The organism is Sphingobium sp. MK2 (assembly GCF_040170545.1).
GTDB lineage: Bacteria > Pseudomonadota > Alphaproteobacteria > Sphingomonadales > Sphingomonadaceae > Sphingobium.
This window is the reverse complement of sequence record NZ_JAZDXA010000028.1, coordinates 1-57,671: the sequence shown is the minus strand read 5'-3', so window position 1 is coordinate 57,671 and position 57,671 is coordinate 1. Positions and strand designations below refer to the sequence as shown.

Annotated in this window: 47 protein-coding genes (1 of these 47 running past the window's edge); 29 read left to right on the top strand and 18 right to left on the bottom strand. The window is 61.1% G+C overall.

Annotation, left to right across the window (positions count from 1 at the left end):
* Together V2I08_RS13470 and V2I08_RS13465 are read left to right on the top strand one after the other, a co-directional pair.
* Positions 1 to 1,481, top strand: the 3' portion of a protein-coding gene (locus V2I08_RS13470; protein WP_349635575.1) for a TonB-dependent receptor. The gene continues 1,054 nt to the left of window position 1, outside the view; the window shows 1,481 of its 2,535 coding nt (coding positions 1,055-2,535); the start codon falls outside the window, past its left edge; its stop codon occupies positions 1,479 to 1,481.
* Positions 1,478 to 3,169, top strand: a complete 1,692-nt coding sequence (locus tag V2I08_RS13465) for an alkaline phosphatase D family protein (protein WP_349635574.1) — start codon at positions 1,478 to 1,480, stop codon at positions 3,167 to 3,169. The genes V2I08_RS13470 and V2I08_RS13465 overlap by 4 nt, the downstream gene beginning before the upstream one ends.
* Here V2I08_RS13465 and V2I08_RS13460 read toward each other — a convergent pair.
* Positions 3,163 to 5,574, bottom strand: coding sequence for a sulfite reductase flavoprotein subunit alpha (locus tag V2I08_RS13460; RefSeq protein WP_349635573.1), 2,412 nt, complete (start codon positions 5,572 to 5,574; stop codon positions 3,163 to 3,165). The two genes, V2I08_RS13465 and V2I08_RS13460, sit on opposite strands and share 7 nt — an antisense overlap.
* Before the next feature lie 124 nt (positions 5,575 to 5,698).
* On the opposite strand from V2I08_RS13460, the gene V2I08_RS13455 reads away from it, so the two are divergent.
* Positions 5,699 to 7,792 (top strand): TonB-dependent siderophore receptor, encoded by a 2,094-nt coding sequence (locus V2I08_RS13455; RefSeq protein ID WP_349635572.1) that lies wholly within the window; start codon positions 5,699 to 5,701, stop codon positions 7,790 to 7,792.
* Positions 7,793 to 8,002: 210 nt separating this feature from the next.
* A complete protein-coding gene (locus V2I08_RS13450; protein ID WP_349635571.1) occupies positions 8,003 to 11,185 on the top strand; it encodes a glycoside hydrolase family 2 TIM barrel-domain containing protein in 3,183 nt (1,060 codons plus the stop codon).
* Positions 11,186 to 11,236: 51 nt separating this feature from the next.
* On the opposite strand, the gene V2I08_RS13445 is transcribed toward V2I08_RS13450, so the two are convergent.
* Both V2I08_RS13445 and V2I08_RS13440 read right to left on the bottom strand, forming a co-directional pair.
* On the bottom strand, positions 11,237 to 12,847 hold the full coding sequence (locus V2I08_RS13445) for a glycoside hydrolase family 43 protein (protein WP_349635570.1): 1,611 nt from the start codon (positions 12,845 to 12,847) through the stop codon (positions 11,237 to 11,239).
* Positions 12,844 to 14,085: an MFS transporter gene (locus V2I08_RS13440; protein WP_349635569.1), complete on the bottom strand. Its 1,242-nt coding sequence runs from the start codon at positions 14,083 to 14,085 to the stop codon at positions 12,844 to 12,846. The genes V2I08_RS13445 and V2I08_RS13440 overlap by 4 nt, the downstream gene beginning before the upstream one ends.
* A gap of 164 nt (positions 14,086 to 14,249) precedes the next feature.
* On the opposite strand from V2I08_RS13440, the gene V2I08_RS13435 reads away from it, so the two are divergent.
* Entirely contained in the window at positions 14,250 to 15,281 is a 1,032-nt protein-coding gene (locus V2I08_RS13435; protein WP_405053651.1) for a LacI family DNA-binding transcriptional regulator, read from the top strand.
* Positions 15,282 to 15,347: 66 nt separating this feature from the next.
* Here the strand turns inward: V2I08_RS13435 and V2I08_RS13430 are convergent, their stop codons facing one another.
* The 8 genes from V2I08_RS13430 to V2I08_RS13395 form a co-directional block, all read right to left on the bottom strand.
* On the bottom strand, positions 15,348 to 18,269 hold the full coding sequence (locus V2I08_RS13430) for a TonB-dependent receptor domain-containing protein (protein WP_349635567.1): 2,922 nt from the start codon (positions 18,267 to 18,269) through the stop codon (positions 15,348 to 15,350).
* A 566-nt stretch (positions 18,270 to 18,835) separates the two neighbouring features.
* Positions 18,836 to 19,834: a cytochrome d ubiquinol oxidase subunit II gene (gene cydB / locus V2I08_RS13425; protein WP_349635566.1), complete on the bottom strand. Its 999-nt coding sequence runs from the start codon at positions 19,832 to 19,834 to the stop codon at positions 18,836 to 18,838.
* The gene (locus V2I08_RS13420; RefSeq protein WP_349635565.1) at positions 19,831 to 21,234 is read right to left on the bottom strand and encodes a cytochrome ubiquinol oxidase subunit I; all 1,404 of its coding nucleotides are present in this window, start codon (positions 21,232 to 21,234) and stop codon (positions 19,831 to 19,833) included. Before V2I08_RS13420 ends, cydB begins: the two co-directional genes overlap by 4 nt.
* A 63-nt stretch (positions 21,235 to 21,297) precedes the next feature.
* Positions 21,298 to 22,089: a sulfite exporter TauE/SafE family protein gene (locus V2I08_RS13415; protein ID WP_349635564.1), complete on the bottom strand. Its 792-nt coding sequence runs from the start codon at positions 22,087 to 22,089 to the stop codon at positions 21,298 to 21,300.
* Positions 22,086 to 23,666: a TIGR01244 family sulfur transferase gene (locus V2I08_RS13410; RefSeq protein WP_349635563.1), complete on the bottom strand. Its 1,581-nt coding sequence runs from the start codon at positions 23,664 to 23,666 to the stop codon at positions 22,086 to 22,088. The genes V2I08_RS13415 and V2I08_RS13410 overlap by 4 nt, the downstream gene beginning before the upstream one ends.
* Positions 23,667 to 23,694: 28 nt before the next feature.
* Positions 23,695 to 24,105, bottom strand: a complete 411-nt coding sequence (locus V2I08_RS13405; protein WP_349635582.1) for a DUF6691 family protein — start codon at positions 24,103 to 24,105, stop codon at positions 23,695 to 23,697.
* Positions 24,105 to 24,542 (bottom strand): YeeE/YedE thiosulfate transporter family protein, encoded by a 438-nt coding sequence (locus V2I08_RS13400; RefSeq protein ID WP_349635562.1) that lies wholly within the window; start codon positions 24,540 to 24,542, stop codon positions 24,105 to 24,107. Before V2I08_RS13400 ends, V2I08_RS13405 begins: the two co-directional genes overlap by 1 nt.
* A complete protein-coding gene (locus V2I08_RS13395) occupies positions 24,539 to 25,456 on the bottom strand; it encodes an MBL fold metallo-hydrolase (RefSeq protein ID WP_349635561.1) in 918 nt (305 codons plus the stop codon). Before V2I08_RS13395 ends, V2I08_RS13400 begins: the two co-directional genes overlap by 4 nt.
* A gap of 102 nt (positions 25,457 to 25,558) precedes the next feature.
* On the opposite strand from V2I08_RS13395, the gene V2I08_RS13390 reads away from it, so the two are divergent.
* Positions 25,559 to 26,182, top strand: a complete 624-nt coding sequence (locus tag V2I08_RS13390) for a peroxiredoxin (RefSeq protein ID WP_349635560.1) — start codon at positions 25,559 to 25,561, stop codon at positions 26,180 to 26,182.
* Entirely contained in the window at positions 26,179 to 26,565 is a 387-nt protein-coding gene (locus tag V2I08_RS13385; RefSeq protein WP_349635559.1) for a metalloregulator ArsR/SmtB family transcription factor, read from the top strand. The genes V2I08_RS13390 and V2I08_RS13385 overlap by 4 nt, the downstream gene beginning before the upstream one ends.
* A 32-nt stretch (positions 26,566 to 26,597) precedes the next feature.
* Here the strand turns inward: V2I08_RS13385 and V2I08_RS13380 are convergent, their stop codons facing one another.
* From V2I08_RS13380 to ligK, 3 genes are read right to left on the bottom strand one after another with little or no spacing between them, the layout of a single operon-like run.
* The gene (locus tag V2I08_RS13380) at positions 26,598 to 27,494 is read right to left on the bottom strand and encodes an amidohydrolase family protein (protein WP_349635558.1); all 897 of its coding nucleotides are present in this window, start codon (positions 27,492 to 27,494) and stop codon (positions 26,598 to 26,600) included.
* Positions 27,491 to 28,555: a 4-oxalomesaconate tautomerase gene (locus tag V2I08_RS13375; protein WP_349635557.1), complete on the bottom strand. Its 1,065-nt coding sequence runs from the start codon at positions 28,553 to 28,555 to the stop codon at positions 27,491 to 27,493. Before V2I08_RS13375 ends, V2I08_RS13380 begins: the two co-directional genes overlap by 4 nt.
* Entirely contained in the window at positions 28,548 to 29,222 is a 675-nt protein-coding gene (gene ligK / locus V2I08_RS13370) for a 4-carboxy-4-hydroxy-2-oxoadipate aldolase/oxaloacetate decarboxylase (RefSeq protein WP_349635556.1), read from the bottom strand. Before ligK ends, V2I08_RS13375 begins: the two co-directional genes overlap by 8 nt.
* 106 nt (positions 29,223 to 29,328) lie before the next feature.
* Between ligK and V2I08_RS13365 the strand changes: the two genes are divergently transcribed.
* The 6 genes from V2I08_RS13365 (at position 29,329) to V2I08_RS13340 (ending at position 35,006) form a co-directional block, all read left to right on the top strand.
* Positions 29,329 to 30,480 (top strand): LysR family transcriptional regulator, encoded by a 1,152-nt coding sequence (locus V2I08_RS13365; protein ID WP_349635555.1) that lies wholly within the window; start codon positions 29,329 to 29,331, stop codon positions 30,478 to 30,480.
* A gap of 64 nt (positions 30,481 to 30,544) precedes the next feature.
* Positions 30,545 to 31,501: a DUF1932 domain-containing protein gene (locus V2I08_RS13360; RefSeq protein ID WP_349635554.1), complete on the top strand. Its 957-nt coding sequence runs from the start codon at positions 30,545 to 30,547 to the stop codon at positions 31,499 to 31,501.
* Positions 31,502 to 31,590: 89 nt separating this feature from the next.
* Entirely contained in the window at positions 31,591 to 32,613 is a 1,023-nt protein-coding gene (locus tag V2I08_RS13355; RefSeq protein WP_349635553.1) for an amidohydrolase family protein, read from the top strand.
* Complete coding sequence (gene ligA, locus V2I08_RS13350) at positions 32,610 to 33,065, top strand: protocatechuate 4,5-dioxygenase subunit alpha (RefSeq protein ID WP_349635552.1); 456 nt, start codon at positions 32,610 to 32,612, stop codon at positions 33,063 to 33,065. The genes V2I08_RS13355 and ligA overlap by 4 nt, the downstream gene beginning before the upstream one ends.
* Complete coding sequence (locus tag V2I08_RS13345) at positions 33,065 to 33,961, top strand: class III extradiol dioxygenase subunit beta (protein WP_349635581.1); 897 nt, start codon at positions 33,065 to 33,067, stop codon at positions 33,959 to 33,961. The genes ligA and V2I08_RS13345 overlap by 1 nt, the downstream gene beginning before the upstream one ends.
* A 91-nt stretch (positions 33,962 to 34,052) precedes the next feature.
* The gene (locus V2I08_RS13340) at positions 34,053 to 35,006 is read left to right on the top strand and encodes a Gfo/Idh/MocA family oxidoreductase (RefSeq protein WP_349635551.1); all 954 of its coding nucleotides are present in this window, start codon (positions 34,053 to 34,055) and stop codon (positions 35,004 to 35,006) included.
* Between the two features lie 96 nt (positions 35,007 to 35,102).
* Here the strand turns inward: V2I08_RS13340 and V2I08_RS13335 are convergent, their stop codons facing one another.
* Positions 35,103 to 35,876 (bottom strand): enoyl-CoA hydratase-related protein, encoded by a 774-nt coding sequence (locus V2I08_RS13335; RefSeq protein ID WP_349635550.1) that lies wholly within the window; start codon positions 35,874 to 35,876, stop codon positions 35,103 to 35,105.
* Between the two features lie 10 nt (positions 35,877 to 35,886).
* Positions 35,887 to 37,095: an acetyl-CoA C-acyltransferase gene (locus V2I08_RS13330; RefSeq protein ID WP_349635549.1), complete on the bottom strand. Its 1,209-nt coding sequence runs from the start codon at positions 37,093 to 37,095 to the stop codon at positions 35,887 to 35,889.
* Here V2I08_RS13330 and V2I08_RS13325 point away from each other — a divergent pair.
* From V2I08_RS13325 to V2I08_RS13250, 16 genes are all read left to right on the top strand, one after another.
* Positions 37,094 to 38,029, top strand: a complete 936-nt coding sequence (locus tag V2I08_RS13325) for a 3-hydroxyacyl-CoA dehydrogenase family protein (protein WP_349635548.1) — start codon at positions 37,094 to 37,096, stop codon at positions 38,027 to 38,029. The two genes, V2I08_RS13330 and V2I08_RS13325, sit on opposite strands and share 2 nt — an antisense overlap.
* 129 nt (positions 38,030 to 38,158) lie before the next feature.
* Entirely contained in the window at positions 38,159 to 38,851 is a 693-nt protein-coding gene (locus V2I08_RS13320) for a GntR family transcriptional regulator (protein ID WP_349635547.1), read from the top strand.
* Between the two features lie 768 nt (positions 38,852 to 39,619).
* The gene (locus V2I08_RS13315; RefSeq protein ID WP_349635546.1) at positions 39,620 to 39,952 is read left to right on the top strand and encodes a TrbC/VirB2 family protein; all 333 of its coding nucleotides are present in this window, start codon (positions 39,620 to 39,622) and stop codon (positions 39,950 to 39,952) included.
* Positions 39,953 to 39,964: 12 nt separating this feature from the next.
* Entirely contained in the window at positions 39,965 to 40,249 is a 285-nt protein-coding gene (locus V2I08_RS13310) for a VirB3 family type IV secretion system protein (RefSeq protein ID WP_349635545.1), read from the top strand.
* Entirely contained in the window at positions 40,228 to 42,609 is a 2,382-nt protein-coding gene (locus tag V2I08_RS13305) for a VirB4 family type IV secretion/conjugal transfer ATPase (protein WP_349635544.1), read from the top strand. Before V2I08_RS13310 ends, V2I08_RS13305 begins: the two co-directional genes overlap by 22 nt.
* Positions 42,606 to 43,814: a type IV secretion system protein gene (locus V2I08_RS13300; RefSeq protein ID WP_349635543.1), complete on the top strand. Its 1,209-nt coding sequence runs from the start codon at positions 42,606 to 42,608 to the stop codon at positions 43,812 to 43,814. The genes V2I08_RS13305 and V2I08_RS13300 overlap by 4 nt, the downstream gene beginning before the upstream one ends.
* Positions 43,811 to 44,527: a VirB8/TrbF family protein gene (locus V2I08_RS13295; RefSeq protein ID WP_349635542.1), complete on the top strand. Its 717-nt coding sequence runs from the start codon at positions 43,811 to 43,813 to the stop codon at positions 44,525 to 44,527. The genes V2I08_RS13300 and V2I08_RS13295 overlap by 4 nt, the downstream gene beginning before the upstream one ends.
* A gap of 8 nt (positions 44,528 to 44,535) precedes the next feature.
* Complete coding sequence (locus V2I08_RS13290; RefSeq protein WP_349635541.1) at positions 44,536 to 45,219, top strand: TrbG/VirB9 family P-type conjugative transfer protein; 684 nt, start codon at positions 44,536 to 44,538, stop codon at positions 45,217 to 45,219.
* Positions 45,220 to 45,347: 128 nt separating this feature from the next.
* Complete coding sequence (locus V2I08_RS13285; protein WP_349635540.1) at positions 45,348 to 46,379, top strand: TrbI/VirB10 family protein; 1,032 nt, start codon at positions 45,348 to 45,350, stop codon at positions 46,377 to 46,379.
* Positions 46,376 to 47,395, top strand: a complete 1,020-nt coding sequence (gene virB11, locus V2I08_RS13280) for a P-type DNA transfer ATPase VirB11 (RefSeq protein WP_349635539.1) — start codon at positions 46,376 to 46,378, stop codon at positions 47,393 to 47,395. The genes V2I08_RS13285 and virB11 overlap by 4 nt, the downstream gene beginning before the upstream one ends.
* Before the next feature lie 573 nt (positions 47,396 to 47,968).
* Positions 47,969 to 50,149 carry a TonB-dependent receptor domain-containing protein gene (locus V2I08_RS13275; protein ID WP_349635538.1) on the top strand — a complete coding sequence of 727 codons (2,181 nt, stop codon included), beginning with the start codon at positions 47,969 to 47,971 and terminating at the stop codon, positions 50,147 to 50,149.
* Positions 50,150 to 50,318: 169 nt separating this feature from the next.
* Entirely contained in the window at positions 50,319 to 51,389 is a 1,071-nt protein-coding gene (locus V2I08_RS13270) for a Rieske 2Fe-2S domain-containing protein (RefSeq protein WP_349635537.1), read from the top strand.
* An 87-nt stretch (positions 51,390 to 51,476) separates the two neighbouring features.
* On the top strand, positions 51,477 to 52,679 hold the full coding sequence (locus tag V2I08_RS13265) for an acyl-CoA dehydrogenase family protein (protein ID WP_349635536.1): 1,203 nt from the start codon (positions 51,477 to 51,479) through the stop codon (positions 52,677 to 52,679).
* A gap of 38 nt (positions 52,680 to 52,717) precedes the next feature.
* Positions 52,718 to 53,275, top strand: coding sequence for a VOC family protein (locus V2I08_RS13260; protein WP_349635535.1), 558 nt, complete (start codon positions 52,718 to 52,720; stop codon positions 53,273 to 53,275).
* A gap of 216 nt (positions 53,276 to 53,491) precedes the next feature.
* Positions 53,492 to 55,084, top strand: a complete 1,593-nt coding sequence (locus tag V2I08_RS13255) for a CocE/NonD family hydrolase (RefSeq protein ID WP_349635534.1) — start codon at positions 53,492 to 53,494, stop codon at positions 55,082 to 55,084.
* 2 nt (positions 55,085 to 55,086) lie between these two features.
* Complete coding sequence (locus V2I08_RS13250; protein WP_349635580.1) at positions 55,087 to 55,569, top strand: nuclear transport factor 2 family protein; 483 nt, start codon at positions 55,087 to 55,089, stop codon at positions 55,567 to 55,569.
* A 22-nt stretch (positions 55,570 to 55,591) separates the two neighbouring features.
* Here V2I08_RS13250 and V2I08_RS13245 read toward each other — a convergent pair whose 3' ends face one another.
* Together V2I08_RS13245 and V2I08_RS13240 are read right to left on the bottom strand one after the other, a co-directional pair.
* The gene (locus V2I08_RS13245; protein WP_349635533.1) at positions 55,592 to 56,626 is read right to left on the bottom strand and encodes a LacI family DNA-binding transcriptional regulator; all 1,035 of its coding nucleotides are present in this window, start codon (positions 56,624 to 56,626) and stop codon (positions 55,592 to 55,594) included.
* Positions 56,627 to 56,830: 204 nt separating this feature from the next.
* Positions 56,831 to 57,505: a polysaccharide deacetylase family protein gene (locus V2I08_RS13240; RefSeq protein WP_349635532.1), complete on the bottom strand. Its 675-nt coding sequence runs from the start codon at positions 57,503 to 57,505 to the stop codon at positions 56,831 to 56,833.
* Positions 57,506 to 57,671: the final 166 nt, after the last annotated feature.

Here is a 57,671-nt window from a genome sequence, read left to right as displayed (position 1 = left end):
GCCAGGAATTTCGCCTGACCTATGAAAGCGGCCCGCTGACCGCCTTTATGGGCGCGAGCTATTTCCACGAAGACGGCTATCAGCGCACGCCCGCCCAGCTTGACGAGCGCGTGCTGCTCGCCCGTCTGGCCGGCGCGCTCAACGGCGGCGGCGCGATCCCCGGCCGCCCGGCGACCAATCCTGCGCCCGCCGCCCTGTTCGCCAGCCCCGCCTTCACCGGCGCGCTGTTGCAGGGCGTCGCGGCCGCCAACGGCATCGCGCTATCGGCAGCGCAGGCACAGGCGATCGCCGCGAACCTCAAATCCAGCCATATGGAAACCGCGACCAACAGTTCCAGCACGAAGGCTGTCGATCTGTTCGGCGACATTACCCTGCGCGTGACCGACCAGTTCGAACTGGGGGGCGGCCTACGCTACAGCCATGACGACAAGCGCAGCAGCTATAGCGCATCCGTTCTCAACGGCCGGTCGATCCTGGGTGGCGTGATCGGCGCATTGAGCCAGCCCGCCGCCGTCCGCACAGCGCTGCTCAATGCGCTCTCCGTCCCCGGCGCAGCCTCGATCCCGCCGTCGGCCGCCTATCCCGTACCGCTGTTCGGCCTCGCCAATCAGCCGACTGCGGGCAATGGCGGCATCGACAGCGCGAGCCATAAGAGCGGCGGCTTCTCCTGGCGTCTGACCGCGCGCTATATGCCAAGCGACGACGCCAGCCTGTACGCCACCTATGCACGCGGTCGCCGCCCCGAAATCCTGGCTCCTGCCGGGCCAAGTGCGCCCTTCGGTGCGTCCAGCTTCGCCGTGCTACCGTCCGAAACGGTCGACAGCTATGAGGTCGGCATCAAGACCGCCCTGATCGACCGCACCCTGTTCCTCGACGGGTCGGCCTTCTTCTACCAATATGATAATTTCCAGACGAGCGTGCAGCAGGGGACGCAGATTATCACGACCAATGCGGGCAAGGCCGAAAGCTACGGCTTTGAAGGCCAGGCGCGCTGGGTGCCGAGCGATATCCTCAGCCTCTATGCCAGCTATGGCTATAACCATAGCCGGTTCAAGGCGGGCATACGCGAAGGCAACCGCTTCCGTCTGTCGCCCGACCATAGCTCGGCACTGGGCGCGATCCTGAGCCTGCCGGCCGGCCCCGGTCGCATCGCCTTCTCGCCCAGCATCACCTACCAGTCGGCGGTCTTCTTCGACGATGACAATGACCGGGCCGACCTGCAACAGCCGCCCGCCGCGCTGGTCGCGGACAATATACAGGACGAAAAGCAGAAGGGCTATGTGCTGGTCAATGCCCGCCTCGGCTATGAAGCGCCCAATGGCGGCTGGCGCGTCGAGGCCTTTGTCGAAAATGCGTTCGACAAGGCCTATATCAAGGATGCGGGCAATACCGGCGACGGGCTTGGTATGCCGACCTTCATCGCGGGCGAACCGCGCTTCTATGGCGTGTCGGCCAGCTTCCGCTTCGGCGGTGTGAAATGAGGGTCGATCGCCGCTCCGCGCTGGGCCTGATCGGCGCTGGCGCTGCCTTTTCTTCCACTGGCGCAACCGCTGCGCAAGCGGCAGCAATACGCTTCGACCATGGCGTCGCCAGCGGTGATCCGACCGCAAAGGGCGCGATCCTGTGGACCCGCGTTACACCCGTCGATGCCGCCCATTCAGCGCCGATCCCGGTCCGCTGGCATGTGGCGCAAAGTGCAGACGCCAAGCCGATCGAAAGCGGCGAGGCGCAGGCCCGCCCGGCGCGCGACTTCACCGTCAAGGTGGAACCGAAACAGCTCAAGCCCGGACAGGATTATGTCTATTGGTTTGAAGCTGCCGATGGCACGCGCTCGCCCAATGGCCGCTTCCGTACCCTGCCGGAAGGCAAGACCGCAGAGGCGGTCTTCGCCATCGTGTCCTGCCAGCTCCATCCCGGTGGCTATTTCAACGCCTATCGGTCGATCGCCCAGCGCGACCGGGTCGATGCGGTCATCCATCTTGGCGACTATATCTATGAATATGGTGCCGACGGCTATGGTACGGAGATCGGCAACAAACTCGGCCGTATCCCGGAACCCGCGCATGAGATCGTGACTCTGGCCGATTATCGCATCCGCCATGCCCAATATAAGCGCGATCCCGACATGCAGGCCGCCCATGCGCGCGCCGCCTTCATCTGCGTCTGGGACGATCATGAAACCGCCAATGATAGCTGGATCGGCGGCGCCGAAAATCATCAACCCGCGACCGAAGGCGACTGGCAGGCGCGCAAGGCGGCCGCGATGCAGGCCTATTTCGAATGGATGCCGATCCGCGACGCACAGGATGGCAATCCCTGGGAAGCGATCAACCGCAGCTTCGATTTCGGCGATCTGGCGACGCTGATGATGGTCGAAACGCGGCTGCTCGCCCGCAGCGAAGGGGCCGCCTTCAAGGGCGAGACGCCCGGTGCGGACGAGATTGCCGCAGTGCTGGCAACGCGCAACCGCGCGGATCGCGAATTGCTGGGCGAAGCGCAGCGGGCCTGGCTCGAACAGGGCCTTGCCGCCTCGGTCGCGGCGGGCAAGCCTTGGCAGATTTTGGGCAATCAGGTCGTCATGGCGCGGGTCGCCGGGCCGGACATGGCCAAATTATTCGGTGCGGACAAGGCGAAGGCCATGCTGGCCTCGCTAGATCCATCGCTGCGCCCTCGCGTCGAAGCGGCGCAGGCGGGCTATCGCGCCGGGCTGCCCTTCAACCTGGATGCGTGGGATGGCTATCCCGCCGCGCGCGAGCGACTTTATGCCAGCTTCCGGCAATCGGGCGCTCGTCCGCTCGTCCTGTCGGGCGACAGCCATGCCTTCTGGGCCAATAATCTGGCCGACGATGCGGGCCGCCCCGTGGCCGTTGAGTTTGGCACAACGGGCATCACCAGCCCGTCGATCGGCGATGCGATGCCCGCCTTGCCGATCGGTGACCTGCTGGCCAAGGCGAATGACGAGGTGCTGTTCTGCGATCAGCGCGCCAAGGGCTATATCCTGCTCACGCTGACCCCGCAAAAGGCCCATGCCGCCTATATCGCCATGTCGACCATCTATGCGCGCGACTATAGCGAGCGGCAGATCGCAGCCTTTGACCTTGCGGCCAACGCACGGGAAGCGAAGCTGCAATTGATAAGCCAGGGGCCCTCAGCCCCGCCGGGTCAGTAAATGTCGCGTCTGTACCGGCCCTCTTCGGCCAGCCGGTCCAGCGCGGCTTCGCCCAGCATCGTCGCAAGGGCGGCATGTACCCCCTGCGCCATGCCGTGCAGGCTGCCGCAGACCAGGATGGTCGCGCCCTGATCGACCCATTGGGTGACGGCGCGCCCCTCCGCCTGCACCATCTGCTGCACATAGCGACCGCAATCGGCATCGCGGGAGTAACAGCGGTCCGCCCTCGCCAATAGACCATCGGCCAGCCAAGCGGACAGTTCTCCATCGAAGAAACATTCATGCGCGCGCGATCGTTCGCCGAAGAACAGCCAATGGCCGGACGACCCGGCCTGCGCCTGCGCCCGCAAATGGGCGCGCAGTCCCGCCATGCCGGTGCCATTGCCGATCAAAATCAGGCGTGTGTCGGTCTTAGCCCTGTCCACATGAAATGCCGGATTGGCGCGCAGCCGCAGCAGCGTCGTTGACCCGACCGGCAAATGGGCGGTCAACCAGCCAGAGCCAAGACCCAAATGACCGCCTTCATCGCGAACCTGACGCACGACCAGATCGAGCGTGCCATCGGCAGGAATGGAAGCGGCTGAATATTCGCGGGTTGCAGCCGACCGCAGCATGGTCGCGGCCGCCATTGCGGCCGGGTCGCCGGGCACTATCTCCACAATGTCCCCCGCCTCCCATGTCAGCGCGCTTTGATCGGCAGGCTCGAATTGCAGGTGAAAGGCCCCAGCGGCAGGGCTGCCGGGGTTGAGCAGCCTGCGCGCGACCAGGGTCCAGGGAGTAAAGGGCACGATGGTCTGGCCACGCCGCCCTTCGCCCGCACCCAGATCCTGCAAAGCGGTCTGCCAGGCAGCATCGGCCGCCAGATCATCGGCGTCCATGGCGATTATCGGAAATAGAGGCACCGCCCCTGCTCTGGCGAACCAGCCGTCCACCTGCCGCCCAAAGCCGCAAAAATCCGGATATTCCCGATCACCCAGAGCGAGCAGGCCATAGTGGAGATGACCAAGATCGGGGGGGTCGTGCGCCAGCACATGGCGGGCAAAGCCACGCGCCATGTCCGGTGGCTCGCCGTCGCCATAGGTGCTGACGACCAGCAACAGGCGATGCGTCGATGCCAGCATGTCCGGCCTGAGCTTGCCGATCGGGACGACCTGCGCCTGCAAGCCACCCTGCACCAATGCAAGCGCGGCATTGCGGGCGCGCATTTCGGCATGGCCGGTCTGGCTGGCATAGGCGATAACGATGTCGCCCTCGCCATCGGAGGGGCATGCCCCTCCTCCCAACGCGCGCATATCCCGTTTGCGCCTGCGCCGCGACAGATAGAGAAGATAGCCGGTGATCGTGAACAACGGCATGGTCAGGCTGGTCAGGAGCATCACGATCCGTCCCGGCAGCCCGAAAAAAGCGCCGCGATGCAGTTCGAACATGCTCTGGGTCAGGATGACGCCCAACGGCCTGCGGTCATACAGGTCGCGCTTTTCGAGCGTGGCGGTTGCGGGATCATAGCTGAAACGGTCGACCTGGCGCAAATGTCGCGCATCGGCCGCGCGCGCATCGAAGCTGATGCTTTGCATTGTCTGGCTCGGCTTTGGCCGCGCAATACGAACCCAGACATAGTCGTCGCCTGTCGCCCGCCGAAATGCCCTCCAGGCCGGGTCGATCGCCGGGCGCGGCGCAGGCCCGATGCTTTTGCCTCGACCTTCACCCTCCTCGCCGCCCGTCTTGCCGGTCAGCGCATAGGTGACGCCCCGCCGATACCAGTCATAGCTCCACCACAGGCCCGTCAGCGCGCTCAGCAGGTAGAAAATGCCTATCCATGTGCCGATCACCACATGGAGCGCACGCCAGAGATTGCGCCCGGTCATCCGCAAGTCGAGCACCAGCCAGGCGCGCCAGTCCAGTGCCCGGCGCGGCCAGCGCAGGTAAAGGCCCGACAATGCGAAGAAAATGAGCGCGATGGCGCTGAAGCCCGTGATCTGGCGACCAATGCCATTGCCACCGCCCGGCAGCGCCAGCCAACGGTGCAAATCGTCCATCACATGGAAAAAGTCGGCCGCCACCGGCTCGCCCAGCCAGACAGCATTCGTGCGGTCAATCCGCCCCTGTTTGCGGCCGGGGCCGTCCTTGGCCGCCAGGCGAACGCCATGCGACCGGGTACGCGGCACCTCCCAATCGAGGCGGCTGACATAATAGCCCGGATTATCCGCTTCGACCCGCGCAATGATCTGGTCGGGGGACAGGTCAGCGCGATTGATGACGCCCGGCGCATAGAGGCGCGGCGACAGCGCCTCGTTGATCTCGTCCTCGAAGCTCATCGACGCGCCGGTCACGCCCATCAATGCCAGGACCAGCCCCGCAGTGATCCCCAGAAACCAGTGAAGCTGGAAGATTACGCGCTTGGCCACTCGCACCCCTTGCCTGCGATTCCATCAGGACTGACGCGAATATACGCGAATGAGACGCATTACAATTGCGATCAATTTGCAATAGCGCTATTGGCCGTCATCATTGTCATAAAGGGGGACATCTATGAGCATCTGGCTGATCGCCGCATCCGCGGCTGGCATCGCTACGGACGGTCCGATTCCGACCGCCCTGCCCGATCAGGGGCAGATCGAGCGCCGACTGGACGAGGAGATCGTCGTCACCGGCCAACGCCCGACCTTCAAGACGGACGTTGTGCAGGTTGGCGCGTTCCGCAATCAGGCGATATTGGACACGCCTGCCAGCATCGCCGTCATTCCCAGGTCCTTGCTCGACGCCCAAGGTGCCATCGGCCTGGAAGAAGCGCTGCGCAATGCGCCCGGCGTCACGCAACAGGCGACCAGCCCCACCACCAGCAATAATTTCGTCTCACGCGGCGTGCTGATGAACGCCCGGACCAATTATCGGCTCAACGGCGCGCTTCAGATCATCAACCTCAGTCCGGTGCCGATCGAAAACAAACAGCGGGTCGAATTGCTCAAGGGCGTGTCCGCGCTCTATTATGGCCTTGCGACCCCGTCCGGCATCGTCAACGTCGTTGCAAAACGGGCGGGCGATCGGCCGGTCACCAGCCTCTATATCAATGGTGATGCGGAAGGCAGCGTCGGCGCAGGATTCGACATCGGCCGCAAATTTGGCAGCGATGAACGTTTCGGTGTCCGCATCAACGGCTATTCCGCCCATATCGAAACCCCGATCGACGGCGTGAACGGTCATCGTTACCTCGCCAGCGGCGCTTTCGACTGGCAGGCAAGCGACCGGCTCTCGCTCAAATTCGACATCGAACATTATCGCCGGGCAACGGACGAGCCGGGCGGCATTGCGCTGGCGGCCTTCCGCTTACTCGACGATATTCCCGACCCGCACAGCCGCTATGCCCCGTCCAACGCCCCCTATCGCACCTGGTCCACCAATGCGCTGGGCCGGGCCGACTATGCGCTGGGCGACGCCTGGTCGCTCCGGGCGGAACTGGGCCTTGCGCAATCGCGGCGCCAGCGCAGCCGGGCCGACTTCAGCTTCACCAGCGCGGCGACGGTGGAGAGCGGCGCGGGCCGGATCGCGGGCAATTATACTGCGGACCAGGAATATCGGAACGAATATGTCCGCACTGAAATTGCAGGCAAGCTGCCAACCTTCGGCATCGAACATGAACTTCTGTTCGGCTTCGCCCGCAACCGGCAGATTCAGGGCGAACAGAATCAGCGCAGCTATGCAGCCGTCGCACAGAATTTCTATGCGCCGCGCCGCATCGCCTTTGACAGCCTGACCTTCACCACCACCCGCGTCCTGCCGCGCAGCGTCAATATCGACACCGGATTCTACATGCTCGACATCGCCCATGTCGGCGAAAAGCTTTTGCTGATCGGCGGCGTGCGGCGCGTCCTTTATGATACGAAGGATTCGACCGGCGATTATCGGATGAAGGCGTGGACGCCGACAGGCGGCATCGTGTTCAAGCCGACCCCCAGATCGAGCCTCTACTTCACCTATATTGAAGGACTGGAAAGCGCAGGAACGGCGCCCGCCGGAACGACGAACGAGGGCGATATTCTGCGCCCCGTGCTCAGCAAGCAGATCGAGGCGGGCGGGCGCATCGAAGTGGCCGGCGCGCTCGCCAGCCTCGCCTATTTCCATATCGACCGAGGCTTGGGCTATATCAACGACGCAAACACCTATGTCGTCAACGGCACGGCCATTCATGAAGGCGTGGAGGCATCGCTCCAAGGCCATGTGACGCCGCAATTGTCGGTCGCGCTGTCTGGTCAATATCTTAAGGCGACCCAGCAGGAAACCGGCGTCGCCGCACAGGAAGGCAAGCGGATCGACAATACGCCGCGTTGGGCCGCCTCCCTGTTCGCCGAATATCACCCGCCGGTTCTGCCCGACCTGGGGGTCAATGCAGGCCTTTATTATACCGGCCTGCGCTATGCCGACGCGCTCAATGCCTATGTCATGCCAGCCTATACGACCTATAGCCTCGGCGCGAATTACAGGCTCCCTCTCAGCAATGATCGTGCCGTCATGCTGCGGGTCAATGGCGACAATCTGACCAACAAACGCTATTGGTCGACGGGCGGCTCGGTCTTCTATGTCGGCCTGGCACGGCAAGTCCGCTTTTCGGCCAGCATGGATTTTTAAGCCGCGCAAGACAGGGAGAGCATAAGGGCGCGAGCCAGAGATGCTACGCGCTCCACCCTGTCGGCCCGCCGCCTTGCCAGAGGCATCGGCAGTTGGCAGGGTAGCCCCGCCAATGCTATGGGAGCGTTACCACGCGCCAGATGGATATGGAGGGGCCCCCTGATGACAAGAAGAACGACATGCTTGTTGGCGGGTCTGGCACACCTGCTGATGGTCTCTCCGGTCGGCGCGCAGAACCGGCCTGCCGTCCCGCTCACCCCGCAAATCGACAATAGCCGCCCTGACTGGGAAAATCCGGCGATCTTCGAACGCGGCAAGGAGCCTGCGCGCGCCACCGGCTTTCCGTTCGAGGATAGCGCGCGCGCGCTGGCCGGAGATCGCACAGCATCGCGTCGCTTCCTCTCGCTCAACGGCCAGTGGCAGTTTCATTTCTCGCCCAATGTCGATGATGCGCCAACGGATTTCTTCCGCGACGATTTCGATGCGTCGGGATGGAAGAGCATCCGCGTGCCGGCCGACTGGCAGGCGGAAGGCTATGACCAGGCACGCTACAATAATATCACCTACCCCTTCCCCGCGAACCGGCCGCTGATTCCGCATGATCGCAATCCGGTGGGGTCGTATCGCCGCGATGTCGACGTGCCGCCGGACTGGGCGGGCGAGGATGTGATCTTGCACATCGGCGCTGCGGGTTCGGCCTATTATGTCTGGGTCAACGGACAGCAGGTCGGCTATAGTCAGGACAGCAAGCTGCCGTCCGAGTTCAACGTCTCGCGCTTCCTGCGGCCGGGCAAGAACAGCATCGCGATCCGCATCTATCGCTGGTCGGACGGCTCCTATTTGGAGGATCAGGATTTCTGGCGCGTGTCGGGGATCGAGCGCGAAGTCTTCCTGATGGCGGCACCGAAGACGCGCATCCGCGATTTCGCGGTGCGGGCGGGACTGACGAAGGACTGGCGCGACGGGACGCTGGAGGTGGTGGCGAAGGTGCTGCCCGGCATCCAGCCGATGACCGTGCGGGCAACGGTGATGGATGGCGAGCAGACGCTCTCGCGCCGGACGATAGCGGTTGCTCCGGGCAAAACCGAACAGACGGTGCGGGCCCGTGACACACTGCCCGGTGTGCGCGCCTGGTCGGCCGAAACGCCCAGCCTCTACACGCTGCTGCTGGAACTGCTGGACGACAAGGGCGCGGTGGTACAGGCGACCGCCCAGCGCATCGGTTTTCGCGATGTCGCGATCCGCGATGGGCAATTGATGGTCAATGGCCGCCCGATCATGATCCGCGGCGTCAACCGGCACGAGCATGACCCGGACACGTTCCACGTCATTTCGATGGCGTCGATGCGGCGCGACATGGAGATGATGAAGCGCAATAACGTCAACGCGGTACGCACGTCGCATTATCCCAACGACCCGCGCTGGTATGATCTGGCCGATGAATATGGCCTCTATGTCATGGACGAGGCCAATATCGAATCCCATGCCTATATGGAGATGGGATGGAAGGGCGACGCCGAACGCGAATTGTACCAACTTGGCTATGATCCGGCCTGGGACGCGGCCCATATCTCTCGCGTCGTCAACATGATCGAGCGCGACAAGAACCATCCGTCGATCATCTTCTGGTCCCTGGGCAATGAGGCGGGCATCGGCCCGGCGTTCGAAAAGGCGGCAGCCGAGGCACGGCGACGCGACCCTACGCGACTGATCAATTATCTGGGATGGGGCACGCTGTCCGAGCCGAAGCCCAATGCCTATGCCGATATCTTTGCGCCGATGTATTATAGCGTCGATCAGACGATCGCCTATGCCCGCGACCCGCGCTTCACCCAGCCGCTGATCCAGTGCGAATATGCGCATATGCAGGGCAATAGCGGGGGCAATATGGCCGACTATTGGGACGCCATCTACGCTCATCGCAAATTGCAGGGCGGCTTCGTGTGGGACTGGGTGGACCAGTCTATGTATGCGCGCGACGAAAATGGCGAGCCGTTCTGGGGCACGGGCGGGATTTATGGTCCCAATCCGGGCGGCGACATTGAATTTGGTGACGGGTTGATCCAGCCAGACCGCACGCCCAATCCACATCTGTTCGAACTGCATAAAGTCTATCAACCGATCGCCTTCCGCGCCGATGACCTGGGCAGCGGGCGGTTCACGGTGATCAATCGCCATGATTTCCGCAGTCTGGCCGACTTCGATCTGGGCTGGATATTGCTGGAAGACGGGATCGAGGTGGCGCGTGGGGCCATCCCCACCCCCATGGTCGCCGCACGATCGGAAGCCACGATCACCGCTGCCTTGCCGCAGACCCGCAAGCCAGGCCGCGAATATGTCGTGACGCTGACCGCGCGCGCGCGGGGCGGGGCGGTGCCGCTGGTTCCGGCCGGGCATCTGGTCGCCTGGGACCAGTTCGTCGTGCCGGGTGCCGTTATGGCGCAAGCGTCGGGTGGTGGCGGGCCGGTCAGCATCAGCGATGACCAGGCCAGCATCGTCCTGGCGGCGGCGGGGTCTGACCTGACGATCGACCGCGCAACCGGGCTGATCGCCTATCGCAAGGATGGCCGCGCCATCTTGTCGGGCGGCGCGCCCCATTTCTATCGCGCGCTGATCGACAATGACATCGGCACCGGCGTCGCGCGCACCCATGCGATGTGGAAGACGGCGTCGGAGAAGCGGACCGTCGAAGCGGTGACGGTGGACCGGGCCGACAAAAGCGCTGTCGCCGTCAGCGTCCGGTTCAACGTCGGCGATGGCGTGGCGCGGTTCGAGAACCGCTATGTCCTGCGCGGCGATGGTCAGGTTGGGGTCGAGGCGCAGTTCACGCCGTTGCAGACAGACCTGCCCGATCCGCTGCGCATCGGCCTCGCCTATAGCATGCCGTCTGCGTTCAAGAGCGTCGAATGGTATGGCAAGGGGCCGCATGAAAGCTATGCCGACCGTCAGACCGGCGCGGCGCTGGGTCGCTGGACCGGAGCGATCGCCGATCAGCACCATGATTATATGCGGCCGCAGGAGACCGGCAATAAGGTCGGCGTGCGCTGGATGAAGGTTAGCGGCGCGACCATGCCGTCCCTAACCGTGAAGGGGATGGAGCCACTGTCCGCCAATGTGCTGGCCTTTCCCTATGACGACCTGGCGCGGCGTCCGCCCGGCACCTGGCGCAGCAGCGATATCAAGCCGCATGGCAACGTCACGCTGCTGATCGACAAGGTGCAAAGCGGGGTCGGCGGCACCGATAGCTGGAGCGCGCTTGGCCGACCGCTGGAGCCATATCGCATTCCGGTGACGCCGCACCGCTATGGCTTTACGCTGTCGGTCGATGCGGAGGGGGTGGCGACGACAGGCGCACTGCCCGCCGCCGCAACGGACACGCCGATCCGCTTCTAATGCAAAGGGGGCGCGCTGCCTGTCGGTAGCGCGCCCCCATGCGGTTTCGCGTCAGCCGTCTCGTTCGGTATAATGGAAATAATCGAAGTCGGCGACGGCCCCTGTCCCCGCCATGTCCTGACAGGCCATGCCGACGAACGTGCCGGTGAAGTTGGGCAAATAGGGCAAGGTCGCTTCGTCGGACAGAATGCTCGCGTCCCGATCGCCGGGAACTTCGTGCCAAGCCTCTTCATCGGCCATGCGGTAGGAAAAGCGCATGGTTTCATGATCCACATCCAGCCGCAGGCAGACAGGGCCGCGCGCGATCGGGATGGCGGGCGAGGTGACACTGGGGCGGGCCTCGTCGGGCACGACCGACAATATCTGGACCACCGACTGACCGGCATCGTCGGCGGTGATGTGCAGATAATGGAATTTCGTGCTGTTATAATAATGGATCAGGCCGGCCGACTGCTGGAAATTGGCGGGATGGAAATCGACCAACGTTTCCGCGCTGAAGCGCCATTCGCGCTGGCGGCGCGCCACCAGCGCCTGGGTGAAATGGCTGCCCACGGACTCGCGCCCGAACAGGCGCAGATGGCCCGGCCGTTCGGTCAGCGAGAAAATCTGGTCGGGGTAAGGCGTGCGCAGCCATTGAAAGGCGGGTGGCAAAGTCGGATCGACGAAATCCGCGCGTTCATCGGTCAGGGCGCGCGCGACGCTGTTGCTGCCGACCGATGCCATCGGGCGGCCCGTTCCGTCGATGGTACGTAGCCAGCCATCGTCCCCCCAGCGCATCGGCTGTATCGCGGTTTCCCGGCCCAATATGCAGCGATCGGACGCGGGCAGCGGGCGGCCGCAGAGATAAACCAGCCAGGGATCGCCCTCCGCCGTTTCCACTAGGTCGCCATGGCCAGCGCGGGCGAGCGGCCCGTCGGGCTGATCGCGCGCCGTCAGCACCGGCCCGTCTGGATGCAGTTCATAGGGGCCAAAGAGCGACCGCGACCGCGCCATCACGACGGCATGATTGCGCTCCGTCCCGCCCTCGGCCACCAGGATATGATAATAGCCGTCGCGCTTGTAGAGATGCGGCCCTTCGGTGAAGCCCAGCGGGCTGCCAGCAAAGATGTTATGCCGCTCGCCCAGAAGGCGGCCGGTGTTGAGGCATAGTTGCTGGATGACGATCCCGGCGAAGCGTTTGTGGCCGGGGCGATGATCCCACAACATGTTGAGCAGCCAACTGCGGCCATCATCGTCGTGGAACAGCGCGGGATCGAAGCCGCTGCTGTTCACATGGACGGGATCGGACCATTCGCCAGCGATCCGGTCGCACCAGACCCAATAATTATGGAAGTCGCGTAGCGATACATCCGTCCGGTCGGATCGGGTGGTGCGGCCATAGCGTTTGACGTCAGTATAGGTCAGGTGAAACCGGCCATCGGCATAGCTCAGATCCGGTGCCCATACGCCGCAGGAATCAGGATTGCCCCGCATGTCGAGCTGGGCCGGGCGGCGCAGCGGCCGGGCAACCAACTGCCAATTGGCCAGATCACGGGAATGATAAATCTGCACGCCCGGATACCATTCGAAGGTCGAGGTGGCGACATAATAGTCGTCCCCCACGCGCACGATCGAGGGATCGGGATTGAAGCCCCGCAAAATGGGATTGGTAATCGAGATCATACCGGCTTTCGCACCAGGGTCCAAAGTATCGCCGCGCCGACAAGGTCCAGCAGCCCAAGGAGAATGAAGAAGGGGCCATAGCCGACCTGATCGACCCAACTGCCCAGCAGCAACGTGAAGATCAGCACGCCCAGATTAGCCGCCGTGCCCGCTATGCCGGTTGCCGTCGCCACCTCATCCTGCGGGAACAGGTCGGCCGACATGGTGATGACGGTGACCGACAGGGTTTGATGGGCAAAGCCCGCCACACAGAGCAGGCCGATAGCCGAAACCGGGCTTTGCACGACGCCGACGAACATCATCGAACACATCAGAACCGCGCCGATGGTGAAGGCGCCCCGCCGCGCGTCAATCAGATGGACGCCGCGCCGCTGGAGCCAGGCGACCAGGGCTGGCCCCGCAAGACAGCCAAGGTCAGCGGCGAGGAAGGGCAGCCAGGCGAAGATCGCAATCTGCTGAATGTCGAAATTGCGCACCTGCACCAGATAGAGCGGCATCCAGAGCGAGAGCATCCCCCAGACCGGATCGGCAAGAAAGCGCGGCAGCGCGATGCCCCACATATCGCGGCGGCGCAGCATCGTACGCAGGTCCGGGCGCTTGCGTTTCTGCTTAAGCTCCGCTTCCTGACCGTCGAGGATCTTCGTGCGCTCTTCCGCAGTGATGGCCCGGTGCCGTGCGGGCGTCTGATACCAGAACAGCCACAGGATGAGCCAGACGAGGCCTAGGCCGCCCGCGACGAAGAAGGCCGCGCGCCAGCTATGGGTGAGAACCGCCCAGGCCACCAGCGGCGGCGCGGCGACGGCACCCAGCGATGCGCCGATCTGGTACAATCCCCCCGCCGTTCCGCGCTCGCGGGCGGGGAACCATTGGGACACAACTTTCATGCCTGCAGGCTGGGCACCGCCTTCGACAAGGCCGAGCGCGCCGCGTAGCGCGAGAAAGCCGAGCCAGCCCTGCACCAGCCCATGCGCCATGGTGATGAGCGACCAGATCAGCACGAAGAAGGTGAAGCCGTAGCGCAATCCCGCAATGTCGAGCACATAGCCTGCGAGCGGCTGAAACATGATGCCGATCTGGAACGCGCCGGTAATCCAGGAATATTGTTCCGACGTGATGCCCTGCTCGCCCATGATCGTGGGCGCGGCCACGCCCAGCACACTGCGCGTCAGATAATTGATGGTCATCGCGATTGCGAACAGACCGATGATGGTCCAGCGGACATGCCTGAAATAGGTCAACGGAAATACTCTGCGTTAACGTTATCACTGAGATGTAGGCGAAGCCCGTCGGGCGAGGCAAGCGCTAATATGGCGATGATGGCGCGCGCTTCAGGATCGTGGGCATCGTCTTTGTCTTGACGGACATGCCATCTCGCTAGACAGGGCATTATTGGTTTGAAAGGATGATCTTGAAACCTCCCCACCCCCAGCAGCGCAACGCGACGGTGGTCGATGTCGCCAGACGCGCTGGCGTGTCCGCGATGACCGTGTCGCGCGTGATCAACGGCAGCGGGAAAGTCCGCGAAGAAACCCGCAAAGCCGTCAATGCCGCCATTGCGGAGTTGAACTACACGCCCAATGTTGCCGCTCGTGCGCTTGTAACATCGCGCGAAGTGCGGATCGGCGTGATCTATTCCAATCCGAGCGCCGCTTTCATGCATGATTTCCTGATCGGCGTGTTTGAAGAAGCGTCGGTCATGGGCGCGCAACTGACCCTGCTTGGGGGCCAGGATGGCCGCCCTCCGCCGCCCGAAGCGATCCACCGCCTGATCGCGTCGGGCATAGGCGGCATCATCATTGCGCCGCCGCTGGGGGAATCGCGCGTGGTGCGCGACCCCATTCACCTGGCGCAACTGCCGATGGCGGTGGTGGGCGGCTATGCGCGCGATGCGATCTGCGTGCGGATCGACGATCGCGCGGCGGCCTATGACATGACGAAACATCTGATCGGGCTTGGCCATCGCCGCATCGGCTTCATCATCGGCAATCCGGGCCAGTCCGCCAGCGAAGACCGGCTGGCGGGTTTCGATGCCGCCGTGGATGAAGCCGGCGGCATTGAGACGATCCTGGTTCAGGGCGACTTCTCCTATACGTCCGGCTTGCTGGCGGGCGAGCAGTTGCTGGATATCGACCATCCGCCGACCGCCATCTTCGCGAGCAATGACGACATGGCCGCTGCGGTCGTCTCCGTCGCTCATCGCCGCCACCTGTCCGTGCCCGAAGACCTGACCGTGGTCGGCTTTGACGATACCACCGCCGCGGTGACGCTGTGGCCGCCGCTCACGACGATCCGCCAGCCCGTGCGCGAACTGGCGGCCGAAGCGTTGCGCCTTTTGACCCAGGAAATCAGCACCTCGCGCAAGGTGCGCCATCCCAAATGCCTGCTGGGCCATCAGCTTATCGAGCGGCAATCGACGGCCGCCATCGCGGGATAGACGATGGCGGCCGGCTCGATCGGCGGGTGCAGGGGGAGGTCGCACCGCCGACCGTATCGGTAAAGGTCAGAATTTGAAGCGCACACCGGCACGATACATGCGGCCTACGACATCATAGAGAGCGGGATTGGCGAAATAGGGCGAGCGCGCCGGGTCGCGGTCGAACAGATTGTCGACCTTGGCATAGGCGGTGATCGCGGGCGTCACATTATAGGTGCCGCCTATGTCCAGATAGAAGGCGCCGGGCATGAAATTATCGTTGATCGTCTGCTGGTTGTTGGTGGATGCCGGACAAGTGCCAGGCTGGCACTCAAGATATTGTTTACCCAGCACGCCATCCGAAAACCAGCGTTCCTGGACATAGATGGAGAAGGTGTCGGTGGCATAGGTCTGGATCGCCAGCCATTTCCAGTCGGGCGTATTGCCCAGGTTCGCGCCCGCCGAGTCCAACGGAACCGAACCGAACAGCCCGTTGTCAGTGACGAATTTCCGAATATGGGTCGCCAGCGCGCGCAACGTCAATGTGCCGTCCAGCCCCAATGGCCGCTGCCACACATAGCTGGCTTCGATATCGATGCCCTCTGTCTTGATCGACGCCAGGTTGAAGGCCTGGACATTGATGAAGTTCGGCCCGTTCTGGTTGTTCAGATTGAACGCATTGCAGGCATCGGGCAATATGTTCCGCCAACAGAGATCGACGATATCGCCAGCGCCCAGGCTGGAAATCACGTCAGAAAGGTTGATCTTGTAATAATCCACCGAAAGGCTCGCGCCCGGCAACCAGGGAACATTGGCCATCGCAATGCCAAAGGTGGTGTTACGCGCGATTTCCGGTGTCAGGTTGGTATTGCCGATCTGATTCTGAATGGCGAGCACGTTGACGCCGCGGAACGGATCGAAAAAATTGGGCAAGGTGGTGGTGACGGGCGCTGCGAACAGCTCCGACAAATTGGGCGCGCGCACATCGCGCGACGTCACACCGCGTAACCGGAGCCCCTCGATCGGCAGATCCCAGGTGCCGCCGACCTTCCAGGCCCATACCGTGCCCGACGTGCTATAGTCCGTGACCCGCGCAGCCGCGTTCACATTGGCGCGGCCCACCGAACCGCTGTCGAACAGCGGCAGGTCGATTTCGACAAAGGCTTCCTTGACGCTGTAGGCACCCTGCCCGTTTTTATAATTGCCCGCATACCAATTATTGCCATCGTTCAGCAGCGCCGGATCGGCGGGATAGTCGCCATTATTGGGCGATAGGTCGGACACGCCCGCCCCATAGGGGTCGGCCGTAACCTTATAATATTCATGGCGATATTCCGCACCGAACGCCACCGAAAGCGGCCCCGCCCAAAGTTCGAAGGGCGAGCCGGAGAAATTGAGACTGACCACATCCTGCGTCTGGCGCGTCCGTTGATAAGGGCCGTTTTCGGGCATGATGTACGACAAGGCGGCGGCCGATGGCGGCGCGCCGCCGATGATGTTGAGCGGAACGCAGCCATTGGCCCGTGCGACGGGATCGGCGCACACGATCGCGCCATTCAATGTTACGGCCTGGATCGCCTGATTGAAGCGGCGGGACAGCATGATGTTTGTAACATCGACATCGGTATAATTGGTGCCATGCTGGTAATAGGCGTCATAGGTCCAATCCGACCCGCCTACCGTCACGCGCCCCTTAGCGCCGCCGACGAACCGATATTGGCGCCGATCGGTATAGACCTGCGTATTGCCCAGCGCCGCATTGCTGGTGCCATAGGCGAAATTGGTGATGCCCGCCGTGGCACAGGCCTGCTGCACTGTGGCCGGCACGAAGGGGTTGCTGCATTCGATGGTCAGATTGGGCCGGTTCATGCCCCCAACTGGCTGGTTATTGGTTTTCACCTGCGCGATGTTGACGGTCCCGTAGATTTCATTGTCGGATGCAAATTCAAAACCCAGCCGGCCATAGGTGTTCAGCCTCTGGATGCTCGATTGCAGCGATCGACCGGCATCGACATTGCCCGACAGATCGCCGCCGATGCAGAAGCCGGGATAACAGCCATTGACCGCGCCGGCTGCATTGCCGGACGGCGTGCCGTTGGACCCATATTGAAACTGGAACGGATTGCCCGCCTGGTCAAAGGCGATGCCCTGCAATGGCCCTGCAGTGATCAGGCCATATTTGGTATAATTATAGGGCTGCGCATAATCGAGCAGCAGATATTGGGGCGAGCCGTCATTCGTCACATTGCGGTTGATCAGCGTGGTTTGCTTGAACCAGTCGCGCCCACCGGCCAGCCCGATGCCGAAATCGCCGCCGCCAACGCCAGCCTCATCGCCATATTCGGCGCTGACCACGGCGCGCAAGCGGCCGTCGAGAAAGCTTTTGCCTGCCGCCAGTTGAACGAGATATTGTTCATTATCGCCATAGGTGGACACGCCACCCTGGATATTGCCCTTGAAGCCTTCGAAACGGGTATCGGTGATGAAATTGACGACCCCGCCCACGGCATCCGACCCATAGGAGGCCGAAGCACCGCCATTGACCACGTCCACCTGCTTGATGAGCAGTTGCGGGAACAGGCTGACATCGGGAATGCCGGTGACATTGGCACCAACGACGCGCTGTCCGTCCAGGAGCGTCAGCGTGCGGATCGGCCCCAGACCACGTAGCGAGAAGGAGGACAGGCCCTGCTGGCCGCTCGACGTGCTGAACGTGTTGACCGTGGAGCCGGTCGAGCCTTGCAGCGAAGGCAATTGGGCGATGGTGGTGAAGATATTGGGCTGCGCATTGGCCTCAATCTGCTCGGTGCCGATCATGGTGGTGGGCGTTGGCGCATTGAAACCCGTGGAGGTGATGCGCGACCCGGTCACGATGATATCCTGGTTCGTCCCGGCCTGGTCGGCCGATACCGCAGTTTGCGGCGCTTCCCTTTGGACGACGACGCTCGGCGCATCCTCCTGTGCCAAAGCTATTGTCGGCAAGGCGAGAATCGATGCTATCGCTATCATAGACCCCGCCGCCCTAAAGGCAGGCTGCCGTCCATGATGATAATGTGATGCTAGCTTGCTCATATTATCCTTCTCCCAAGATATTGTATTTATATGATATTGAAAAAATTTCAGCGAGGGTTGCATACCCCATCTTGCGCGCGCGGAGGGGTGGCCCAGTCAAAGCCTTCCACCTGAATGAACCATTTAATGGTAACGTTAACCTGATTTATGGAGACCGCTCCAGGCTGTCAACAATCTTGTGCACCAGCCGCGATATTATGTCTGCCAAGCGTTCCAGGGCGATGATCCGCCGGGGCCGAAATAGGCGAACCATTGTCCGGGTCGCTGTACGCGATCGACACCCGCCGACGCTTCCTGACGCCATCAAATAAGGGCAGGCGATCCACGACCGCCTGCCCCAAGTCCCTTTCATGGGAATATCAAAAAGGGGGCATTGCTGCCCCCTCGCCGATCATGTCGTCAGACCAGCCAATAACGCAAGCCAAGGGACAGAAGCGTCAGGGCGAGCACGCTCGCAACCCATATCCCCACGAACCACCCCAGCTTCGTCAGCCGCGACCGCATCAGTGATAACCCTCGCTGCCGACCTTGCCCCGGAACACCCAATAGGCCCAGGCGGTGTAGGCGAGGATGATCGGGACCAGCACCGCGCCGCCGATCAGCATGAAGAGCTGGCTGCGATAAGGGGCAGCCGCTTCCCAGATGGTGACGCGCTCTGGAATGACATAGGGCCAGATCGAGATGCCAAGACCCAGCAGGCACAGGCCGAACAGGGCGAGCGCCCAGAGGAAGGGCTGGGCGTCCTTGCGCCGCGAGAGGCTGCGATAGAAGAACCCCGTGACGATGACCGTCGCCAGCGGCACTTGCGCGGTGGCGAGCACACCCGGCCAGGCGAGCCAGCGGCTTTGATAGCTGCCATCCAGCGTCAACGTAGCCAGACTGACCGCGCCAATCAGGATCAGCAGCGCGATGCCCAGCCGACCGGCATAGGTTACCGCCTGGCGCTGCAAGCTGCCCTCGGTCTTCCAGTTGAGCCAGCAGGCACCGAGCAGCGCATAGCCGACCATCAGGCCAACGCCGGTGAGCAGCGAGAAGGGCGAAAGCCATTCCCACCAGCCGCCCGAATAGGCGCGGCCCTCGACGCTGATACCCTGCAACAAGGCACCCAGCGCAATCCCTTGGGCAAAGGTGGCGACGGCCGACCCGCCGGTGAACGCACGGTCCCACCAGGCACGGTGCGCCGGATCGCGCCAGCGAAACTCAAACGCGACGCCGCGCAGCACAAGGCCAAGCAGCATCGCAATCAGCGGCGCATAAAGCGCGGGCAGGATGATAGCATAGGCGAGCGGAAAGGCCGCGAGCAGCCCGCCCCCGCCCAGCACCAGCCAGGTTTCATTGCCATCCCATACCGGCGCGATGCTGTTCATCGCGGTGTCGCGGTCCTTGCCGACTTTGAACAGCGGGAAGAGCAGGCCGATGCCGAGGTCGAACCCGTCCATCACGACATAGGCGATGATCGCAAAGCCGATGATGGCGGCCCAGATGACGGTCAGGTCGATCATGCTTCGCCTCCTTCTATGGCGGGTGCCGGGGTGATGCCTGCGGTGCGGATCGGCGCACCATCCAGCGTGCTTTCATGCGCCTGCGGCGGCTTCTTCATCAGGTGCAGCAGATACCAGATGCCCATGCCGAACACGCTGAAATAAACGATGACGAAGGCCAGCAGCGACGCTGCGACGGCGGGCGCATCCAGCGGCGAGGCGCTTTGCGCTGTGCGGAGCAGGCCGTAGACGGTGAAAGGCTGCCGCCCGACTTCGGTCACGATCCATCCCGCCAGCACGGCGACGAACCCCGATGGCCCCAGTAACAGCGCGGCGCGATGCAGCCATGGCCAGTCATGCAGCTTGCCGCGCCAGCGCGCGATCAGGCTCCACAGGCCCAGCCCCAGCATCGCAAAGCCGATGCCGACCATGACGCGAAACGCCCAGAAGACGATCCCGACTGGCGGCTGATCCGCCTGTGGCACGGTGTCGAGACCCTTCATCGGCGCATTGAGATCATGCTTGAGGATCAGCGACGATGCCTTGGGAATGGACACAGCATAATCGACCCGCTTGTTGGCGCTGTCGGGGATTCCGAACAGGATCAGCGGTGCGCCGTCGGGATGGCTGTCATAATGGCCTTCCATCGCCATGACCTTGACCGGCTGATGCTCCAGCGTGTTGAGGCCATGCATGTCGCCTGCAAAAATCTGGATCGGCGCGACGATCGCCGCCATCCACATCGCCATGGAGAACATGGTGCGCGCGCCAGGGTTGGTCCGGTCCTTGAGCAGATGCCAGGCCCCCACGCCGCCGACCGCGAAGGCCGTCGTCAGATAGGCGGCCAGAACGGTGTGGACCAGGCGATAGGGGAAGCTGGGGTTGAATATGATCGCCATCCAGCTTGGGCCGGGCAGGAACTGGCCGTTCGCCCCCATCTCGAAACCCGTGGGTGTCTGCATCCAGCTATTGACCGACAATATCCAGAAGGCGGAGATGAAGGTGCCGATTGCGACCGCGCAGGTGGCTGCGAAGTGCAGCTTGCGCCCGACCTTGTTGATGCCGAACAGCATGACGCCCAGGAACCCTGCCTCCAGGAAGAAGGCGGTCAGCACTTCATAGGCCATCAACGGCCCGATGACCGGCCCTGCCTTGTCGGAGAAGACCGACCAGTTGGTGCCGAATTGATAGGACATGACGATGCCTGACACGACGCCCATGGCGAACACGACGGCGAAGATTTTGAGCCAGTAACGGAAGAGATTGGCATAGACGCCTTTGCCGGTGGCGAGCCACAGCCCCTCCAGCACCATCAGAAAACTGGCAAGGCCGATCGAAAAGGCCGGGAACAGAAAGTGGAAACTGACCGTGAAGGCAAATTGCGCGCGGGCCAGGATCAGGGCGTCTACGGAGTCGAACATTCGGAATGTCCTTTCGCCCGACCTTCTATCAGACGGGCAGGGAGAAAGAGATAGGGCAGATTGTCAGAGGCCAGGTATAAATGCAGCAGCGCTGCGCCAGAGCATGTAGAGGGCGACGACGAAGATCAGGATCGCAAAGACGGTGGTCAGCCGCCCGGTCTTGGCCCCCAGCCGCTCGGCCAGCCGCGTGCCGCCGACGCTGCCGACCACGCCGCCCGCCACGAACACCGCGGCGAGCGGCCAGTCGATCAGCCCGGAAAAGGCATAGTTGGCGGCCGTGGTGAGGCCGAACGCCGTAACGGCGACGAGCGAGGTGCCGACCGCCATCAACATCGGCATGCCGGTCGAGGCGACCAGCCCCGGCACGATCAGGAAGCCGCCGCCAATGCCGAAAAAGCCCGAAAAAAGCCCCGACCCAAGGCCATAGCCGACCACCTTGGGCGCTTTTTCGCGATTGCATTCCGCGCCGGGATTGCCCGCATTGCCGCGCCCCTTGAGCATCAGCACGCCGACCAGCAGCATGACGAGCGCGAACAGCGCCAGCAATTTGTCGCCATCCACCATCTTGCCGAAGGTCGATCCGGCGAGCGCGCCGACGATGCCCGCCGCGGCATAGATGCCGCCGCAGCGCCATTTGACATGATGGGCACGGGCATGGCTGGCCAGCCCCGTCGCGGCATTGATGGCGACCGCGAGCGCGCTGGTGCCGATGGCGACATGAGGGTTGGGCACGCCGACCAGATAGACCATCAGCGGCACGGCCAGGATGGACCCGCCGCCGCCGACCAGGCCCAGCACGAAGCCGACCAGGCTGCCCGACACGCCGCCCAGCAGATATTGGGTCAGGTCCATCATGACTGCGACCCGATCGGCTGGGGCTTGACCATCCACTCGCGGCCCTTGAGCATTCCATGCCAATAGACTGGCGGCAAGATGGTATCCTTGAGCAGCCAGGACAGGCGCGACGGTCGGGTGCCGTCGATCAGCCAGTTGGGGAAGCTGGGCATCAATTTGCCGCCATAGCCGAACTCGGCCAGCACGATCTTGCCGGCCTCCACGGTCAGCGGGCAACTGCCATAGCCGTCATAGGCCGCGACCGGGGGCTGGCCATCGAGCGCGGCCAGCGCGTTCACCGCGACCACCGGAGCCTGTTTGCGTGCGGCCGCCATCGTCTTGGCATTGGACGCCGAACAGGCATCGCCCAGCGCGAAGATATCGGGGTAGCGCGGGTGGCGCAGCGTCGCCTCGTCCACCGCGACGAAGCCGGAGGGGGCGGCGAGCAGACTGTTGCGGATGAAGTCGGGCGCGACCTGCGGCGGCACGACATGGATCATGTCATAGCGTTCCGCCACGCGCCTGACGCCATCGCCGTCGGCTTGCTCGAAAATGGCGGTCTTGGCCGGGCCATCGATTTCCACCAGCTTCGACCCGAAATTCAGGTGAATGCCGTAGCGGTCGACATAATCCATCAGCGCCGGGACATAGGCGGCGACCCCGAACAAGGCTGGCCCGGCGGTGTGGAATTGCACGTCGCTATGCGCCAGCACGCCCGCCTTTTCCCAGCGGTGGCAGGACAGATACATCGCCTTTTGCGGGGCGCCCGCGCATTTGATCGGCATTGGCGGCTGGGTGAACAGCGCGCGTCCGCCCTTGAACGCCTTGGCCAGGCGATGGGTATAGGGGGCCAGATCGTAGCGATAATTAGACGTGACGCCATCATGGCCCAGCGCATCGGCAAGGCCGGGAATGGCGTTCCAGTCGAGCTTGATGCCGGGACAGACGATCAACACGCCATAGCCGATCCACCGCCCGTCATCGAGCAGCACCTGTTTGTCATCGGGCAGGAAGCTATTGGCCGCCCCCTTGATCCAGGTCGCGCCGCTCGGAATCAGGTGCGCCTCGCTGCGCCGGGTAAAGCCGCTGTCGAACACGCCCGCGCCCACCATCGTCCAGCCGGGCTGGTAATAATGATCGTCGCTTGGTTCGATGATGGCGAGCCGGATGCCCCGGCGGCGCTTGAGGATGCTGGCCGCCGTGGCGATCCCGGCGCTGCCGCCGCCAATGATCAGGATATCATAATGGGCGGCGTCCTGTCCGGCGACCAGTGCGTCCGCCATCGCTGCCAGCTTTTCGGCGCGGGCGCCCGACCGGCAATAGCCCAGCACCGGGCCGGGGAGCGTGTCGAGCGCGTGGCGCATCGCCTGCGCATCGGCATCGGTCATCGCGCCGGGGGTTACGGGGATGTGCGCGAAGGCGAGACCAGCGGCTCTGGCGACGGCACTGATATCCGCAGCGGTAGGCTGGCCATCCTCCTCGCCATCGGGGCGGTTGCAGATGATCGCGCGAAAGCCTTCGCGCGCGGCCTGTTCGACATCGTGCGGCGTCAGTTGCGGGGCGGTGCCGAAGGCTGGGGTCAGCCGCTTGATATCCATGATGATCCTCCTTGGTCCGGCGTGCCGGTTATGGTCTTGACGTGACGCCGTGCAGGGCCATGCCGCCCAGCATGGCAAGCACGAAGGGGGCAACCGCCGCCGGGGCGAGCGCCAGGCTGGCGATGGCAGGGCCGGGGCACAGGCCGCCAATGCCCCAGCCGACGCCGAACAGAATTGCGCCGAGCGCCAGCTTTCCGTCGATATCGCGGGTTTCGGGCAGGTTGAACTGCTGATCGGCGATGGGGCGCTCGATCCGCTTCTGCACCAGCCAGGCGAGTGCCATCGGGATCATCGCGCCGCCCATAACGAAGGCCAGCGTCGGGTCCCACGGCCCCAACAGATCAAGAAAGGCGCGCACCCGCATCGGATCGGCCATGCCCGACAGGGCAAGGCCCGCGCCGAACAGCGAACCGGACAATAGAGCAAAGATGATCCGCATCACAAAAGCCCTGCCAGACGCAGGATCGCCACGGTGGCAAAGCCGCTGCCCATGAACAAAGCGGTGGCGGTGAGCGAGCGGCGCGACAGGCGCGACACGCCACATACGCCATGGCCGCTGGTGCAGCCTGACCCTAGCCGCGTGCCATACCCGACGATCAGACCAGCGACGATCAGCAGGCCGGGCGCGGGATAGTTGGCCGGGACGCCGCCCGACAGCAACGCCACGACCAGCGCGCCCAATGGCAGGCCAAGGATGAAGGCGATCGCGACGCTGCGTGGCGCACCGCCCTGCGACAGGCCTGTGGCGCGCGCCGCAAGCCCGCTGACACCCGCGATCCGGCCAAGGCCGAGCAGCATGATCGCCGCCGCCACGCCGATCATCAGCCCGCCGATCAGGCCAGCGACCGGCTGCGCATCGGGAAAGCCGGGGATCATAGCTGGTTCACCGGGATTTTGAGATAGGCGACGCCATTATCCTCGGCGACGGGCAGATGGCCCGCGCGCATATTGACCTGCACCGAGGGCAGGATCAGGCGCGGCATGTCCAGCGTCGCGTCGCGCGCTTCGCGCATCGCGACGAATTCGTCTTCGGATATGCCGTCATGGGCGTGGATATTGGCCCGCCGCTCTTCCGCCACGGTCGTTTCCCAGACATAATGGTCGCGGCCTTCGGGCAGATAGTCATGGCACAGGAAGAGCCGGGTTTCGGGCGGCAGTTCCAGCAACCGGCGCATCGACCGGAACAAGGTGCGCGCGTCGCCTCCGGGGAAGTCGGCGCGCGCGGTGCCATAATCGGGCATGAACATGGTATCGCCCACGAACACCGCATCACCGATCACATAAGCGACGCAGGCGGGCGTGTGGCCCGGCACATGCAGCACCGTGACCGACAGGGTGCCGATCGCAAAACTGTCACCATCGGCCCACAGATGATCGAAGTCCGATCCATCGCGCGGGAATTCTGCGCCGACGTTGAACAGCGTGCCGAACATATGCTGCACTTCGCAGATATGCGCGCCGATCGCGATCTTCCCGCCCAGCTTTTGCTGGAGATAGGGGGCAGCCGAGAGGTGATCGGCATGGGCATGGGTTTCCAGATGCCAATCGACGGTCAGCCCCTGCTCCTCGACATAGGCGATCACCGGGTCGGCGGACACGACATTCGTGCGGCCGGAAGCGGGGTCGTAGGTCATCACGCTGTCGATCACGGCGGCGCGCAGCGTCTGCGCATCATGCACGACATAGGTCACGGTGAAGGTCGGCGGATCGAAGAAGGCCTTGATCACGGGCACACCTTCGCGGGCGGCGAGGATCTGCGTTTGGGCTTTGGTCAGCGCGGGGTCGGACATGCGACTCTCCTTTAGTTTCATATTTACATGAACCATGTATATGTATACACCGAGGTCGTCAAGGGGTTGCCTCCGGGCGATCAGGATTGCAGGAAAGCAGGCATGAGCGAAGTGATGACAGATGGGCGGCGGGCGGTGCGGATCGGCGACATGGCCCCCGATTTCCGCGCACGATCGACAAGGGGCGATTTTCAACTCTCGGCACTGCGCGGCCAATGGGTGATCTTCTTTTCACACCCCGCCGACTTCACGCCGGTATGCAGCACGGAATTCGCGGCATTGGCGCGACGGCAGGCGGATTTCGACGCGCTCGGCTGCAAGCTAGTGGGCCTGTCGGTCGACAGCCTCTACGCCCATCTCGCTTGGGTTCGCGCGTTGCGCGACCTGTTCGGCGTGGCGATCGACTTTCCGATCATCGAAGACCCCAGCATGGCGGTCGGCCGCGCCTATGGCATGATCGATGACGCCGCCATCGACAGCATGGCGATGCGATCGACCTTCTTCATCGACCCCCAGGGCATCATCCGCGCGACGACCTGCTATCCGCATAATGTCGGCCGTTCGGTCGACGAGATGCTGCGCCTGTTGCGCGCCTTGCAGCGAGTTGATGGCGCAAACAGCCTGACACCCGAAGGCTGGGCGGAAGGACAGCCGCTGCTATTGCCTGCCACCAAAGGCAACCAGGATGCGCCCGATTGGTTCTGCCGGTTCGAGCCATCAGCATGAGCGCGCTCCACGCCGATCGCGATGCCGCGGCGATGGCCGCCGAAAAGATCAAGGTTTTCGCCCAGCCGCAGCGGTTGATGATCCTGTCCTGCCTGTTGCGCGGCGAACGCAATGTGAGCGAAATCGCCGATATCACCGGCATCGGCCAGCCCGCACTCAGCCAGCAACTGGCCGAACTGCGTCGCGCCGATCTGGTGCAGAACCGCAAGGAAGCCAAGCAGGTGTGGTACATGCTTGCCGACGACGGCGTGGCGCTGTGCGTGCGCAATATCGAGGCGATCTTCGGCGGCGGCGGCGCACCGCTTTTACCAGCCGTCGAATCGATAGCCTTATCGGCACCGCCCGCCGATGGCGTGGCGGCTTTCGCCCGCATTCTGGGATGATCGCGCTGGCGGCAAGCGCCAACGCGATGGCGCTAGGCGATTGTTTCTTCCGGCCAGTATAGCTTCATTGGATTGTCGATCAGCAGCTTGCGTTGCAGTTCCGCTGTCGGGGCGATGCGCGGGATCATGTCGACCAGATGCCCGTCGTCGGGGATTGCGTCCTGCATATTGGGGTGGGGCCAGTCGGTGCCCCATAGCACGCGGTCCTGATAGTCGGCGACCAGCGGCGCGACCGTATCGGCAAAGGCGTTCCATGGAGTGCCATTGAGATCGAGGCGGTCGGGACATGTCGCCTTGAACCAGATGTCTTGGCGGGAATCGAGAAAGGTGCGAAATGCCTGCATATCCGTGCCGTCCGGTCCCTGGGTCACGTCGGGACGGCCCATATGGTCGACCACCAGGGGCACAGGGATGGCATCCATGAAGGGACGCAGCTCTTCTAGAATATCCGCTTCGAAATAGATGACCACATGCCAGCCTGCGGGCAGGCGTTTCGCCACTTCAAGGAATTTATCCTTGGGCGCATCATCGACGAGGCGCTTGAGGAAATTGAAGCGGATGCCGCGGATGCCGCCGTCGTGCAGGGCGGCAAGCTCTGCGTCCGAGATCGCCGGATCGACCACGGCGACGCCGCGCGCCCTTTGTATTCCATCTGGGCCGTTCGACTTGGCGATGGCGTCCAGCGTTGCACGATTGTCGGTCCCGTGGCAGCTCGCCTGGACGATGACGTTGCGGGCAAAGCCCAGATGTTCGCGCAGGGCGAACAGCATATCTGGCCCTGCATCTTCGGGCAGATATTTCGCCTTCGCGCTGAACGGGAAGTCCGCCATCGGCCCGAACACATGGCAGTGCGCATCAATCGCGCCGGGCGGGGGCGTGTAGAGCGGCTTGGATGGGTTGCCGTGCCAAGAGATGATGCGGTCACTCATGCGAAAATCTCTCCATCCATCAGTTTGCGGGCGGTGCGCAGCATGGCGGCGCTGGTGACGGTGCCGCTTTCGTCCAATTCCATGACGCAGGTGGTTTCGCCGGTGGGATGTTCCACCGATAGCGTCTTGCGAGGACCGTCGGGGATATTTGCCACCTCAGCCGCCGGCGACCCTTCGATCAGGCAGGCGGTGGCGACGCTGACGGCACCCAGCACGCCGATCGACGCATGGGCGCGGTGGGGGATGAAACTGCGCACGGTGACGGCTCCGCCATTGCGGGGTGGGGCGACCAGCATCATCTTGGGCACCGATTTTTCCGTGACGTCGCTAAGGTTCATGCGTTCGCCGACGGCGAGGCGGATCTTCTCGATCCGGGCTTTCAACTCGCTGTCCTTGTCCAGCGTATCGCGATCCTCATAGCCGGTAATGCCGACATCGCGCGCCTGCATCACGACGCAGGGCATGCCATTGTCGATCAGGGTGACGCGGACGCCCTCAACTTCGTCAAAGGCGTTGCCGGTCGGCAGCAGCGCGCCGCAGGAGGAACCGGCGGTGTCGCGAAATTCCAGCGGGATGGGCGCGGCGCTGCCGGGCACGCCGTCGATGCGAGCGTCACCATCATAGCGGACGGTGCCGCCGGGGGTCTGGACCGTGGCGATGGCAATCTGGCCGGTATTTTCCATGAAGATGGCGACCCGCGTTTCGTCCTGTTGCGCGGCGACGAGGCCGCGCTCGATCGCGAACGGACCGATCCCGGCGAGGATATTGCCGCAATTCTGCGCATCGCTGACGATCGCTTGATCCACGAAGACCTGGAGGAAGAGATAGTCGATATCGACGCCTTCACGCTCTGACTTCTTTACCACCGCGACCTTGCTGGTCAGCGGGTCGGCGCCGCCCATGCCGTCGATCTGGCGCGGGTCGGGCGATCCCATGGCGCGCAGGAGGAAGGCGTCGCGGGCGGCGGTGTCGGCGGGGAGGTCGTCGGCCAGGAAATAGCCGCCCTTCGACGTGCCGCCGCGCATCCACATGACCTTGGCGGAGGCGTGGTTCTCAGACATATTTGAGGCCCATTTCTTCCAGGCGCGGGCGCATATTATAGATGTCGAGGCCGAGTTCGCCTGCGGCCAGGCGGACGCGCTTGGCTTCTTCGGCGGCTTCGCGGGCCTGTGCTTTTTCCAGCACGGCAACGGCGTCGGCGCGCGGGACGACGCACACGCCGTCATCGTCGGCGATGATCACGTCGCCTGCGTTGACCAGCGCATTGGCGCAGACGATCGGGACATTGACCGATCCCAGCGTGCCCTTGATCGTGCCCTGGGCATGGACCGCTTTCGACCAGACCGGGAAATTCATCTGCTTCAAGTCGCGCAGGTCGCGGACGCCTGCGTCGATGATCAGGCCGCGACAGCCGCGCGCTTGGGCGGAAGTCGCGAGCAGGTCGCCGAAATAGCCATCGGTGCAGGGGCTGGTCGGCGCGAGGACGAGGATGTCGCCCTCTTGCAACTGTTCGATCGCGACATGGACCATCCAATTGTCGCCGGGAGGGGCGGAGATGGTGACGGCACTGCCGGCGATGCGAGCGCCGGGATAGATGGGGCGCATGTGCGGGGCGAGCAGGCCGGTGCGACCCTGGGCCTCATGGACGGTGGCGACGCCGCATTGGGCGAGGCCATCGATGACGGAAAGGTCCGCCCGTTCGATATTCTGGACGACGATGCCGGACATGGCCGCTTGCTCCTCTTTCCTAAACCGGACAGCGAAGTGGACAATAGTTACGCATTTCTCAAATCCGTTCTGGCGCAGACACATTAAATTTTGCTAATTGTCAAAAATGCAGGTCGATCAGTTCAATATCCGGCATCTCGCCGCGATGGTCGCGGTGGTTGAACAAGGCAGCGTCAGCCTGGCGGCGCGGGCGGTGAACCTGACCCAGCCTGCGGTAACGCAGGGCATTGCCAAGCTGGAGACGCAACTGGGCGCGGCTTTGTTCGAGCGGCGGCCAGGTGGGATGGTGCCGACACCCGTAGCCCTGCGCTTCAAACCGCGTGTCGATGTGGCGTTGCGGTTGATCGGCAGTAGCCGGGTAACGGCCACGCAGATCCGCGCCTTTGTCGCGCTGGCGCGCGGCGGCAGCTATGCGGCGGCGGCGGTGCAGGCTGGAGTGGCCGAGCCGTCGCTGCACCGCGCGGTCGGTGATCTGGGACTGGCGCTGGGGGTGCGCCTTGCCGAGCGGCGGGGGCGAGGCCTGATGCTGACCCGCGCGGGCGTGATGCTGGCGCGACGATTGCGGCTGGCGCTGGCGGAGTTGCGACAGGGACTGGAAGAAATTGCCGAGCTGACCGGGAAGGATAGCGGTCGGATATTGGTTGGGGCGATGCCGCTCAGTCGGGCCCGTCTGCTACCGCTGGCCATTACCAGTTTCCGACGGGACTTTCCGCAGGTCGATATTTCCGTTGTCGAAGGCTCCTATGCCGAGCTTGCGGGACCATTGCGCGATGGCGAGATCGACATGATGGTTGGTGCGTTGCGGGATGCGAGCATTGGGCAGGATCTGGTCCAACGTCCCTTGTTTGAGGACCGGCCAACCATCTTCGCGAGAGCGGGACACCCGCTGGAGCAGGGCTGGAATGGTGATGATCTGCGGCGCTTTCCCTGGATATTGCCGCCTGAAGGCACGCCGCTGCGGCAATTATGGCAGGCCATGTTCGCGGCGTTGGGCGGCGAGCTGCCCGCTGTACCGATCGAGTGCGGGTCCGTGATGACGGTGCGACAATTGCTGGTGAGCGGCGATTATCTGACCCTCTTGTCGGTCGATCAGTTGCGGGTTGAACTGGACAGCGGAATGCTGGCCGATATCGGGCCAGCACCGGGCGAGATCAGCCGTACTATTGGCGTCACCAGTCGGGCGGATTGGCGACCGACCCGGTTGCAGCAGCAGTTCATGGCGGCAATCGAGCGGGCCGTCGCAAACATCAATTCGTAAAATCTTATGACATGGACCCGGATGTGATTAGCCGGGCAGATCATAATTCTGCATTCCTCCATCCATGGAGCAGGAAGTCGGCCTTATCGGATTTGGAGAAGCGGGGTCCACCTTTGCACTGGCGGGGGGCTGGGCGGCCGCTGCCCATGTCTATGATGCCAAGGCCGAGGCAGCGGATACGCGCGACGCCATGCTGGCAGCCTATAGGCAGGCGGCCGTGCTTCCCGCACGCTCCATGAAAGATGCGTTGGATGGCGCGACACTGATCCTGTCACTGGTGACGGCAGACCAGGCACTGGCCGTGGCCGTGGCAGCGGCGGCCCTGATTGCACCGGGCGCGCTCTATTGCGACATGAACAGCATCGCGCCGCAGACCAAGCAAGCGGCAGCGAGGATAATCGAGGCAGCCGGTGCGCATTATGTCGATGTTGCGGTTATGGCACCAGTCGATCCAGCGCGATTGAACGTTCCATTGTTGCTGAGCGGCGGAGCGACGCAGGAGGCGCAGGCTCGACTGGCGACACTTGGATTCGCCAATATTCGCGTCGTGGGGTCCGATGTCGGACGCGCATCCTCGATCAAGATGCTTCGCTCGGTCATGATAAAGGGGATGGAAGCACTGACCGCCGAATGCGTACTGGCGGCGGAAGCGGCGGACGTGCTGGACGAGGTGCTGGCGTCGCTTGACGCGAGCGAGAAGACCCAGCCCTGGGATGTGCGCGCCGATTATAATCTAGACCGGATGTTAATGCATGGCCTGCGCCGCGCGGCCGAGATGGAAGAGGTGGTCAAGACGCTCGAAGGGCTTGACACGGGCGCTGCCATGACGCGCGGCACGGTCGAGCGGCAGCGGGCAATTGGTGCGCTGGGGGCGGAAACGGTGCCAGAGGGGTTGAGCGCGAAGATTGCGCATATTGTTCGTGACTCTCCTGCCCGTCATTCCCGCGAAAGCGGGGGAGCATCTCCGGCGTTGGCGAGGGCGGAAGCGCTGGGAGATGGGTTCCCGCTTTTGCGGGAATGACGGAGGTTTTGGGGCGGCCGCTGCGTGCTGTCGCCTGAGACCCCAGTCTTCGCTGGGGTGACGGAATAAGGGTTGAGGAAAGAGACGCGATGAGCCTGATTATCGATTGCCATGGCCATTATACGGTGTTGCCCAAGGGGCATGACGCCTGGCGCGAAGAGCAGAAGGCCGCGTTCAAGGCGGGTACGCCCTGCCCGCCTTATCCCGACATCAGCGACGCGGAAATTCGCGAGACGATCGAGGCGAACCAGTTGCGCCTCATCAAGGAGCGCGGTGCGGACCTGACCATTTTTTCACCCCGCGCATCGGCCATGGCCCCGCATGTCGGTGACGAGGCGATGGCCAAGGAATGGGCGATGCGCTGCAACGACCTGATCGCGCGGGTGGTGGCTATGTTCCCCGAAACCTTCGTCGGTGTGTGCATGTTGCCCCAGTCGCCCAAGGCGGACATGAGCAACAGCATCGCCGAACTGGAACGCTGCGTCGAGATGGGGTTCATCGGCTGCAACCTCAATCCCGATCCGGGCGGCGGGCATTTCACCCATCCGCCGCTGACCGACCGCTACTGGTACCCCTTCTACGAAAAGATGGTCGAGCTGGACGTTCCGGCGATGATCCATGTGTCGGGCAGTTGCAACCCGGCGATGCATGCGACCGGCGGCTATTATATCGCCGCCGACACCATCGCCTTCATGCAGTTGCTGGAAGGCGATCTGTTCAAGGATTTCCCGACCCTGCGCTTCATCATCCCGCATGGCGGTGGCGCGGTGCCCTATCATTGGGGGCGGTATCGCGGCCTCGCCGACATGCTCAAGAAGCCGGACCTGTCGACGCATCTGATGAACAACATCTTTTTCGACACCTGCGTCTATCACCAGCCGGGCGTTAATCTGCTCGCCGATGTGATCGACAACAAGAATATCCTGTTCGGATCGGAGATGGTCGGCGCGGTGCGCGGTATCGATCCGACCACCGGCCATTATTTCGACGACACCAAGCGTTATGTCGATGCGCTGGAGATCAGCGATGCCGAGCGCACCGCGATTTTCGAGGGCAATGCCCGCCGGGTGTTCCCGCGCCTTGACGCCCAGTTGAAGGAGAAGGGACTATGATAACAGAAGATCCCAAGGACCAGGATATCCACGAATATCTGGCCGAGTTCGATGATATTCCCGGAACCCGCGTGTTCACCGCCAAGCGCGCACGACAGGGCTATCATATGAACCAGTTCGCCATGAGCCTGATGAAGGATGAAAACCGCACCCGGTTCAAGGCCGATGAACGCGCCTATATGGACGAATGGCCGTTGACTGAGGACATGAAGCAGGCGTTGCTCGCGCGCGATTATAACAAATGCCTGGACCTGGGCGGCAACGTCTATTTCCTGTCCAAGCTGTTCTCGACAGATGGCATCCCTTTTGCGGAGGCCGTCAGCACGATGACCGACATGGCGTTCCCGCAATATCGGGAAATGATGATGAATGGCGGCCGCTCACCCGAAGGTGTGCGGTCGATCAGGGCCAACGCCGCGTCTAGCGGCGAAACCAACGAAGGAAGCAGATGATGGCACGAATTACCGCTGGTGTGGCGTCGAGCCATGTGCCGCTGTTGGGCGTGGCGTCCGATTTCAACAAGGACCGGGACGATTATTTCGGCCCGATCTTCGCTGGTTACGACTGGACGCGCGAATGGGAGAAGGCGGAAAAGCCCGATGTCATCATCCTGGTTTATAATGACCATGCGTCCGCCTTTGACATGAAGGTCATCCCCACTTTCGCTATCGGTTGTGGCGAGCGCTACAAGTCCGCCGACGAAGGCTGGGGGCCGCGCCCGGTCCCTGACGTCGAGGGCCATGCAGACTTGGCCTGGCACATTGCGCAAAGCCTGGTGCTGGACGAGTTCGATATGACCATCATCAACGAGATGGATGTCGACCATGGTCTGACCGTGCCGCTTAGCATGATGTTCGGCAAGCCAGACGCCTGGCCGTGCAAAGTCGTGCCGCTGGCTGTGAACGTCGTTACCTATCCGCCGCCATCGGGCAACCGCTGCTGGGCGCTGGGTGAAGCGATCGCCAAGGCGGTCAAAAGCTTCCCTGAAGATCTGAATGTACAGATCTGGGGCACGGGCGGCATGAGCCACCAGTTGCAAGGGCCGCGCGCGGGCCTGATCAACAAGGATTGGGACAATATGTTCCTGGACGGGTTGATCGGTGAAAGCGATCATCTGCGCCGGATTCCGCACATCGAATATCTGCGCGAGACGGGCAGCGAAGGCATCGAAATGGTGATGTGGCTGGTGATGCGCGGTGCACTGGGGAAGAAGACCCGCGCGCTGCATCGCCACTATCATGTGCCCTGTTCCAACACGGCTATTGGTCATCTGGTGCTGCGCCCCGATAATGGCGAGGGGCTGGATATGACTGGCAGCGATACCGTTACCGCGATTGCGGCGGAGTAAGCCTCTTCATGATGGGTGCAGGCTCGCTTCGCTCGCACCCACCCCTTCCCCCTCCCTTGAAAGGGAGGGGCTTATTACGGAGTAGTTTCTCATGCGTATTGCTTTGGCGGGCGCGGGTGCCTTTGGCGAAAAGCATCTGGATGGCCTCAAAAATATCGATGGCGTAACGGTCACGTCGCTGGTTGGGCGGCGGCTGGATGCGACGCAGGCGATTGCCGATAAATATGGCATTGGCCATGCGACCACCGAATTGGCCGACACCCTGGCGCGCGACGATGTCGATGCGGTGATCCTGTGTACGCCCACGCAAATGCATGCGGCCCAGGCGATCGCCTGCATGGAAGCGGGCAAGCATGTACAGGTCGAAATTCCGCTGGCCGATAGCTGGGCCGATGCGCAGGCCGTACTGGCCAAGCAACAGGAAACCGGCCTTGTCTGCATGGTCGGGCATACGCGGCGGTTCAACCCCAGCCACCAATATGTCCATAACCTGATTACTGCTGGCGACCTCAATATCCAGCAGATGGACGTGCAGACCTATTTCTTCCGCCGCAAGAATATCAATGCGAAGGGCGAAGCGCGGTCGTGGACCGACCATCTGTTATGGCATCATGCCGCGCATACGGTTGACCTGTTCGCCTATCAGGCGGGCCCGATTGTGTTTGCCCATGCAATGCAGGGGCCGATCCATCCCGAATTGGGGATCGCCATGGACATGTCGATCCAGTTGAAGAGCGAAAGCGGGGCGATCTGCACCCTGTCGCTGTCGTTCAACAATGACGGGCCGCTGGGCACTTTCTTCCGCTATATCGGCGACACCGGCACTTATATTGCGCGCTACGACGATCTGGTGAACGGCAAGGAAGAGCCGATCGACGTGTCGAAGGTCGATGTGTCGATGAACGGTATCGAATTGCAGGACCGCGAATTCATCGGCGCGATCCGCGACAGCCGCGAGCCCAATTCAAGCGTCGCCAAGGTGTTCGACTGCTATCGCGTACTGGGCGAATTGGAACAGCAGTTAGACGCTTCGACGTCGCAGTGATTTAGCGGCAATAGCGGTGGAAGGTCGGGCCTGTCGCCCGACCTTCCATCCTCCGCTGATCGGCGCTCGGACCGTGTGCGGGACCGAGCGATAGGGTCAGCGGCCCAACCAGTTAGGCGCGCGTTTTTCGAGAAAAGCGCGGGGGCCTTCCTGGAAATCCTCGGTAAGTTTAATGACCTCCTGAGCATCCAGGCCCATCTGGAACAGCGTGTCATCATCATGGTCGAGCGCCGTGCGCGCGACCTTAAGGCTTTCGCGCACCGCAATCGGCGCGTTCACGCAAATGCGCTCGGCCAGTGCCAAAGCCCCCTCGACAGCGCCACTAGTCTCGGTCATATGATTGATCAAGCCGAGTTCGGCCGCCCGACGGGCAGTGATCCGGTCGCCCGTAGCAATAAGTTCCATCGCTATCGCGCGGGGAACAGCACGCGGCAGGCGATACACCCCTCCCGCTGCGGCAACAAGGCCGCGTTTCACCTCAGGCAGGGCAAAGGTCGATTGCTCCGACGCAACGATCATATCGCAAGACAGGGCAAGTTCGCAGCCACCGGCCACGGCAAAACCCTCTACCGCAGCGATCCAGGCCTTGTCTCGACGATGTTTGACGAAACCCGCAAAGGCACCGTCAGGCGTGAAAAGCCCATCCATCCCGCCTTCTGACACTTGTCGCAAATCAGCACCGGCGCAGAAGGCTACTCCGCCTGCGCCGGTCAACACGGCCGCCCAGATGTCGGGATCGGCTTCGACCCGCTTGACCGCCGCATCAAGTTGGGTGGCAACCGCCGAGTTGACCGCATTGCGCGCTTCAGGACGGTTGATGGTGATAAGCGCAACATGCGGGCGCGCGATTTCAAAGAGAATTTCGCTCATGGATCTTTCCTCAATAAATTTCGATCAGGCCAGCGGCCCCCATGCCGCCACCCACGCACATAGTGACGACGCCATAGCGGGCACCGCGGCGCTTTCCTTCGATCAATATATGGCCGATCATACGCGCACCGCTCATGCCATAGGGATGGCCCATCGCGATGGCACCGCCCGAAACATTGAGCAGGTCGTTGGGAATCCCCAGCGTATCGCGCGAATAAAGGAGCTGGCTGGCGAAGGCTTCGTTCAATTCCCAGATGCCGATATCATCGACCTTCAGTCCGTTGCGTTCAAGCAGGCGCGGAACCGCAAAGACCGGCCCTATGCCCATCTCTTCCGGTGCGCAGCCAGCAACGGCCATGCCGCGATAGGCACCGAGCGGCTCCAGCCCGCGGCGCGCCGCTTCCTGCGCGCTCATCAGCACCAGCGCCGCCGCACCATCAGACAATTGGCTGCTGTTACCGGCCGTGACCGAACCGCCAGGCGAAAGTATCTGACCGCCCTTATAGGCTGGCGGAAGCTGTCCGATTGAGTCGACAGTCGTGCCAGGCCGCAATCCTTCATCGGTCGACAGCGTCACCTCCCGCGCCGTGACTGCGCCTGTCGCCTTGTCCGCAACCAGCATGGTCGTGGTCATAGGGACGATTTCCTGCGCGAACCGTCCCGCCTCCGTTGCTGCGACCGCTCGCTGGTGCGACTGCGCGCCCAGTTCGTCCTGGGCTTCACGGCTGATGTTGTAGCGCCGCGCAACCATTTCTGCGGTTTCGAGCATGCTCATATAGATGTCTGGCCGGTTGGCCATCAACCACGGGTCCTGCGCGCGATAGAGGTTCATCTTATCGTTTTGAACAAGCGAGATAGACTCGACGCCGCCCCCTACCGCAATGTCCATGCCGTCTTGCACAATCTGCTTGGCCACGGTGGCGACTGCCATCAGACCCGACGCACATTGGCGATCGATGCTCATCCCCGCGACCGAAATCGGCAATCCGGCGCGCAGAGCCCCCTGCCGGGCAATGTTGGAGTGGGTCGCGCCCTGCTGCATGGCGCAGCCGAGCACCACATCCTCGACTTCCGCGACATCAAGTCCCGCGCGTTGCACGGCGTGGGCGATAGCATGGCCCGCCAGCGCCTGCGGCTGGGTATCGTTAAATGCACCGCGATAGGCCTTGCCTATGGGCGTTCTCGCCAACGACACAAAAACAGCTTCACGATTCGGCATGGGCGCTCTCCTAGAAAAAGCGATGTTGCTTAATATTCCAAATCGTCATACATTATTGCAGGACCTAATCAAGGGCGAGGTGAGCATGGCAAAGGTAAAGGCAGGCGTCGTAGGCGCGGGGTTAATGGGCGCAGAGATCGGTCTGGTGTTTGCAATCGCGGGACATGACGTAACATTAGTCGATAGCGCCCCCGATGCACTGGAGCGGGCGATCAAGCGCCTTACTATGATCGTCGAGAAAGGCATTACCGCCGGTCGCTATGAAGCCTCCACCACCGCGGCGCTAGGACGCATCCGTACCAGTACGACACTCGAAGATCTGGCCGATTGCGACATCGTCAGCGAAGCCGTGTTCGAGCAGGAAAAGATCAAGATCGATGTGTTGAACGCGCTGGCGCGCATCTGCCGCGGTGATGCGATGATTGCTACCAACACGTCGACAATTCCGATCGGAACGCTGGCGGGCCAGTTGCCCGCCGAGCGGCGAGCGCGTTTCATTGGCACGCATTATTTTTCGCCGGTTTCCCGCATGGCGCTGGTGGAAGTAATCCCCGGCTTCGAAACGGCCGATTCCACTTGCTCAGAAGCGATCGCGCTGATGAAAGATATTGGAAAGACGCCTATTAAGGTAAAGGATGTCGCTGGCTTTGCAGTTAATCGCATGCTGCATGCGATGATGATAGAGGCTGTCCGGCTTGTGGAAGAAGGCGTTGCCACGCCTGAGGAACTCGACTTAGCGTGCAAGCTGGGCCTGGGCCATGCCATTGGCCCGTTCGCACTGATGGATGCCGTCACCTCTACCCTCTGCGTTCAGGCACAGGAGATCATGCAGGAAGCCTATGGCGAGCGGTTCCGTCCGCCCGCATTACTTAAGCAGCGTGTGCGCGCCGGCTTTGGTGGCGGAAAGGGCAAGCCGGGCTGGTATAGCGGTTGAGGTTCGTTCCTTGGATGGAGGGCACGCGCAGGGCCTATTGGCAAAGCAAGAACCCGCGTTAGAAGGGCCGCAAACCTCGGTCTTTCGCTTGCAAAGGGCATTTTGAAATTGCGAACCTCGGATGACTCTTTGGATTTGGCCCTGATTGGTGCCCCTGGGCATTCGTCCGGCAGAACGCCGTTTGAAAATGTCTATCGCGGCGTCATCAGGGCCTTGTACGAAGGCCGCTATGTGCCGGGCCAGCGCCTGATCGCTCCCGACCTCATGCGCGAATTCGACGTCGGCCGAGGGACCATCCGCGAGGTTCTGCAACGTCTGGCATCGACCGGGGTGGTACAACTGGTGGCGCAAAAAGGCGCGCGTGTGCGACGTCTTTCCCGCCGCGAGGTGACTGAAGTACTCGACCTTGTTGAAGTGCTTCTTGGTCTAGCCGCTCGTGGTGCCGCGCATGCTGTGGTCGATCCAGCGCTTCATAAAGGTCTGCAGGACCGTTATGAAGCGCTGACCAGCAGCCCTTTTGATACAGATTTTGCTGGCTTCGTCGCGGCACGCGAACAATATTATCGCTATCTTGTGCAACTGGGTGGCAATCGGGAACTGCAACGCATTTTCCCATCCATCCAGGTGCACATCATGCGGATGCAGTTGCGCGCATTCAATCGAGCGGGCGATTCCATAGACCTTTCTGATTATGGCCTGCTACAAAGCGCTGTCCTTTCGCACGACCCGGAAAGTGCTGAACGTGCGGGGCGTGCTCACGTCCAACGCACCATGGGCCGCATTGCAGAACTGCCAGACCGCGCATTTGAACCGGAAGGCTAGAGTCTCCCCTGAGCAGAAGACTTACGGCATCGCCGCGCACGGCAGCGCGTTATCGCCTGACCGGATAATCCATGAGCGTAATGCGTGGATCGGGCACGACTACCCCGACTTTCCCCGCATATGCATACCAGGCGCGAACCAGATCAGCCTTGCGCTCCGGTTCGACATCCGAAAGATCGCGGGTTTCACCCGGATCGATCGCGATATTGAACAGTCGTCATAGGCCTTGCAATCCGCCGCTTCGTCAACGGTTAGGTGGAAGGCGAGCGGTCGTCCGAGGGCATAGCCAGACAGTGAAGCTTATTGGTGAACCCGCCCCGCGAGCGGCCGAGAGCGCGTAGATGAGTCCCCCTTTTCCGCCCGCTGCCGAGACGTGGGCGCGAACTGTGGTGCCGTCGATGCTGTAGTGGCTGCTGTCTGAATATGCATCGCATCAAGCGGCCCTCATGGCCTTGCTTAGCCGTGATCACCAAAAGCCATAGCGGGTCGGTTCGAATGTCGTAGCCGCCAACGGTATTGCTCAGCGTTCCGATCTGATCCCAATCAACGACCATACTGTCATCCCGGCATCTCAATCTTCGATACTATGGACGCCGCGCGCCATCAGGAACGAAAACTGCCCTGTCAGACGGGGTCATAATTTCACGGAAGATGTCAGGCCGTCATGTTTGCGCCACTACTCACTTAACCTGCCTTTAACTACATTGGCCTAAATTTTCGCTAGATAACGGGCTCGTAACGACCCCCTATAGCGAAGGACTTTGCACGATGCGAACAAGCACGATCCGACATGCCCTTGGGAAGGCTGTGGTCGTCGCGATGTCCATAGGGTTTGCAACCCATCCGGCAGTGGCGCAGATGGCCGGAGATCCGGCAGGGTCTGGTGCCATCGTCGGCGCAGTTGGCTGGCTGCAGGATACATTGCTGGGGACTGTTGCGACGACAGTTGCAGTCATATCTGTGGCCTTCGTCGGTCTGATGATGCTGACCGGCCGCATGAACTGGCGTCACGGCGTGTCTGTCATTCTGGGCTGTTTCATCCTGTTCGGTGCCGCTACGATTGTCGCTGGTATTCAGTCCACCGCACAAGCGGGCTACTAGGGCACCGCGGCAATGACCCATTTGCGCAGCGACCCTCTGTTCGTCGCCATGACCAGACCGACGACGCTGGCTGGTGTTCCCTATGGTTTTGTCATCGGCAATGTCATTGCGATGCTAGAACTGTTCCTTATTTTTCGATCACCTCTCGTGATCCTGGTGGGCGTGGTGGCACATTTAGCCTGCTGGTTTGGCTGCATTCGCGAACCACGGCTTCTGGACCTTTGGCTCGTCCGCGTCCGCCGTTGCCCGCGTATTAAAAATCGCAGATATTGGCAATGCAACTCTTATCGCCCGTGAGCCGGGATCGCGCGGCAATGGCGCGCGAACAATCGGCCGGCAGTATGCTGCCCTACGCCCTGCAACTGGATGATCACACGATCATGTTGCGGGACGGTCGGCTGATGCAGGTGATTAAGCTGGACGGCCTGCTGTTCGAAACCGCTGAAAGCGAGGAAATCAACTACCGCATGGAACTTCGCGACGCGATGCTCCAGGCGATCGGGTCTTCGCGTTTCTCGCTCTATCATCACGTGCTACGTCGCAGGGTCAATCCATCGATTGCAGGCGATTTTCCAGATATATTTTCCAATAGCGTGGATGCTATCTGGCGTGAACGGCGTGAACGGCGTGCGCTATTTTCCAACGAACTCTACATCGCCATCATTCGCCGCCCAGAAAGCGGCGCGCGCGGAATTGGCAGCCGGATCGCACAGAAATTCACCCGGTCCGGCGAACAGGCCGCGCGACGTGCCGGAGAGATGCGCGCGCTAGATGCCGCGCGCGATGCGTTGCTGGCCGCGCTCACCGCCTATCGCCCGACACTGCTTGGCACAACCGAAACGGCGCAGGGCATGGCGTCTGGCGCATTGCGTTATCTAGCGGCTCTCTACAATGGCTATCCGCACCAGGTGATATTGCCCTATGGCGACGTCGGCGAACATATTCCCGCTCGCCGCGTCAGCTTTGGCGCGCAGACATTGGAACTGGCCCCTACGGGCCACATGCCGCGCCGCTTTTCTGCCCTTGTGTCGATCAAAGATTATCCCGGCCTGACTTCCCCCGGCATGCTGGACAGCTTGTTTCGCCTGCCTATCGAGATGACCGTCACCCAGAGTTTTGTTTTCGTCGATCGCGCTGCGGCTCTTTCCCGGCTCAACCTGACCTTGCGCCGTATGCGAGCCGCCGATGACGAAGCCGTCGGGTTGAGAGAGGAACTGGGCGAAGCGCGAGACGCCGTGGCATCCGGTCGCGCGGGTTTTGGCGAACATCATCTCACCGTAGCGGTCCATGGCGATACGCCCGCCGAAGTCGATGCAGGCGTGGCCGAAATACAAGCTGCGCTGACAGATCTGTCGATTATCTCGGTGCGTGAAGATATCGGCCTGGAGCCTGCCTTTTGGGCACAATTCCCTGGCAACGAAGACTTTATCGCACGCAAGGCACTGGTATCCACGCGCAATTTTGCCGGCTTGGCCAGTTGGCACAGCTTTGCCACCGGCCAGTCCGAAGGCAATCATTGGGGCGTCCCGATCACATTGCTGGAAACGACCGCAGCCGGACCATATCATTTCAATTTCCATCAAGGCGATCTGGGCAATTTCACGATCATCGGTCCTTCCGGGTCCGGCAAGACCGTCGTGCTCAACTTCCTGATAGCCCAGGCCCAGCGCATCCAGCCCCGGATCGTTTTTTTCGACAAGGATCGTGGCGCGGAGCCATTTTTACGGGCGATGGGGGGCGTCTATGACGTTTTGCGGCCCGGCCAGGCATCGGGGCTGAACCCACTGCTGCTTCCAGATACCAGCGAAAATCGTCGCTTCCTGATCGAATGGATCGGCCGACTGGTGCATGATGGCAATGCGCTTTCTGCCGAGGACCAAGCGCTGATCGAACGCGCGGTCACGATCAACATGACTGCCCCTGCGCATCTGCGCCGGCTTCGCCATTTCGCGCAATTATTGCGCGGCGGCACCCGGCCCCATGCGGGCGATGTCGCCGCACGCCTCGCCCCCTGGATCGGCACCGGCGAGCATAGCTGGCTATTTGACAACGCCCAGGATTCCTTGGCCATCGACCAGCGTGTTATCGGTTTCGACATGACCCGGCTGCTGGACGATCCACGCACCCGCACGCCCGCGATGATGTATCTGTTCCACCGTGTGGAGGAAAGGTTGGATGGCACCCCCGCCATCATCGTGATCGATGAGGGCTGGAAAGCGCTGGACGACGATATATTCGTCGCGCGCATTCGCGATTGGGAAAAAACTATCCGCAAGCGTAACGGAATTGTGGGCTTTGCGACACAAAGCGCCGAGGATGCGCTTGAGAGCCGTATCGCGTCGGCCATCGTCGATCAGGCCGCCACCCAAATCTTCATGCCCAATCCCAGAGCAAAGGCGGAACATTATTGCGATGGCTTTGGCCTTACCCAGCATGAGTTCGAGATCATACGAATACTGCCCGATACATCTCGCGCCTTTTTGATAAAGCATGGGAGGGACAGTGTCGTTGCGCAGCTAGATCTGTCGGAAGAGCCCGACCTTCTAACGATCCTGTCCGGGCGGGAGACCACTGTCCGCAAGCTGGATGTCATCCGCGCAGAAGTAGGTGACGAGCCTATGGAGTGGATGCCGCACCTGCTGAAAGCCATAGCATGAGCGCCACATGCGGCAGTGCCGATCCCGATAGCTGGGTACGCAGCCTTTTTGCCGTCGCCGATTGCCAGGCGGCTCTGCTGGGTGCTGATGGATGGCAGGGGCTGTCATCCAGCACCCTGTTTGCGGTGATGCTGTCCGGGTTGTTAACGCTGGCAGTCGCCCGACTGGGATATAGATTGATGCGTGGCAACGTGCATCCTACCGAAGCCGTTACATTATCATTGCATATAGGGATCGTGATTGCGCTCGCGACGAGCTGGCAGGCTTATGATCGAGTCATTTATCGCGTCGCCATGAACGGGCCAGCAGAAATTGCTGCGGAGATATTTCCCGCCGCCGGTATAGATGCGACATATTTGTCAGAGCGGTTGCAGAATGCCTATGATGCCATCAGCATATCTCCAACTTTGTCGGACAGTAATAGCCAGAAAGCTGGTGATATTCCCTCATCTGAAAATGCCGCACCGGCTGAAAGTCAGCAGTTAGCCGACCGTAAAAGATCGGCAGGTTTGATGATCGCCAGCGGCGCGGGAACCTGGATTGCCGCGCGGATTAGCTTAGCGCTATTACTGGCCCTTGGTCCATTTGCCTTTGCAGCCTCCCTATTCCCGTTTTCAGCAGGCCTTTTGATCGGATGGCTGCGCGCTGTTCTAGGCACTGCACTCGCTACGCTTGTCATTCCGCTGGCGCTAACTTTGGAACTACAAATGCTGGACGCCCCCGTTCGCGCAGCATTGCGTGCGGGATCGGCGGAAATTGCAGGGCTGGATGCTATCGTATGGTCATTTGTTCTGGTGATCGCCGCCCTCATCTTCGCTGTCCAACGGTTCGCCGGAGGCCTGACCATGCCTCTCCACAACATGCGACCTTGGTTGGCGGTCAACGAACGGACTAGCGCGCCCTCCATGACGACATCAGCATCCAGCGCGTCTCCGTCAGCAGGTAGCAGTACGGCAAGATATCTGGGCGTAACCGTGGCCACCCATCCATCCCGCGCAATGGGCATCGTCCGCGCCGTCGAAACGCGAGAACGTTCTTTGCGCGCCGCTGGTCCTACCCTGCCCCCTTCCGCCGCAACCGCACAGACTGCAGGGTCGAACGGCAGAACATCCATTCGTCGCGGATCGCAAATTGTTGACGGAGCACGCCGAAGCGGAGGCGGGCGCCCCTCTCTTCTTTCCAAGCGTCCGGAGGCGCTATCATGAACAAACCCAATCCCGGCTATTTCGACCTTGCGCGCAACTGGGCAGATGAGCGTGATATCGCCAACGTACGCTCGCGGCGTATCGCCTGGACGATTGCAGTCATTGCCGTGGCACTCGCTGCGCTGGAGGCGGTAGCACTGGCGCTTGCCATGCCGCTCAAGACGGTAGTGCCAATGGCCGTTCTGGTAGATCGTACAACAGGGCATGTTGAACGGGTCAATTTGGATCAGATGAACAGGCTGAGTAGCAATTCAGCGCTCCAGCAATCCATGCTCGCGCAATATGTGATTGCGCGGGAGAGCTATGACCCGATCAATATTGGCGCATCCTATCGCAAAGTCGTATTATGGTCGGGCTGGCAGGCTCGCGCCAGCTATATGATGACCATGAAGCAGGACCCGCCATCGGCCCGCTTGGGTAAGGTTGGTCGCTCCATTGGCCTGGAAGCGCAGATCAAGAGTATTTCGATGCTCAATCCCATGTCCGCGCTGGTGCGATTTGACGTTGCTAAAATCGGCTCGGATGGTCGGCGCGACGACATCCGCCCATATATCGCCACCATATTGTTCGGCTTTCGCGACAAGCCCATGTCGATGGAGGACCGACTGGATAATCCGCTGGGGTTTGAAGTGCGATCATATCGTGTATCGCCCGAAGCGATATCTCCGGCAGATCCCGTTACGACGGCGACGTCCGAGAGGCAGATGCCATGAGAATTCCGGTGTTTTTGCTTGCCATGCTGGTGGCCGCACCCGCGCTGGCGCAAGACGATCCACGTCTGCGCACAGTGTTGTTCCGGCCTGGAACAGTCTATACCCTGCGCGTGGTGCCCGGTTATGTCGCCACCGTGGTCCTTAGTCCCGATGAGCGGATAGAAAGTGTCGCGATCGGCAATAGCGGTGCATGGGATGTATCGCCGTCAAAAAGCGGCGATCATCTGTTTGTGCGCCCTCTGGGCAATAGTGGACCTACCAATACAGAAATCGTGACCGATAGCCGCCATTACAGCATTTTACTGCAAACCGCCTTTGACGGCGATCCTGAAGCGACGTTTACCCTGCGCTTCACCTATGGCGAGCAGGCCGCTCCAGAGCCGACCGGCCCGATGCAGCCGATCGCTGACGCAACCGCCGTCACGGTTCCTGTCTATTATCGGATCAAGGGCGATCGACTCGCGCGTCCCTTGGCCGTAACGGATGATGGCAAACAAACGCTCTTCACCTTTGACAAAACCATGCCCCTGCCCGCGATATATGCAGTCGATGAGCAGGGTCACGAAACGTTGGTGACAATCCGCCAAAGCAATGATGACTGGAGCATTGACCGCGTCTGGCCGAAATATGTCTTGCGCGTGGGTAAGGCAAAGGCTCATGTCCTGCGCAGCGAAGGGCAGGTCGGGCGATGAGCAACAGCGTCGACACGAAGCCAGACACCGAGATGGAGGCGGACTGTCGTCCCACGGTTGCAATGCCGTCGGCTGGAGCCCCGACATGGGCGCTGGCGGCGGCCGCCATAGCAATAGGCGCGGCGGTCATGCTGACCATCAATGGGCAAAGGGCCGATAGCGCATCATCCCACCCCCAATCGGACTTTACCAGTGGGAGACCGACACCCGTCCCGCCCATTCTCAATAATGGGTTGCGCGACCTGCTGCGACAGGGTGGATCATCCAATGCTGACGCAGCGGCAGCAGGGAACCCGCAAGGTCGATTTAACGGTTCCATGACAACTGGCAGCGCCGCCTTTGCACGTCCGTTGCGACCTGGGGCGGGGTATAATTCTTCTGCTATGCCTTCGCAAAAAGGGGATTATGTCAGCACGGAAGGTGCGAGTTTCCCAGGTGGCTTTGCTCAAGAGCCGATGCCGGGCGCACCGGGCACCGGCTCAACAGGGTCCTTCAACCGTTCAGGTTCCGCGCTGATTTATGATGCAAGCACCAGTGGCGCGGCGGGCATGGGAGACGATAAAATGGCCGGTGATGCTGCACCAGCACGCGCCAGCATTATTCGCAACCGTCCATCGGTGGTCGCACAGGGCGAAATTCTGTCCGCTACGCTGGAAACGCCTGTCAACTCCGACCGTCCTGGCCTGATCCGCGCTATAGTCTCGCGCGATGTGCGTAGTTTCGATGGTAGCCGCATATTGATCCCGCGCGGAAGTCGCCTGGTTGGCGAGTTCCGGGCTGAACAGCCGGGCGGGCGACGCCGCATTCTGGCAACTTGGGGTCGGCTGATTCGACCTGATGGCGTGGCCATCCGCCTTGACTCTCCCGCCGCCGATGCGACGGGTGGCATCGGTATTCCCGGAAAGGTCGATAGCCATTTTTTAGCTCGTTTTGCCAATGCAGCACTACAGTCGGCCTTGCAGATTGGCGTCAATCTCGCCAATCGCCGGGGTAATGGTAGCATCATTGTCAGCAACAGTGCACAACTTCCCGGCATTGGGAGCCAGAATCTGATCCCCAATGCCGATGCACCGCCCACCGTCAAAGTGGCAGCCGGTGCAGCCATAACGGTCTTTGTTGCGCGTGACCTGGATTTTTCGGGCGTGCCCCAGGTCCGATGATGGAAACATTTCCTCCCAACGACTATCTCGCCTCTTTTCTGGCACCGCTGTCGCCCTTTCTCGCCCTGCCGGACACAACCGACATATATATCAATAATGTACAGGATATATGGGTGGAGCGGGTCGGTGGAGTCATCGCACGTCATAGCCTGCCGCTGTTGAGCGAAGAGTGGCTCTGGCAGTTGGCGCAACAAATGGCACGCATCTCGCATCAGGGAATCAGTCGCGCGGAACCACTTTTGTCCGGCACATTGCCGTGCGGTACGCGCGTTCAGGTCGTTGCGCCGCCAGCCACACGTGCCGGCTTTGCGATCGCGTTTCGGCGTCAGGTAAAGGCGCATTATAGCCTGGAAGAACTGCGCGGGAGCGCCATGTTCAGCGACACGGCTCTGCGTCCACGCATGAATCCGGACCGGGAACTGACGCAGCTTTATGACGATGGCAATCCCGTCGCCTTTCTGTCGGCGGCAGTTAAACGTCGCAAAACGATATTGGTGTCCGGAGGCACATCGACGGGTAAAACAACCTTGGTCAACGCCTTGTTACGTGAAATACCCATGTCTGAACGTCTGGTCGCCATCGAAGACAGTGCGGAACTCAACCTTGTCCACGACAATGCTGTTGGCTTGATCGCGACGCGCGGTCGGTTAGGCGAAAGCGTCGTGAGCGCAGACGACCTGTTGCAGGCAGCCCTGCGCCTTCGCCCGGACCGCATCCTGCTGGGCGAGGTCAGGGGACCTGAAGCTCTCACTTTTCTGCGTGCGGTCAACACTGGCCATCCAGGTTCCATGACGACCATCCATGCCGACACGCCGGAACGAGCGCTCGATCAACTTGCACTGCTGGCACTGCAATCCGGCGTGCGCATTGAAGGCGGTGATTTGCGACAGCATATCGACCAACTGGTCGACATCGTCGTGCAACTTGACCGTCGTGACGGACACCGCCGCGTGACCGAGATTCGCTGGCGCGGGGCCATGTTACGCGATGCCCATAGCCAGGAGTTTGCGGACTGAAGTAAACCACTTCAGCTCGCACCTTGGAACGGCATTTTGCGCGGACCCAACTTGACCGCCCATATTTGGCAATGCTCAAGAGCCAGAGCAGGAGCGCGGCCTCACTAATACCAAGGCCCGCTAATCACCAATGATGTATTTTTGAACCGCGCTTGACCCGCCGAAAGCCTCGGACCGTGAATCAAGCTGTCAACCCGGCACCTTCCAAAATTCATCGATAAACGTTTGCTGCAAAAGAGAGCATGGACCTGCTGCCTGCCTTGATCGGCGTTTTCATCTGTACGATCCGAAGGTTACATATTCACACGAGATAGCAGCGAAATATCCCCGGCATATGGGAATTATGCTGACCATCTCGCCTCGATCGAGCGCTGTGTAATTGGACAGAAAAGCCCATCCTCAGCAGGCCTGAAAATGTCTGCAAACGTTTCTTGACAACTTTGCCTTTGCGGTTCAGATTGTTTCGCGAACGGAAGAGGCAAACCGGCTGCGCGGCCGACTTGTCCAGACAAGCGGCTCGCAGAATGGCCGCAGAGCATCCGTTTAGGAAAAGTCATTTTAGGGGAGGAAACCATGAACCATTCAACCAGGCACGCTCTTCTGCTCAGTTCCCTGCTGTGCAGCGCCATGTTCAGCCAAAGTGCCGTTGCCCAATCTACCGCGGACGATCAATCAGGAGCTGAGACACATGATAGCCGCCTGATGGACATCGTCGTGACGGCGCAGAAGCGGTCGGAAAACCTCCAGGATGTGCCTATCGCGGTTTCTGTGGCATCCGGCGAACAGCTTGACGCCCTGGGCGTACGCGATGTGCTGGACATCAAGATCGCAGTGCCCACACTTAACTCGACCAGCACCAACGGTTATCTGACCAGCAGCATCCGCGGCGTGGGCTCGATCGCTGCCGGTCCCGGCGTCGAAAGCCCGGTCGCCATCTATGTGGATGGCGTCTATATCGCCTCTCCTCAGGCCTCCACGACCCAACTCAACAACATCGCTTCGATTGAAGTTCTGAAGGGTCCGCAAGGCACATTGTTCGGTCGCAACGCAACTGGCGGCCTGATCCAGATCACCACGAAGGCACCAGGTAGCACGCCTGAAGGGAAGTTCGAGGTCGGCTATGCCAATTACGACACCCTCTCCGGCTCGGCCTATCTGTCCGGCCCCATCACGTCGAACCTATTTGCCGACATTTCCTTCACAGGACGCACACAGGGCGATGGCTGGGGTCAGAATGTCGCGCTTGGCGAACATGTCTATCGGCAGGACCGCATCATTTCGCTGCGGTCAAAATGGATATGGGAAGCTGGTGCCGACACAAGTTTTACGCTGATTGGCGACTATTCCAATACCAAAGGGTCAATGGGCGCGTTCACAAGCCTTCCGGGCCGGGTGTCCGGCTGGCCACCCTTCACCGTCGCGCCCGACACGGGATACAACGTGAACTATAATATCACGCCGACCCGAACCGCCTGGGACGGGGGTGTCAGCCTGCGCCTCGATCAAGGGCTGGGCAACCTGATGCTGTCGAGTATCACCGCTTATCGCAAGTCCCGGATCGATCATGCGCAAGATTTTGACTTCACGGTTAACCAGCTTTCAAGCTTCACTTATATCACGCCAGGTCGCCAGTTTTCGCAAGAGTTACAGCTTTCTTCGGATAAATCCGAAAAGCTGAAATGGACTGCTGGTCTTTTCTATTATTCCAGCGAATTCGCCTATGAAGATTTTATCCTGAATCTTAATTTCCTCAATCGGTCGGTCAATACGAACAGCAAGCAGACGGCACGCTCGTTCGCGGGCTATGCACAGGCAACCTATGAGCTTTTTGATGCTACAAACCTGACGTTCGGTGGGCGCTATACGACCGAGCGCCGTCAGGAGAAAGATGCAAGTCTGGCTACATCGACGGTCGTGCCGAACATTCTCGTAGCAACCGTTCCGTTGGCTGACCGCAGCAAGACCGCCAGCAAATTCACGTACCGCGTCAGTCTCGACCACCGCTTCTCGGATGATGTACTGGGCTATATATCCTATAATCGGGGCTTCAAGAGCGGCGGGTTCAATCTGGGCAACCCCGCTTTTGATACCTACGATCCCGAAACTCTGGATGCGCTAGAAGTCGGCTTGAAGGCAGACCTGCTCGACAACCGCCTGCGCGTCAATCTTGCCGGCTTCGATTACAAATATAAGAACATCCAGGTACAAAAACTGGGCAACGGTACGATAGGAATCGTCAACGGCGCTTCGGCCCATATCTACGGAATCGACGCGGACCTGACGGCTGTCCTAGCCGACGGCCTGACGCTGACGTCGGGTATCGGATGGCTTTCTCCCAAGTTCGAGTCCTTCCCCAATTGCGGCATGGGTGCCCCCAATGGCGGTGTACCTGTTACCAGCACCGGAACAGAATGTGCAGGCAACCAGGTTGCCCTTGCCTCGAAGTTCGTTGGCAATATTGGACTGAACTATACCACAGATGTTTCGAACGGAAAGCTGACTGCTTCAACCAATCTCTATTATAATAGCGGATTTTACTTCGAGCCTGATAATTTTATTAAACAGAACCGCTATGCCCAGCTCGGTGCTTCACTGCGTTGGGTAGGTGAAGGCGGACTATCGATTGGCGTGTTTGGCAAGAATCTCACCAACCAGCGTGTGCTGACCTTTGCTGCAACCCAGATTAACGGCAATCAGGTTGGCATGTTCGCCGAACCGAGAACATATGGCGCAACTATCGGCTACCAATTCTGATCGATGGCATGTCCTGGCATGTTGACCTCTCTCACCAGCTACAGTTTTTCAAAGCCTTAGAGTTGGTCAACCTACCAGAGAACCGCCGTTCAGGATGGTGAAACAAAAAGTTGCTGCAAATGAAGAGGCAGCGGCATGCCGCAACTGAGAAGGAAAGAAGGAGAGGCAGATGACCAGCCTTAAGAGCCAGTCGAATGACATTGCCGACAAACATACACCTTTGCTCCGAAATTTCTGGTATGTCGCCGCGAAGCGTGACGAGATCACGCGCGCGCCAATACGCCGCACGATCCTGAACGAGGACATTCTCTTCTACCGAACTGAAGAAGGCAAGCCGGTCGCGGTGCAAAATCGCTGCCCACATCGCTCCTTTCCGCTGCATAACGGCTATCTCAATGGTGACCGGATTGTCTGCAACTATCACGGAATGGAATTCAATCCCGATGGTTCATGCGGCCTTGTTCCCTCGTTGAACTCGGCACCGCGCTCGATCAGGCTCGATGCTTATCCGCTACAGGAGGAAGGACCGTTCGTCTGGATCTGGATGGGAGACCAAGCCAATCCCGACTATACGCGCTTTTTCCGGGAAGACTGGTGGGACAAGCCGCGATGGACGGTGCTGACGGGCTATATGTTCATGAAAGCCAATTACTTGGGTTTGCACGAAAACCTGATGGACCTCACGCACTTCGCTTTCCTCCACAGCAAGTGGAATCTGGCCAAGCGGGAGCATACGCTGGCACCATGCACGATCACCGATGAAGGTAACCATATCCGCCAGTTCGAAGTACATGAAGGGGTCGATTTCCCGCCCGCTCTGGCGGAATATGCAGGGATGAAAGGTCCATTCAATCGGGAGGCGCATCACCTGGCACGGACACCCGCCATGCAGGAAGGGCATCAGATAACGGTCGATGTGTCACAAGCTGGCAAAACCGACGAACAATATATCACCCACTATATGACGCCGGAAACAGCCACGACCACGCACTATTACTGGGCACTGGCGCTTGAACATGGCGGCGGCGACAGCGTGCTGCTGGGCCAGATGCAGACGCTTGCCGGTGCAGCGTTCGAAGAAGACAAGGTTGCGCTGGAAGAAATCGAGGCGATACAGAATCGCGATCACCGCCCAGGCTTCAGCGAACGGATCATCAAGACAGACGAGGGCGGTGTTCGCGTGCTGCGGATGTTCGCAAAGTTCGCTGCGGATGAAGCGCGGCAGACGATAGCCGCATAACAGCCATACGCTACCGCGGTGCCGGCACCTCTTCTGCGATGATCAGCCCACTTCGAATGACGATTGAACGCACATAGGGATCAACACATGGCGCAAGCATTCACGAAGATTACCGATCCGGGCTTCGCGGAGCCGCATTCCGGCCTTCGCGACCAGTTGCTGAATGCCGTCGCGGACATTGCGCCGTGCCTGGAAGCCAATCGACTCCCCATGGAGGCGCAACGCGGACCGACCGCAGAGGTAGTTTCGGCCATGCGTCAAGCGGGGCTGCTGGACCTGCGCGTTCCCGCCGCGCTCGACGGCTACGAAGCCGATCTCACCCTCTATGGCGACGTGACCGAACAGGTTGCCTATCACAATTTCGCCGCAGGCTGGTGCCTGATGCTCTATGCCGACAATGCGGGCGTCGCCGGAGCCAATCTGTTGCCTGAAGGCTTGCGGATATTGATGCCCGATGGTCGCATGCCCCCGATCTGCGGCGGCGGCGGTGGACGCATCGGGGAACTGGTAGCGGTCGAAGGCGGCTATCGTGCGACCGGCCACTGGACCTATGGCAGTGGCATCCCCCAGGCTGAGTGGACCCTGGTGATGGCGGCCGAACAGCCGGAGGATGGCGCACCCCCTGTTCCCCGCATGATCTTCCTGCCCACGCGCGCGCTGGAGATCGAAGACAACTGGCATGTCTTGGGCCTGAAAGGATCGGGCAGTTCGGACTTCCGGGCGAAGGATGTGTTCGTCCCTGAAGAACTCTGCTTTCCCGTCGGACAGGCGCCCCGTCGCGGTGGCCCCCTCTACAAACTTGGCTTTCTTGGCTTCCTGTCCTTATGCATCCCGCCGCTGATGATCGGGCTGGGCCAACGGGTGCTTGACGACATGGCGAAGCTAGCAGCCAGCAAAGTGCGCGGCCACGCCAAAAAGACACCGCTCGCCTATCGCGGTGTCTTCCAGTCTTTTCTCGGTGAAGCCGATATCCGCCTTAAAGCCGTGCGCGCCCTGTCGCGCGCGACAGGGGACAGGCTGGTGCGCGATATCGCTGCCACGGGCAAATCGTCACCGGAAAATGAAGTCGAAGCCAGGGCGGTGGGTGCCTATTGCGCGAGGCAGGTGGTGAGCATCGTCACGGACGTCGTCGGCTATGCCGGCGGTGAAGGCATCCAGGCCGGGCACCGCTTCGAGATGGCGCTGCGCGACGCGAATGCCGCCGTGACCCATATCATCCTGAACAATTCCGCTTACGAAAATCACGCGGAGTTCATGATGCAATTACCGGACGCCTCGGTCAGTTTCTAAACATCGGTCAACTTTACCGTCAATGCAGGAGACAATGCATGACTGTCGAACATTCCCGCAGCAGCGGCCTCGCCCGGCTCCATCATGCCGCCCGCGTCGTGAAGGACCAGGAAGCCAACCGGAAATTTGTGGAGGACGGCCTCGGCATTCCGCTCGTCGCCACCTGGTGCGAGAACGTGCCCCATCCCGAACAACCCGGAGAAACGCTCGAACTTTGCCATACCTTTTACGAGTTGGATGACGGTTCGGCGCTGGCCTTTTTCCAGTTCGGCAGTGAGGCCGACTATGAACGCTACGCCCCCCGCTTAGGGACGCTTACGGGAATGTTCGATCATATCGCCCTCAAGGTCGACAAGGCGGGCTTTGAGGAAATGACCCGGCGGGCGGAGAGTGCAGGCCTCCACCATTTTGACCATGATCATGGCTATTGTCGGTCGCTCTATATCCCGTGCGAGCAGGGTTACATGATGGAGTTCGCGTGGGACGCGGCGAACGTCGAAGATATTCATGCCTGGCAGACGAAGAGCGCGCACGCCGACCTCAAGCGCTGGCTCGCCGGCGATCGCACCACGAACAACAACGTTCGCCATAGCTGATACAGGCTGGCGTCACATCGGCCCACGAGACTCAACGAGGCGATTATGAACCCGTCTGTTTTTGCAACCCGCAAGGCTCCCTCCGTTTCAAATCCGCGCGCGCGCTATAAACCTTTGAATCCGGGCAGCAGCTTGCTTCCGAGGGGTAGCGTTCATGCAAAGGGCGCTCCGGGTCTGCGTTGCGACATCATTCACGAACGTGACGTGGAACTGACGATGCGCGACGGGACCCGGCTTTATGCCGATGTCTTCCGCCCCGCCAATGCCTCCGAGCCTGTGCCTGCGCTCGTCAACTGGGCACCTTATGGCAAGGGGGGGACGGGTGAGTATTTTATCGAGGACAGTAAAACCTATCCAAACCGCCTGGGCATCCCCCGCAGCGCCACGTCCGGCCTGCAGTCCTGGGAAGCAAATGATCCATCGCTCTGGTGCGACAATGGCTATGCCATCGTCCAGGTCGATGCGCGGGGTGCCTTTAATTCCGAAGGCATCATCATGTTCAACGGATCGCAGGAAGGCCGGGACGGGCACGATGCGATCGAGGCCATTGCCGCCTTGCCCTGGTGTACGGGCAAGGTCGGGCTGGCGGGCAATAGCTGGCTTGCCTTTGCTCAATGGCAGATAGCGGCGCAGAAACCGGCTCATCTTGCCGCCATCGCGCCCTGGGAAGGGCTGAGCGACATTTATCGCGACTTCCTCGTGCGCGGCGGGATTCCCGAAGGCGTGCCCTTCGCAGAGCTTCTCATGGCCAACAACTTTGGCAAGGGCGAAGCGGAAGATGTCGTTGCCATGCTGGATCGTCATCCGCTGTTCGATGAATATTGGCAGGACAAGGCCCCGCCGATCGAGGAGATCGAATGTCCCGCCTATGTCGTGGCGGCCTATGCCAATTTGCTGCACACCAACGGCACATTCCGCGCGTGGTCGCGGCTGCGCTGCCCACGATGGCTGCGCATTCACAACACCCTGGAATGGATCGATTTCTACAACGAGAAATATGGTGCGGACCTGATGCGGTTTTTCGACCGCTATCTCAAAGGCATCGACAATGGCTGGGAGGAAACATCACCCGTTCGCATGGTGGTGTTCGACCCCGGCCACCGCGATATCGTCGATCGGCCGGAAGCAGAGTTTCCGCCCGCCCGCGCAGTCGAACGAGCCCTGCACCTCAATCTAGCGGACGGGAAGCTGACGGAATCGCCGTCGCCTGCTGAAACGCGCGCCGCCTACCGCCTTTCGGCGGCCGAACCACAGATCGACCTGCTCCATCGCTTCGATCGAAACACCGAAATCGTCGGCTATCCCATGCTTCGCCTTTGGGTGTCTGTCGAGGGGCACGATGATGCAGATGTCTATGTCCAGATGCAGAAGCTGAGCGCGAAGGGCAAGATGCTGCGCCACCAAATGATCGACCTCGGCCTCCCTGGTGCGCGCACATGGATGCCCTGGCTGCTCGATCATGGCGTGAGCAAGCTGCGGCAATTGTTCTACAATGGTCCCGAAGGCAAAATTCGCGCCTCACGCCGGGGGCTGCTGTCCGACCACCCCCTGCATCACGACCTGAATTTCGAGCGGAAGATCGTTCCCGGTAAGCCGGTGGCGCTAGACATTCCGCTCGGCCCGGTCGCGATGCGCTGGCATGCAGGCGAACAATTGCGCCTGCGTATTTCGGGGATTCCGCTGGTGCCGATGCGCACCCCAGAAATGCTGCACTATCCGCCCGACCCTCTCCAACGGGGCGATCGCCATACGTTCATCTCCGGCGGGCGCTATCCGGCAGCCCTCTCTTTTCGTAGCATCGAATTTTGATCGTGACGGAAGGAGCGACCATAGGCACGAGGGGCACCTCCAGCGCGCCCAGCCCCAAAGAATTGCTCCAATCGCTCCTCGATGAACGGGCCTGTGCGAGCGTGGTCCAGCGCTACGGTACCCTGGCCGATGGTGACGACGTCGACAGCTTTGTCGATCTGTTCACCCCTGATGCCGTTTGGCAAAGGGCGGACGGCAATGTCTATTGTGGTCATGAGCAAATTCGCACGGTATTTGCTGGGCGCTCGGCGGGCGGCTTCTCATGTCACCTGATTTGCAATGTCATGGTCAGCCTGTCCGGTAACAAAGCGACCGCGCAATCCGCTGCCGTCGTGCTGAAATCCTCAGTTGCAGGTAAGCCCTGCACGATAACACCTGCAGTTGCCATGGCCAGCTATGTTGATAGCTTGATACGCTGCTACGATGGCCGTTGGCGGATTGCGAAGCGATATTCGAGCCTACTGCTTCAACTCCCTGCCGATTAGGACAAAGAATGGATGGCAATGCCTACGACGGCGGCACTCCGGTACTTCCACGCTGGATGAGATTACATTGGAGAGTGTAACGGATCGGGTTCTCGTCATGACTGCGCCCCTGTTCGAACGCGGTCATCCGTTCGAGCAGGATGTCGACACCCGCATTTGCAAGATCGACGGTGCGCGTATCGATTGTTGTAATGCCCTTCCCATAAAGCTTGAACCAACTCGCATCACCATAGCCCAGCAACGATAGGTCATCGGGCAATCGCAGCCCTAAACTGGCAATGGCATCGACCGCACCTTCGGTCTGAAGAGAGTTGGCTACGACCAGTCCAGTCGGCCGGACAGCCGCATTCATCAGGCGGATCGTTGCCATGCGGGCGAAATCGACCGTCAGCGGACCTTGTTGGATGAGGCGTGGCAACGGCTCCACACCATAGGACGCCATTGCCGCATTAAAACCGGCGAGACGCCGCTGCCCGGTCCCCAGTGCGCTTTCGCCGCCGATATAGGCGATCGTGCGATGTCCCAACTGGAGGAGATGGGTGGTCGCAAGAAGCAGGGACTGTTCATCATCGAGCGTCACTGTGGGGAACTGTAGGTTGACGGAGCGGTCCGCCAGATCGACCGTGGGGATCGACCGAAGAAGTTCGACCGTCCGGTCCAGGCTTCGCCCACAAGTCGCAATCGCGATACCCGCCACACGCGCCTCGCGCAGCGCCATCACTTGCCGCAACTCGGTTTCCGGATCGTCACCAGAAACGCCCAACATGAGGTTGAGCCCTTCCTGTGCGAACCGTGTGGCAAAAATCTGCGCCGCCGTTGCGAACAGTTGATTGGGAAAATCGGGGATGACGAGCCCGATCGAGGAGCCATAAGGCTTGTGCAGCATCCGGGCACCTGCATTCGGGACGTAGCCAAGCTCCGCCGCAGCAGCCTCCACCCGCGCGCGCAGTTCTGCGCTGACATATGGCTTACCGTGTAACGCCCTTGATACGGTGGAAAACGCAATGCCAAGATGCTTTGCGACGTCCTTGATGGTGACAGGCTTGTTGTTCGTCATGGCCTCTATATTCTCTAAATCGAAACGCCATCCGCCTGTTGCGGCCAAAGGACGAACCTGCACCAACCCATCCATGGCCAATTGGTCAAGGTCAGCCGGGCATCTAATGCAAAGCAGCGTACAGCGCGCTGCCGACACCAGCAATAGCGTGCTGCTTTCTGGAACAATAGGAACCAGGGCAATAATGAGGTGATAGGATTCCTATCATCCGCCGGTTGGATCTTGCCTAGCGAACTCATTTTTGGTTGCGACAATCTGATTGGCCAGCGGAGTCGCGATGCCGCGTCGGCTGGCCAGGCAATCCTGGGGCAGATCAAGTGTAAACTGCGCACCATCGGCGATTAGAATGTCGAGAAATTCGGCCAAATGATCGATCGCGCCCGTCGCAAGGTCATGCAGTACGACAACGCTCCATTCCTGCGCCCGACAACGTTCCACAGTGCGCTGCAACCAGTCATTGGGATCGATCCACTCTTCCGCCAGACAATTCCACAGGACACAGGTGTAGCGTTTTGCGCACAGAAAATCCCACGTGCGCGGCCTGAACATATGGGAGCCGATCCTCCCCTTTCGCCCCACGGGTCTGAACAAGCGCTCATCCCCCACCAACTCGCCCAGCAATCGGTCTGTACCGGCGATTTCGTCGATAGCGACATCATCTTCCATGTGTCCGAGCGGCGCGTCATGTGTATAGCTATGGTTGCCGATACGATGACCGGCATCCTTGCAGGCAATGGCAATCTCTCGCAATAGCGGGTTCGCAATGTTCTTTCCGAGCACGAAGAATATTGCCTGAATCCGTCTGGCAGCAAGAATGGATAGAACATCATATGTTACGGTGGGATGAGGTCCATTGTCGAATGTCAGTGTAATCTTCATATTTGTCCTGACAGTTTTTCAAATTGCCAAACCATAATTATTAGTAGAGGCGCAGGATTGACCGGACCCGAATGCTCACTGGTTTGTATCTGGACACCCGCAAAAACTCTGGCGGATTTAGGTTATTCGTGATTCATTGATTGGGTAGCCATTGGAGGTGACGAGC

What these genes read in the sequence shown, in the direction of transcription:
- V2I08_RS13405 (WP_349635582.1), bottom strand. Translation starts at nt 24,105, where the DNA reads ATGCGGATCATCTTTGCTCTATTGTCCGGTTCGCTGTTCGGCGCGGGC.
- V2I08_RS13325 (WP_349635548.1), top strand. Translation starts at nt 37,094, where the DNA reads ATGGGCGCTCTCCTAGAAAAAGCGATGTTGCTTAATATTCCAAATCGT.
- V2I08_RS13345 (WP_349635581.1), top strand. Translation starts at nt 33,065, where the DNA reads ATGGCACGAATTACCGCTGGTGTGGCGTCGAGCCATGTGCCGCTGTTG.
- V2I08_RS13445 (WP_349635570.1), bottom strand. Translation starts at nt 12,847, where the DNA reads ATGATCTCGATTACCAATCCCATTTTGCGGGGCTTCAATCCCGATCCC.
- V2I08_RS13365 (WP_349635555.1), top strand. Translation starts at nt 29,329, where the DNA reads ATGCAGGTCGATCAGTTCAATATCCGGCATCTCGCCGCGATGGTCGCG.
- cydB (WP_349635566.1), bottom strand. Translation starts at nt 19,834, where the DNA reads ATGATCGACCTGACCGTCATCTGGGCCGCCATCATCGGCTTTGCGATC.
- V2I08_RS13310 (WP_349635545.1), top strand. Translation starts at nt 39,965, where the DNA reads ATGACCCATTTGCGCAGCGACCCTCTGTTCGTCGCCATGACCAGACCG.
- V2I08_RS13395 (WP_349635561.1), bottom strand. Translation starts at nt 25,456, where the DNA reads ATGTCCGACCCCGCGCTGACCAAAGCCCAAACGCAGATCCTCGCCGCC.
- V2I08_RS13270 (WP_349635537.1), top strand. Translation starts at nt 50,319, where the DNA reads ATGACCAGCCTTAAGAGCCAGTCGAATGACATTGCCGACAAACATACA.
- V2I08_RS13410 (WP_349635563.1), bottom strand. Translation starts at nt 23,666, where the DNA reads ATGGATATCAAGCGGCTGACCCCAGCCTTCGGCACCGCCCCGCAACTG.
- V2I08_RS13240 (WP_349635532.1), bottom strand. Translation starts at nt 57,505, where the DNA reads ATGAAGATTACACTGACATTCGACAATGGACCTCATCCCACCGTAACA.
- V2I08_RS13260 (WP_349635535.1), top strand. Translation starts at nt 52,718, where the DNA reads ATGACTGTCGAACATTCCCGCAGCAGCGGCCTCGCCCGGCTCCATCAT.
- ligK (WP_349635556.1), bottom strand. Translation starts at nt 29,222, where the DNA reads ATGTCCGGCATCGTCGTCCAGAATATCGAACGGGCGGACCTTTCCGTC.
- V2I08_RS13300 (WP_349635543.1), top strand. Translation starts at nt 42,606, where the DNA reads ATGAGCGCCACATGCGGCAGTGCCGATCCCGATAGCTGGGTACGCAGC.
- V2I08_RS13380 (WP_349635558.1), bottom strand. Translation starts at nt 27,494, where the DNA reads ATGAGTGACCGCATCATCTCTTGGCACGGCAACCCATCCAAGCCGCTC.
- V2I08_RS13465 (WP_349635574.1), top strand. Translation starts at nt 1,478, where the DNA reads ATGAGGGTCGATCGCCGCTCCGCGCTGGGCCTGATCGGCGCTGGCGCT.
- V2I08_RS13330 (WP_349635549.1), bottom strand. Translation starts at nt 37,095, where the DNA reads ATGCCGAATCGTGAAGCTGTTTTTGTGTCGTTGGCGAGAACGCCCATA.
- ligA (WP_349635552.1), top strand. Translation starts at nt 32,610, where the DNA reads ATGATAACAGAAGATCCCAAGGACCAGGATATCCACGAATATCTGGCC.
- V2I08_RS13295 (WP_349635542.1), top strand. Translation starts at nt 43,811, where the DNA reads ATGAACAAACCCAATCCCGGCTATTTCGACCTTGCGCGCAACTGGGCA.
- V2I08_RS13430 (WP_349635567.1), bottom strand. Translation starts at nt 18,269, where the DNA reads ATGATAGCGATAGCATCGATTCTCGCCTTGCCGACAATAGCTTTGGCA.
- V2I08_RS13360 (WP_349635554.1), top strand. Translation starts at nt 30,545, where the DNA reads ATGGAGCAGGAAGTCGGCCTTATCGGATTTGGAGAAGCGGGGTCCACC.
- V2I08_RS13355 (WP_349635553.1), top strand. Translation starts at nt 31,591, where the DNA reads ATGAGCCTGATTATCGATTGCCATGGCCATTATACGGTGTTGCCCAAG.
- V2I08_RS13435 (WP_405053651.1), top strand. Translation starts at nt 14,250, where the DNA reads ATGATCTTGAAACCTCCCCACCCCCAGCAGCGCAACGCGACGGTGGTC.
- V2I08_RS13315 (WP_349635546.1), top strand. Translation starts at nt 39,620, where the DNA reads ATGCGAACAAGCACGATCCGACATGCCCTTGGGAAGGCTGTGGTCGTC.
- V2I08_RS13255 (WP_349635534.1), top strand. Translation starts at nt 53,492, where the DNA reads ATGCGCGACGGGACCCGGCTTTATGCCGATGTCTTCCGCCCCGCCAAT.
- V2I08_RS13420 (WP_349635565.1), bottom strand. Translation starts at nt 21,234, where the DNA reads ATGTTCGACTCCGTAGACGCCCTGATCCTGGCCCGCGCGCAATTTGCC.
- V2I08_RS13335 (WP_349635550.1), bottom strand. Translation starts at nt 35,876, where the DNA reads ATGAGCGAAATTCTCTTTGAAATCGCGCGCCCGCATGTTGCGCTTATC.
- V2I08_RS13305 (WP_349635544.1), top strand. Translation starts at nt 40,228, where the DNA reads ATGCAACTCTTATCGCCCGTGAGCCGGGATCGCGCGGCAATGGCGCGC.
- V2I08_RS13245 (WP_349635533.1), bottom strand. Translation starts at nt 56,626, where the DNA reads ATGACGAACAACAAGCCTGTCACCATCAAGGACGTCGCAAAGCATCTT.
- V2I08_RS13285 (WP_349635540.1), top strand. Translation starts at nt 45,348, where the DNA reads ATGCTGACCATCAATGGGCAAAGGGCCGATAGCGCATCATCCCACCCC.
- V2I08_RS13455 (WP_349635572.1), top strand. Translation starts at nt 5,699, where the DNA reads ATGAGCATCTGGCTGATCGCCGCATCCGCGGCTGGCATCGCTACGGAC.
- V2I08_RS13265 (WP_349635536.1), top strand. Translation starts at nt 51,477, where the DNA reads ATGGCGCAAGCATTCACGAAGATTACCGATCCGGGCTTCGCGGAGCCG.
- V2I08_RS13400 (WP_349635562.1), bottom strand. Translation starts at nt 24,542, where the DNA reads ATGATCCCCGGCTTTCCCGATGCGCAGCCGGTCGCTGGCCTGATCGGC.
- V2I08_RS13340 (WP_349635551.1), top strand. Translation starts at nt 34,053, where the DNA reads ATGCGTATTGCTTTGGCGGGCGCGGGTGCCTTTGGCGAAAAGCATCTG.
- V2I08_RS13390 (WP_349635560.1), top strand. Translation starts at nt 25,559, where the DNA reads ATGAGCGAAGTGATGACAGATGGGCGGCGGGCGGTGCGGATCGGCGAC.
- V2I08_RS13375 (WP_349635557.1), bottom strand. Translation starts at nt 28,555, where the DNA reads ATGTCTGAGAACCACGCCTCCGCCAAGGTCATGTGGATGCGCGGCGGC.
- V2I08_RS13415 (WP_349635564.1), bottom strand. Translation starts at nt 22,089, where the DNA reads ATGATGGACCTGACCCAATATCTGCTGGGCGGCGTGTCGGGCAGCCTG.
- V2I08_RS13450 (WP_349635571.1), top strand. Translation starts at nt 8,003, where the DNA reads ATGGTCTCTCCGGTCGGCGCGCAGAACCGGCCTGCCGTCCCGCTCACC.
- virB11 (WP_349635539.1), top strand. Translation starts at nt 46,376, where the DNA reads ATGATGGAAACATTTCCTCCCAACGACTATCTCGCCTCTTTTCTGGCA.
- V2I08_RS13275 (WP_349635538.1), top strand. Translation starts at nt 47,969, where the DNA reads ATGAACCATTCAACCAGGCACGCTCTTCTGCTCAGTTCCCTGCTGTGC.
- V2I08_RS13385 (WP_349635559.1), top strand. Translation starts at nt 26,179, where the DNA reads ATGAGCGCGCTCCACGCCGATCGCGATGCCGCGGCGATGGCCGCCGAA.